The following is a 55533-nucleotide window of genomic DNA, read 5'->3' as shown; positions in this document are numbered from 1 at the left end:
GCATGACGTTGCCGATGTACAAACTGGCGATCAGGCCCCACACCAGTTGCGGATTGCTGGTGAAGAGCAGCGGGCCCGGCTGCAGACCGTACTGCTGAAAGGCGGCCAGCAGAATCGCGGCGGTGGCGCTCGTCGGCAGGCCAAGCGAGAGCAGCGGCACCAGCACCCCGGCAGCGGCGGCGTTGTTGGCGGCCTCGGGACCTGCGACGCCCTCGATGGCGCCCTGGCCGAACTCGTCTTTGTGCTTCGAGAGCTTCTTTTCGAGCAGGTACGAGAGGAAGGTCGGCATTTCCGCACCGCCCGCCGGCAGGGCGCCAAAAGGAAAGCCCAGTGCCGTGCCGCGCAGCCAGGGCTTCCAGCTGCGCGCCCAGTCCTGACGCGTCATGCCGATGCGGCCCTTGAAGGTCGTTACGGCGTCCTGTACCCCGCGCAGCTTGGACGCGACGTACAGCGTCTCACCCACCGCGAAGAGGCCCACCACGACCGTCACCACGTCGATACCGTCGAGCAGCTCGGGACGTCCCAGATCGAAGCGGGCCTGCCCGGTCTGCAAATCAGTCCCGACCAGACCGAGCCCCAGACCGAAAAACAGGCTGACCAGACCGCGCAGCAGCGAATTGCCCAGCAAGGCCGAGACTGCGATGAAGGCCAGGATGGTCAGCGCGAAGTACTCGGCCGGGCCGAAGCTGAGCGCGAACACCACCATGGCAGGCGCCGCGAAGGTGAGGGCCAAAGTGCCCAGCGTCCCGGCGATGAAGGAACCGATGGCGGCGGTGGCAAGCGCCGCCGGGGCGCGTCCGCGCCGGGCCATCTGGTTGCCCTCGATGGCCGCGACGATGCTGGCACTCTCACCGGGCGTCTTGAGCAGAATCGAGGTGGTGGACCCGCCGTACATCGCGCCGTAATAAATGCCGGCGAACATGATGAAGGCGCTCACGGGAGGCATCTTGAGGGTGATCGGCAAGAGCAGCGCCACGGTCAGCGCCGGACCGATGCCCGGCAGGACGCCCACGGCAGTGCCAAGCAACGCGCCGATAAAGGCGAACAGCAGATTCTCGGGGGTCGCTGCGGTCGAGAAGCCCTGCAGCAGGGCAGAGAAGGTCTCCACGAACGCTCCTTACAGACCCTTCAGCACGCCGGCGGGCAAGGTGAGCCCCAGACCGCTGGTGAACACGAAATACACGATCACCGACAGCAGCGCGGCAATCACCAGATCCCGCAGGGGCTTGTCCGAGTGAAAGCCCCGCGCGACGCACCAGAACAGCAGGGCCGAGGTAAGAATGAAACCCAGTGCGCTCAGCAGCGCGATGGTGAGCAGCACGCCCAGCGAGATCCAGCCGACCGAGACCCAGTTGGTCGGCGCGTCGGGATCGGCGTCTTCTTCAGCAGCGGGAGTGGCGCGCTCACCGCGCAGGGCGCCGATGGTCAGCAGCGCCCCCACGCCCAGCAGCCCGAAGGACACCAGCAGCGGAAAAAAACGTGGTCCCACGCGGGCGTAACCGGGATTGACCTCGATGCTGAAGGTTTCGATCAGAAAAAAGAGGCCCAGCGCCACCACGCCCAGCGCGACGGCCAGATCACCGAGAGAAATGCCCCGCTCACGCGGGGCCGAAGAAGGAGGGGTCGTCACGTCCGTGCGCTCACTTCACGAGGCCGATGTTCTTCAGGACCTTGTTGATGCGGCTCTGCTCGACCTTGAGAAACACCTCGAATTTGCTGCCGCTCTGGTAGAGGTCTTCCCAGTTGCGCTTCGCGAGCGTGTCTTTCCATTCCTTGCTGGCGTGCATCTTGTCGAGCGCCGCGACCAGGGCCTGCTTCTGCGCCGCGCTGATGCCGGGAGGCGCCACGATGCCGCGCCAGTTGGCCAGCTCCACGTTCAAACCCGATTCGATGAAAGTGGGCATGTTGATGCCCTTCACGCGCTTTTTGCTGCTGATGCCGAGCGCCCGCAGCTTGCCCGCCTTGATCTGCGCTTCGAATTCACCGTAGCCGGAAACGCCCGCCGCGACCTGGTTGCCCAGCAGCGCCGCGAGGGTTTCGCCGCCGCCCGAGAAGGGAATGTAGTTGATTTTGGTGGGATCGATGCCCGCAGCCTCGGCCAGCAGACCCACGGTGATGTGGTCGGTACCGCCCGCGCTGCCGCCCGCCATGGGCAAACCGGGATTCTGCTTCCAGGCGGCCACCAAGTCGGCCATGGTCTGGTACTTGCTCTCGGCGGGCACCACCAGCACCTCGTACTCGCCGGTCAGGCGCGCCAGGGGGGTCACGCGTTCCAGGGTGGCCTTGCTTTTGTTGGTCTGAATGGCGCCGACCATCACGAGGCCCATCGTCATCATCAGATTGCCGTCGCCGTCGCTGTTGAGCAGCTGCGCCAGTCCGATGGTGCCGCCTGCGCCGGGCACGTTGAAGACCTGCACGGCGCCCGTGGTCTTGGTGTCCTGCAGCACCTGCTGAATGGCGCGCGAAGTCTGGTCCCAGCCGCCGCCGGGCGCAGCCGGGGCCATGATGCGCAGATTGCCGAGAGTCTGGGCGGTGGCCGAAAGTGAGCCCGTCAACATCAGGGCCGCAAGAAACAGGGTTTTTTTCATAAGCTTTCCTCCAGCAGACAAAACACCTGAGCACGCGGTCGGCGCCCCTGGTGGTTCACGATTTTTTGGTGAGGTGAGTGTAGGCCAGGCAGGCGCAGAGTTCAAGACGAAGCGCGCATGTCTTAATTTCGTGCGTTTTGTTCAGCAGCCCGTGCACGAAATGCACGGAAGCTTGCGCTGGCACGCACTTGATTTACACTGACGCTACCCCGCTTTCGCAACACCAAAGGACTCCTGCATGTTCACTTCTGCTTCCCGCTCACCCCGACCGACCCTCGTGCCGCGCGCGCCACTGGGCATCGGTGCGCGGCTGGTGATGCTGCACCTGCTGGTGCTGTGCAGCCTGACGGTGCTGTTGGCTGCCATTCAGGTGACCGCTTCGCAGCGTGAGGCGCGCACCGACCTGGGTGAACGCGCGCTGGCCACGTCACGGCTGGTGGCGCAGCTGCCCGAGGTCAGGCGGGGAGCCGCCGCCGGACGCCAGGACCCTTCGCTGAACGCCTTCGTGAACAGGCTGCGCGCCCAGGTCGGCGCTGATTTCATCGTGGTGGGTGACCGGCATGGTATTCGCCTGGCCCATCCGCAATCAGACCGGCTGGGCAGACCGATGGAAGGCGGGGATAACGCCGCACCCCTGGCAGGGCGCGAAATCGTGAGCGTCGCGCGCGGATCGCTGGGCACCAGCGTGCGCGGCAAGACGCCCGTGCGTGACGCCAAAGGGCGGGTGGTGGGCGTGGTCTCGACCGGCTACCTGATGCCGCGGGTACGTTCGCTGGCCTGGCAGGCGATGGTAGGACTGCTGCCGTGGTTTCTGCTGGCGCTGGCGCTGGGCACGGCGGGCGCCCTGCTGGCGGCACGGCTGCTCAAGCGCGCCATTCTGAACCTGGAACCCGAGCAGATCTCCGTTCTGGTACAGCAGCAGCGTGGCGTACTGGCGGCCCTGCGCGAAGGCGTGCTGGCCGTCGGACAGGGCGGCATGATCGTGCTGACCAACGCCCGCGCGAATGCGCTGCTGCGCCTCAGCGAAGGGGACCTGCCCGTTCCGACCGGGCAGGTCTGGCCGGAACTCGCCGCCCTGACGCCCACGCCCGTTTCTCCCCTGCAGAACCTGGAGCTGCGTCTGCACGGCCAGCCGGTGCTGGTGAACCTCGAACCGCTCTCCGGAGGTGGCTATGTCGCCAGCATCCGTGACCGTCAGGAAGTGATGCTGCTGGCCGAGGAGCTCACCCAGGTGCGCGGTTTCGTGGAGGTGCTGCGCGCACAGTCGCACGAGTACCTCAATCGTCTGCACACCATCAGCGGCCTGCTGCAACTCGGCCGGCCCGAGGACGCCCTGCGGGTCATCCGCTCGGAAATCGAAGCGGACAGCAATCTGCGTGAGTTGCTGCGTGACATTCAGGCACCGCGTCTGGTGGCCCTTTTGATCGGCAAGCGTGAACGCGCGCAGGAACTGGGCATCGACTTTCGGGTCGAGCCGGGCTCGAACCTCAGCGCCCGCTGGGACAAGGTCACCGACGCCCTCGTGCTGACGGTGGGAAACCTGACCGAAAACGCCTTCGAGGCCCTGCGTGGCCGGGGAGGCATGGTCGTCGTGTCCATCGGTGAAGACCCCGAGGGTGTGCAGGTCGAGGTGCTCGACAACGGTCGCGGAGTGCCGCCCGAGCTGGCGCACCGTCTGTTTGGGCACGGCGTGTCCACCAAGGGTGAAGGGCGCGGTTACGGCCTGACGCTCGTGCATACCCGGGTGCTGGCGCTGGGGGGCAGCATCCGCTACCTGCGGCGCGGTGAATTCACGGTCTTTCAGGTCAGCTTGCCTCAAACGGCGGTGGCGCCCTCGGGGAGTGACGAAGCCTTCGGTCAGGAGCACCCGGGCGCATGACGACCATTCGCGTGGTGCTCATCGAGGACGATCTGCGCGTCGCGCGGGTCAACCGCGACCTGCTGGAAGCCGACCCCGAGGTCCATGTGGTGGGCACCGCCGTCAGCAGCGCCGAGGGCGAGCAGCTGGTGCGCAACCTGCGCCCCGATCTGGTGCTGCTCGACGTGTATCTGCCCGACGGTACGGGGCTGGAGCTGCTCAAGACCTGGCGGGCGCGCGGAGAGCTGTTCGAGGTGGTGATGGTCACGGCAGCCGGCGACGTAGGCGCCGTGCGTGAAGCGCTGTCGCACGGAGTGCTGGATTACCTGATCAAACCCTTTGACCGCGCCCGTCTGGAAGGCGCGCTCGCGCGCTACCGTCTGCGCCGCGCGCACGCCCAGAACCACTTCGATCAGCAGCAGCTCGACCGCTACCTGGGCGTGGCGGGCAGTGCGCCGCTGCCCCGGGGTGTCGATCCACACACGCTGGAGCGCGTGGCGCAGCTGCTGCGCATGGACGGAACGGGTCTCAGCGCCGACGACGTCGGGGCGCGCATCGGCCTCAGCCGCCCTACCGCCTGGCGCTACCTGGAGCATCTGGTGAGCGCCGGACGCGCCGAACTGGACTACCAGTACGGCGCGGGCCGCCCCTCGAAGCGTTACAAAGCCACCCCAAAGGACTGACGCAAAGCAGGCCACTTCTGCTGTTTTGACGTGTCACGTGGCGTGGAGTTCGAAGTTCAACGTGGACCCTGCACCACAGGTCTTCGCAGCCGATTTATCCGCCCCGGGTGGACGCGGACCGGTCCTGGCGACCTCCCAGGACTCGGGCCGCAGACCAGCCTCTTTCGGACGGGTAGATTGAATGCGGTATGCCGCTGCGCAGCTTTTTGCTGGCCCTGCTGATCACCTTCATCTGGGGTGTGAACTTCGTAGTCATCAAGTTATCGGTGACAGGGGCCCCGCCGCTGTTCGTGGCGGCGCTGCGTTTTGCGCTGGCAGCCCTTCCGGCAGTATTCCTGGTGCCTTTCCCGAGGGTGCCGTGGCGTGTGCTGACCGGATACGGCTTGGCCGTCGGCGTGGTGCAGTTCGGCCTGCTGTACCTGGCAATCGAGCAGGGCCTCAGTGCCGGGCTGGCTTCGCTGCTGATTCAGGTTCAGGCGTTCTTCACGGCGCTGCTCAGCGCGCTCGTGTTGCGCGAGCGCCTGGCCGCCAACCAGCTGCTCGGCATGTTGCTGGCCTTTGCGGGCATGGCCCTGATCGGCCTGACGGGCACGCATCACGCCAGCCTCGCCGGGCTGGGGCTGGTGCTGCTGGCCGCGCTCGGCTGGGCCGTCAGTAACCTGCTGGTACGCGCCGCGGGAAGTGCCAACATGCTCTCGCTGGTGGTCTGGTCCGCCCTGATTCCGCCCGTTCCCCTGACACTGCTGGCCGTGGTCACAGAAGGCGTGGGCCCGGTGTGGTCTGTCCTGACGCACAGCGGCTCGGGTTTCTGGGCCGCTGTGGCCTTTATGGGGTACTTCAACACGGTATTGGGTTTCGGCGTGTGGAGCTGGCTCATTCAACGTCACGGCGCCGCGCGGGTCGCGCCGATGTCGCTGCTGGTCCCGGTGTTCGGGCTGCTGGGCAGCTCACTGTATTTTCAGGAGACCTTCGGGCTGCTCAAGCTGTTCGCCGCGTTGCTGATCTTCGCGGGCCTGCTGCTGCACGTATTCGGGGGCGTTCTGTTCCCCGCGCGGGTGATGACGCGCGAGTGAGCTTTCCCCGGCGGTTCGGCCATGGCAGTGTCAGAATGGAAGGCACCATGACGCTGCCAAAAGAACCTGCGGTTTTGCCGGACGCCCGGATCAATTTGACCTACACCACCGACGTGCTGCTCCGTTTGCTCAATACTCCCAGCCCGACCGGCTTCACCGAGGACGCCGTGCGGCTGATCGAAGAGGAGCTTTCGGCGCTTGGCGTGAGCGGCGAGCGGACCCGCAAGGGTGCCTTGCGCTGGACCTTGCCGAGCCGCGAGGGCGCAGCACAAGTCACGTTCAGCGCACACGTCGACACGCTGGGTGCGATGGTCAAGGACATCAAGCCGAGCGGGCGCCTGACGCTCACGCAGCTGGGCGGCTACGACTGGGCGACCGTCGAGGGCGAGTACGCCCGGGTGCACCTGCAGGGCGGCAGAACCATTGGCGGTACGGTGGTGAACATCAAGCAGAGTACCCACGTCTTCGGTGCCGAGCTGCGTGAACTGAAGCGCGATGACAAAACCCTCGAGCTGCGCCTGGACGAGGTGACCCGCAGCGCCGAGGAGACCCGTGCGCTGGGAGTGCAGGTGGGAGACTTCGTGAGCTGGGAGGCGCGCGCCGTGCTGACCGAAAGTGGCTACCTCAAGTCGCGTCACATCGACAACAAGGCGGCAGTGGCCATCTTTCTGGCAGTCACCAAAGCCGTGCTGGAAAGGCAAGTTTCGCTGGCGCACACCGTGCACTTTTTTATCAGCAACTACGAGGAAGTCGGGCATGGCGCGTCCACGGGCATCCCGGCCCAAACGAGCGAGCTGATCGCCGTCGATATGGCCGCCATCGGGCCCGGTCAGAACAGCGACGAGCACTGCGTGACGTTGTGCGTCAAGGATTCCAGCGGTCCGTACGACCACGCGCTGGGCAACCGGCTGCGCCAGGCGGCCCGGCGGGCGAAGCTCGATCTGCGCACCGACATCTACCCGTACTACGGCAGTGACGCGTCGGCGGCGTGGCGGGCAGGCGGTGACTACCCGGCGGCCCTGATCGGCCCGGGTGTCGATGCCAGCCACGCTTACGAGCGCACGCACCTCGACGCGCTGAGCGCAACGGGCTGCCTGATCCTGACGTACGTTGCCGGGTAAGCGGCGTCGCTGTACATTGCCAGGAGCAAATTATTGCTGTTAAAGTTGGGTATGAGCGTAACACCTGACATGGTCGGTTATGTGGTGCGGGACATGCAGGCGACATTGGACTTTTACCGCCAGCTGGGCCTGCCCATTCCTGAAAATGCCCACCTCAACCCGGCAGGCGAAAGCGAGATGCACGTCGAGGTGACGGTCAGCGGCTACCGCCTCGCGTGGGACGACCTGGCGCTGATCCGGCAGCTCGATTCCTCCTGGGAAGAGCCGCGCGGTCGGCGCATCAGCGTTGCCTTCAAAACAGACAGTCCAGCTGAAGTCGACGCGCTCTACGACAAGCTCACCGCCCTGGGGTATTCGGGACACACTCCGCCCTACAACGCCTTCTGGGGTCAGCGTTACGCGGTCGTGTACGATCCGGACGGCAACACCGTCGACTTGTTCTGCGCGCTGTAAGCGGGAGGGCGGGACTTCAGGCTTCGTCGATGTGTACGAGCTTCTCCACGCGTTCGGCGATCTCTGGCAGCCCCAGGCCACGCAGGGCCGTGGTGGTCTTCTTCACGGCGGCCTCGTCGATCGTGTTCTGGTTCCAGCCGGCAATCAACATCGCGCAACCCTGCAGCGCGTCGGTGACCTGACTCTTGTGAAACATCTGCGCCAGGTTGCCTTCCCGCTGGGGGCGGGTGTTCTGCGCTTCGACCTGTACGCTCTGCACGACCTGCATAAATACCTGGTCGTATTTCTGACGGTCCTCGGGGGAGACGGTTTTGGACATATGGTAGACACTCCTGCCGGAACATCAAAGACTGACTGTCCCGAAACGAAGTCGCATCATACCAAGTGGCGTGGCTTCTTTGCTTCGCTCAGTCGTCCAAGCCGAACGGGGTAGAGGTAGGGGTACTCGGCGACCAACCTGCGAGCGGCTTTTCAGGTGCTGACCGCACTGCCGGGCAGCGCGGCGGTCCTGGGTTGCCAGCGAATTTGGCGAGTTGACCCACAAGGACCCTGCGCCTTGCAGGGTCCTTTCCTCGTGGGCCGATCGGAGCTGCAAGCCTCTTTGGCGCGGATGAATGACGTACTGCTGGCCCACTCAGACGAGCAACCCCACCAGCAGCTGTGCCACCCAGCTCACCGCCGCCGCCACGACCAGCGTCAGGATGTTCTTGGCGGGGTCGCGCATATTCATGCTGGACTGCACCGCCAGATAAGCGAAGAACACGCTTGCCAGCATGCGCACCAGGTTCAGCAGGCCCAGCAGCAGGTACCCGATCAGAATGATCTTGAGTACACCGAAGATCACGCCCAGCACGGCGACGGCCACGCTGATGGGCACCCAGTACAGTGAGAAGGTGTAAGCCACTTCATCCATGCTGCCGGTGCCGCCCTGACGTTTGCCGAAGGCGTAGACCACTGCCGTGAATACCAGGAAGCCGGTCAGGCTGACCAGGGTACTTTCGATCCAGCCGGGAAAACCGGCACGCACGGCATTGATGAGCCCGGTCACGATGGCGCCCAGCAACACGTACAGCACAGCCTGCGTCAGACCGCCGGAGCGTTCGTACTGTTCAAAGCGCCGTACGCTGGGGCGGGACACCACATCGATGCTCTGGCGGACCATTTCCGCGGGGTTGAAAGGAGAACTGCGCATTGAAAACCTCCTGAAGTCGGCAAGTCAAGAAATCTGGGGCAGGGGAAAAACCTGATGGGGCTCGCGCCGCGAGGACAATACGCGGACCGCCCGGTTGGAGTTCCACCGTTTCACACTATCCCCGCGCGGGCCCGGGCAGCTGCCTGATGCATTGAGCTTCTGGTAAGCCACCCCACACCATCAGTACGTTTTTTACGTAAAATAGAGGGATGCTCAAGGTCACGTCCGAATACCAACCGAGTGGCGACCAACCGCAAGCCATCAAGAGCCTCGTGGCGGGTCTGGACGACGGACTGCGCTTCCAGACGCTGCTGGGCGCCACGGGCACGGGCAAAACCTACGCGATGGCCAAGGTGATCGAGCAGACGCAGCGGCCTGCCCTGATCATGGCGCCCAACAAGATTCTGACCGCGCAGCTCGCCAGCGAGTTCCGCGAATTTTTCCCGGGGGCCGCCGTCGAGTTCTTCGTCAGCTACTACGATTTTTACCAGCCTGAAGCGTACGTGCCAGGCCGTGACCTCTTCATCGACAAGGACGCCAGCATCAACCAGGAACTCGAACGCCTGCGTCACTCCACCACCCGCAGCCTGCTGACCCGCACGGATACCATCGTGGTGGCTTCGGTCTCGGCCATCTACGGCCTGGGCGACCCCGAGGAGTACCGAGCACTCAATTTGATTCTCAAGCGCGGCGACAGCATCGGACGCGACGCGGTACTCGACCGGCTGATCGAACTGCAGTACGACCGCAACGACGTCGAACTGATGCCTGGCCGCTTTCGCGCCAAGGGTGACGTCATCGAGATCTGGCCCAGTTACGACGAGCAACCCCTGCGCCTGGAGCTGTGGGGTGACGAGGTCGACCGCATCGTGGTGTACCAGCCCGTCACGGGTGACGTGGAAGCCGAACTCGACAGCACCGTCGTATATCCGGCCAAGCACTACGTCTCCAGCGCCGGCAACATCGACCGCGCCATCATCACGATTCAGCAGGAACTCGACGAGCGCCTCGAGTATTTCAGATCGGTCGGCAAGCTGCTCGAAGCGCAACGCCTCAAAGAGCGCACGCTGTACGACCTCGAGATGCTCAAAGTGCTCGGATACTGCAGTGGGATCGAGAATTACTCGCGTCACGTCGACGGCCGTAAACCCGGCGAGACGCCCTACACCATGCTCGACTACTTTCCGAGCAACTTCGTCACCTTTATCGACGAGTCGCACGTCACGGTCCCGCAGATCGGCGGCATGAGCAACGGCGACCGGGCCCGCAAGCAGACTTTGGTCGATTACGGCTTCCGGCTGCCCAGCGCCATGGACAACCGCCCGCTCACCTTCGACGAGTTTCTGGGCAAAGTCGGCCAGACCGTCTTCGTAAGCGCCACCCCCGGCCCTTACGAGGCCGAGCACAGCGACAACGTCGCCGACCAGATCATCCGCCCGACTGGCCTGGTCGATCCTCAAGTCAGCCTGCAGCCCATCAAGGGACAGGTCGAGGACCTGCTGGGTCGCGTACGCGAACGCGCCGCGCGCGGAGAGCGCGTGCTGGTCACCACCCTCACCAAGAAGATGTCCGAGGACCTCACCGAGTACCTGCTGGAAAAAGGAGTACGCGCCCGCTACCTGCACAGCGACATCGACACGGTCGAGCGTCAGGTCATCATCCGCGATTTGCGCCTGGGACACTACGACGTGCTGGTCGGCATCAACCTGCTGCGCGAGGGGCTCGACCTGCCCGAAGTGAGCCTCGTGGCGATCCTCGACGCCGACAAACCTGGCTTTTTGCGCAGCGAGCGCAGCCTGATCCAGACCATCGGTCGTGCCGCCCGCAACGTCAACGGTGAAGTGATCCTGTACGGTGACAGCATCACGCCCGCCATGAAGGCCGCCATGGAAGAAACCGAACGCCGCCGCAACAAACAGCTCGCCTACAACGAGGAGCATGGCATCACGCCCACCACCATCCGCAAGGGCGTGCGCGACGTCATCCGGGGCGAGGAAGCGCAGGAACTGCCCCAGCAGACCCAACTCGCCGATGACCGCGAAAGCCTGATGCGTCAGCTCACCGACCTTGAGCTCGACATGTGGCAGGCGTCCGAAGCGCTCGATTTCGAGAAAGCCGCGAGCCTGCGCGACTCGATTCGCGCCATCGAGGCCAAACTGCAGGGCAAGGAAATCAGCCAGCCCACCATTCCCGGACAAAAAGTGCGTAAACGCGGACGCCGCTGATCGCACGGTGATCCAGAAGGAGCGCTTTGGCGCTCCTTCTTTTGCGGCGTGAAGCAACTTCGCAGGCGCCTCACCCGCAGCCCTTCTACCATGACGCCATGAATCCCTTTCCGGAACTCCCCCCGTCCTGGAAGCCCCACCTGGAAACCGAACTGCAGTCGGACACCATGCGATCGCTGGGCGAATTTCTGGAGCGCGAGCGCGCCCAGTACCCTGTGTACCCCGCGCACGAGGACGTCTTTAACGCCCTGCAATTCACGCCCCTCGAAGAGGTCAAAGTGCTGATCCTTGGGCAAGACCCCTACCACGGCAAAGGCCAGGCGCACGGCTTGAGTTTCAGTGTGCAGCCGGGGGTCACTCCGCCGCCGAGCCTGCGCAACATCTTCAAGGAGCTGCGCAGCGATGTTGGCTTTCGCATTCCCAACAACGGTTACCTCGTACCCTGGGCCGAACAAGGCGTGCTGCTGCTCAACGCAGTGCTGACCGTGCGCGAGGCCACGCCCAATTCGCACGCGGGCAAGGGGTGGGAAGGCTTCACGGACCGTGTCATTGCGGCCGTCAGCGAAAAGAGCGAGCCGGTCGTGTTCGTGCTGTGGGGTGCGTACGCCCGCAAAAAGAAAAAGCTGATCGATCTGAAAAGGCACTTCGTGGTTGAGTCGGCGCACCCGAGTCCGCTGAGTGCCGACAAGTTCTTCGGGACAAGGCCATTCAGTGCGGTGAATAAAGCGCTGGGGGAGAGCGGGAGGGGGGAGGTGGAGTGGCAGCTGCCGGATGTTTAGGACAGCTGGTGCTAGATTATTTGTTTTCCTGCCTTGCCCTCACCCCCGAGCCCTACCTGGAAGCACAACTCCTTCACCCTGCTTCAGCCGCACCCAAAAACGCCCACCCCGTGCGCAGCAGATGATAAACGCCGCAAGAGGATTTGCCTGCCCGCACACGCGCACGGAAGCGCGGGTTTGCACGATGAGTCGAGGAGGGCAATATGGCGAAAATCAATCCAATCCAACTCCAGAAGCACCTCAAGGGCATGACGTATCCGGCCAGTAAGCAGGACATCCTGACCAAAGCGCAGGAAAACGGTGGGGACGAGCAGATTCGCTCGGTTTTGCAGGCTTTGCCGGAAAAGCAGTATACGAGGCCGACCGATGTGACGGCGGCCGTCAAGGACATCGACAACTCCTGAAAATTGCTTCTTGCGTGAGGCCGGAACCATGGTTCCGGCCTCATGAGTTGGCACGCCGTGTCAGGCAGGGTGTTCCGGCGTGCTTGCCGGATGCTCTAGTGTGTGGGGCATGGAGTACGTGGTGTTTGATCTCGAAACGACCGGTCTTTCGCCGGAAAAAGATGCCATCATCGAGATCGGCGCAATGTACGTGCGTGATGGGGAGCTGATCGAGGCACCTTTATTTCACGCGCTGGTCAATCCCGAGCGCGAGATTCCCTGGTATGCGTCCCGTGTGCATGGCATCCGCAATGCTCACGTGGCAGGTGCACCGAAGCTGGCCGAGGTGCTGCCTGCTTTTCTGGATTTTGTGGGTGACCGCGCGGTCGTGGCCCACAATATCGGTTTCGACGCGGGGTTCATGCGGATGGCGACCCGGCGTCATGGTCTTTTGTGGACGCCACGCGAGGAAATCTGCACCGTTCAGCTTTCCCGGCGTGCTTTTCCGCGTGAACGCAGTCATAAGCTCGATCTGCTCGCGAGCCGCTTTGGTCTGTCCTTCGAAGAGGGTGGCCGCCACCGAAGTCTGGGCGACGTGCGGGTGACGGCGCAGGCGTTCTTGGCGCTGCAGGCCCAGCTGGGTTTGCATGTGCACAACGCTCGGTAAGCCGAGAGGTCGCCGCTGCGTGTCTTGTCCGTATGACCGCTCGCTCAGGTCAGGGTGCTTTCCGGTTGCGCCTGAGGGGCCCGCAGGTGAGCGAGCAGCACGTCGAAGACTTCGGTTGGTTCCAGGACCTCTTGAGGCAGCAGTTCGGGGCGGCCGGTGATCAATAGGGGACCGCGCCGAAGATCGCCCGTAAGGCGGCCGTGCGAACCGCGCACAATGGTCGCGTCGAGACCGATGACGTCCATCAGGTAACGAAAGCCGAGTTTTTTTCTGGCGAGTGCCCGCGCCGCCTTGAACTTGGCGGGAGAGTGCGGATCGAAGAACAGTTCGGCGGGGTCGTAGCCGGGCTTGCGGTGGATGTCCACCGTGCGGGCGTAGTCAGGTGCTTTGTCGTCGTCCAGCCAGTAGTAGTACGTGAACCACGCTCCGCTTTCCGCGACGACCACCAGGTCTCCGGCGCGGTCGTGATTCAGGTGGTGTTCACGTTTGCCCTGCTCGTCCAGCACCATGGCGACGCCGGGCGTACGCTCCAGCAGTTCACGCACCTGCGCGAGGCGCGACGGGTCGTTTACGTAGACGTGCGCCACCTGATGATCGGCCACCGCGAAGGCCGTGCTGACGCCCGCGTCGAGCATCTCCAGACCGCGCTCCAGACGCACCTGAATCAGGCCTGCCTCACGCAGCACGCGGTTGATGTGCACGGGACGCCAGGCGCGCTCGATGCCGTACTCACTGAGAACTACCACCTGCACGCCACGCGCTTCGTAAAAGCTGATCAGGTCGCCGGCCACCACGTCGATGTCGCGCAGGTCACCGGCGATTTTCGTGAGGTCCGGGCCGTGCTGCTGCAGACCGTAGTCCAGGTGCGGCAGGTACACCAGGTTGAGGGTGGGCGAGAAACGCTCCTCGATCCACTGGGCACTTTTCGCGATCCACTGGCTTGAGCGGATGCTGCTGCCCGGACCCCAGAACTGAAACAGCGGAAACTCACCCAGTTCGGCGTTCAGGGTGGCGCGCAGGTCGAGTGGCTGGGTGTAGATGTCGGGCAGCTTGAGTCCGTCGGCCGGGTACATTGGACGCGGCGTGACGGCGTAATCCACGCTGGAGTACATGTTGTACCACCAGAACAGGTTGGCGCAGGTAAAACTCGGGTCTGCCCGGCGTGCGACTTCCCACAATTTGGGAGCCTGCACCAGCTTGTTCGATTGCCGCCAGAGCTTGATTTCACACTCGTCCCGAAAGTACCAGCCGTTGCCGACGATGCCGTGCTCGGAGGGCCATTTCCCGGTCAGGTAGGTGGCCTGCACGCTGCAGGTTACGGCGGGCAGCACTTCTTTCACGCCGACCTGCTTGCCACGCTGCGCGAACGCGTTGAGGTGGGGCGTGTGTTCGCCCAGCAGGTCGGGGCTGAGACCCACGATATTCAGAACAGCAGTTCGTTGCATGTCGAAAACTCCTCAAAATCGGGCGCGCCGGGCTCAGGTCCCCTTGATGAAACGCTGCAGGAAAAGCGTCAGCGCGAACGCCAGCAGGGCCAGCGGAATAAGGTTGGACGCACCTTGCGACGCGAGCACCAGGGCGTCGAGCAGTGACACCCCCGCGATGAGGGACACGACCGCCCGCCCGATGCTGCGCTTGCGGCGGTCGTACACGAAAGTCACGCTGAACGCCGCCCAGGCGACAAACGCCAGCAGCAGTGCCCACCCGACGAGCGAAGGTCCGGTGAACACGAAATAGACGGCGGGCAGAAAGATCAGCAGCGCCGGCCAGTACCGCGCGAGGTTTTCCTTGGTCTCGGTCTTGGCGATGTAGGTGAGGCCGACGATGTAAGCGCCCAGCAATCCCGTCCACACCAGGAGCGGTGTCGTGAAGCCTGCAGTGAACGCCAGAAAAGCCGTGACGTACACCAGCATCCGCGTACCCGCCATGAGTACAGGGCTGAGCGGATTGGTCTTGTGCCACGCGTCGTACAGCACGATCAGGGCGATCAATACCAGACCGCTCACCAGCGCGGCGGTGCCTGCCGTCCACAGCAGCAGGCTGCCGAGCACAAACAGCAGCAGCGTCACGCCCAGCGCTTCGGCCTGCCCGATCAGTCCTGAAGGCAGCGGGCGCGTGGGGCGTTCCCGGCGGTCGATTTCGAGGTCGAGCAGGTCATTGAGGTACATGCCGGCCGTGTAGAACAGCACCATTGCCACGGCCACGAATGCACCCTGCTGGCTCATGCCCAGCGAGCCGCCGAGGGCGGCGCCGGCCAGCACGTTGGTCACGACCGTCGGACTGTTCGAGATGCGCGCGAGGGCCAGGTGTCCACGCAGACGCCGGGGAAGGGACGGCAGGACCGGGCTAGAGGACATCTTGCACCCAGCGGTACTCACGCTCGATCGAGTCGAGCAGGGGCAGTTTGAGCTCTGCGGGCAGCACGTCCCAGGTGTACGTCTCGATCTCCAGGTGCCGCGTGAAAGGCTGGCCGCGCAACAGCGCGAACGTATTCAGAATGCCTTCCTGAGTGGACGCCAGCTCGCCGAAGCGCTCCAGAAAGATCGGCACGTGAAAGTGCACGCGCCACTCCCGGGCGCACGGGTCCTGGAGTTGCGCCAGTGCCTGCGGCAAGTCCGGATACTGTGTCACACTGCCGTCCTCGTTGCGCTGCAGCACCTGGTGCAGGTAAGTCGACTCGACGAAGGGAGCGAGCGCGTCGGCAACGCGTTGACGCCCGGTCGCGTCGGGGGAGAGGACGACCTTTACGGCCGAACTCACCTGAATCTTCCCGATGCGCAGGCCCGAGCGCTGATAGTTTTGCAGCGCCTGAGCGCTGTCTTCGTAGGCGACCGCGACGTGGCAGGTGTCAAAGCATACCTGCAGGTGGTCTTTCAGATGCTCGCGCGCTCGTTCGTCTTCGATTCCCAGCCGCTCGGCGAGTTCCTGTGCGCCGGACTGCAGCAGCCGCTCGCCGAAAAAGGTTGCCAGTTCCTCGCTGCGTTCGAGCAGACCGTCCGGCTCCGGTTCGACGTCCAGGTGGATGAACGTTCCGAAGTCGCGGCGCAGGCGGACGAGCGCTTCTACCACCCGCACGACGTTCCGGGTGAGCACCTCCCACGTCTGCTCATCTGCCTGATCCACCCAGGCCTTGTACGTGAGCGGGCTGGTGGAGATGCCGCCTTCCATTCCCGTCGGCAGCAACGTGGCGAGGATCTCGATGAGACGCAGGGTGTACTGGACCCGCTCCTCGCTGCGCCAGTCGGGAGCGTGCACGTTCTCCTTCACCGCCTGCCCGTGAAAAGGACCGTACGGGAAACCGTTCATGGTAAAGACGTACAGGCCGCGCTCCTCGAGAAACGCGTGGAAGCGGGCCAGTTCGCCTTCTTCGAGAAGCTGACGGCTTTCTTCTCCGGAGAGGCGCAGCCCGACGCCGAAAAGCTCATCTGGTGCGAGGCGCGCCTTGAGGGGAACGGCGTAGCGCTCCAGATTCTCCATCACCGCCTCGATGCCCGAAGAGGGATGGATGTTCGTGCAGTACGTGAGCTGTAAATCGCGGTGGTTGACCTGCATGTCAGTCGGCCGCCACCGCCTGGCCAACTTCTCGCGGAACGACGAACTTGGGCGACTGACGCAGAAAACGCGCGGGATTTTCCAGGACGATGCGGCGGATCAGCTCCTCGTCGTGTCCCCGGCGGCGCATCTCCAGCACGAACTCGGGGACGGCCACCGGGTCGCTGGGACCCCAGTCGCACGCACTCGCCACGCAGATGCGCTCGGGGCCGTGCATCTCGATCATGTCAATGGCGCGGTTCGGGGACGCCTTGGTTTTGGGGTAAAGCGTGAAGCCGGTCCAGAAGCCGTGCTCCAGGATCAGGTCGGCGGTATGCTCCTCGGCGTGATCGACCATCACGCGGTGCGGCTGGATGCGGGGGTCCTTGGCAAGCGTCTCCACGATCACCTTGGTGCCCTTGTACTTGTCTTCCAGGTGCGGCGTGTGAATGTGAATCAGCTGGTCGTGTTCGAGGGCCAGTTCCACGTGATCGAGGAAGGTCGCCAGCTCGTTGCGCGTCACGCGGTTCAGGCCGATCTCACCGATGCCCAGCACCGTCGGGCGCGCGAGGTACTCGGGAATCAGCGCCAGCACCTCGCGCGCGAGGGCGCGGTCCTCGCCTTCCTTGGGGTTCAGGCACAGCCAGGCGTAGTGCGCGATGCCGTACTGCCGGGCGCGGGCAGGCTCGAAAGTGGTGATGTGATCGAAGTAGTCTGCGAAAGCCTGTGCTCCCAGGCGGTCGCGGCCCGACCAGAAAGCAGGTTCGGTGACGGCGAGGCAGCCGGTCAGGGCCATTTTGTGATAATCGTCGGTGGTGCGCGAAACCATGTGGGCGTGCAGATCGATGTAATTCATACAACTCCCAAAAGAATCTGCGCGGGCAGATTCTTTTCGAACGGGGTGAGCAGGGATGGGAGGCAGACGGCGGGAAGCGGAGGCAAGGAAGGTGTCGTGCCTTCTTTGCCGCAGATGGACGCGCTCTGCCTCACTGTTCGCCTCCGTCCTGAGGAAAGGGGGCGCTGCCCCGGATGGGGGCGCCGTAAGCGCTCTGGCCGTCGCGTTCATCAAGCAGGCGGGTGTCGCGGTCACTCAGGACCATCTGGATGCGTTTGACCCGTTCGCCCTCGCCCGAGGTGAGCAGCGTCAGGGCTTCCCGAAAGGCGACCACGCGGAAGTCATCTTCGGCATCCCGGTTCTGCGAGCGTTCCAGACGGTCCAGAAACGCGGCGACGGCCAGGATCTGCGCGCGGTGCTCCATGAAGTACTCGTCGACCAGCTGTTTCTGACTTAGCGGGCAGGTGTTGGCGTGGGGCATACCTCTCCTTGTTTCTGAATCCGCTCGAGCAGGCTGACGGCGCGCTTCAGGACAGCGTGGTCCATCTCGTGGACCTCCTGGCCCCGTCCGATGTCGTCGAGCAACGTGATGGTGAGCTGCCCACCGAGGTGTTCACGGAATTCGTTCAGGCCTGCGATCAGGCTGCCGGGATCCTGGGGGTTGTCCAGCTTCTCGCTCAGCAGCGGGTGCCACACGCTCAGCCCGAGGTTCAGAAAGAGCTGCACGATGCGCTGCCAGGCTTCTTCTCGCAGACGGCCTTCCAGGTGGGCGTAGGTGCTGTCGAGCGCGATGCCGATCGCGACCGCTTCGCCGTGCCGCAGCTCGTACCTGGTAAGTGCTTCGAGTTTGTGGGCGGCCCAATGGCCGAAGTCGAGCGGACGCGAGGAACCCTGCTCGAAAGGGTCGCCGCTCGTGGCGATGTGTTGCAGGTGCAACTCCGCGCAGCGGTACACGGCGTGATCCATGGCCGCGAGGTCGCGCGCTCGCAGGGCCGTCGCGTGCTCTTCGAGAAACGCGAAGAATGCCGCGTCCTTCAGCAGTGCGACCTTGACGGCTTCGGACAGGCCGCCAAGCCAGTCGCGGTCGTCCAAGGTGGTGAGGAAGTGGCGGTCATTGAGCACGGCGGCCGGCGGAGCGAAGGTGCCAAGCCAGTTTTTCTTGCCGTAGGCATTGACGCTGTTCTTGACGCCCACTGCCGAGTCGTTCTGCGACAGCACGGTCGTGGGAACGCGCACGAGGCGCACCCCCCGGTGCGCGGTCGCGGCGGCGTACCCCACCAGATCGATGATCGCGCCGCCGCCCACCACGACCACATACGAGTGCCGATCGATGCCGTGGGTGTTGATGGCGTCCTGAACGGTCACGACGTGTGCGCTGTCCTGCTTGGCACGCTCACCGCCCGGCAGCACGAGCGGTGGGGCGACCAGGTTCAGCTGGTGCGTGGCGCAGTAATGCTGTACGTCGGACACCAGCGAAGGGTGCGCTTTCGTCACGCCGTCATCGACGACAACGAGGACTTTCTTTGCGCTACTGCCCGGCGCGACGGCGTGACGAAAGACGGGGTTGTCCAACTGAAACAGGTGCTCGGTGAACTCGACGGGGTAGCGGAAAGTCACCTCCACCACCTGCTGAATGGTGCGCGCCATCATGCGCTGCCCGTTTGCAGGTCGCGCGAGTCAGCCGGGCGTCGCTGAGACACGTCGGAAAATCTGGTACGGGTTGTCTGTCGCGTCATCTGTAAATGTTGTCTCCGAGGAAGTATGAATAAGGGAAGTTGGCCCTGTAACATGTATTTTGGTGTAAAAGTTAACGTACGGCGTGAAGCGTACGTAAAGGAAGTCTTTCTTCAGCCCAGAACCTTTTTGACGGCCTTGTTCGGGTGGCGTTGTCGTGTCATCGGACGAGCCTCGGGGTGGCCGACAGGGAAGGGGAGAATTAAGTAGAGCATGAAGGACGCCCGTGGGCGCCCTTTGTCACGAGCGGACTGGACTGGTCGCGGTTTGCGGTGCCCCCTGCACTCCTGCTCGAATGTCCCGCCGTGCTCCGAAGTGCGGGCCGTGCGTTTCGGCGGGCCGGCGTACATGCTGCTCCACCTCACAGGGCCACCGCGACAGATACTCATTCCCACATGCGCTCTTTCGCCAGTGTCTTTTTCTGTCAAGCCGACTGGCCACCCGTACAGGCCAGTCGGCCTGGCGACGGCACGTTTCAGCAGGAATACCGCATTACGGCAGGGTGTTACAGGCGCCGCTCCAGAAAATCAGCCAGCAGCGTGTACATGCGGATCTTGCCCTGAATGTCGCCGGCGCCGTGTCCCTCGTCATGAAACTCGTGATATTCGAAGTCGTCCTCGGGCGCCTGGCCCTCGCGGCGACCGAGTTCCATCAGTTTCTCGCGAAAGAGGCTGGCCTGCGTCAGCGGACAGCGTGGATCGTTGGCGCCATGCAAAATCAGCATCTTGGCGCGCAAATTCGCGGCGTGCGTGATGGCGCTGCGATCGCGCCACAAATCGGCGTCCGCTTCAGGGTCGCCCATCATGCTGCGAAAGTAGTACCCGAGCTGCGGCATCACCCGTGAATTGTCTTCGTACAGACGGTGCAGGTCGGTGATGCCCACGATGGGCACGCTGACCTTGAAGGCGTCCGGTTTCCTGACCGCCGCGAGATAGCTCATGTACCCGCCGAACGATCCCCCGAAAATGCCCACGCGCTCCGGGTCCACGAACGGCAGGGACCTCAAGTAATCCGCACCCGCAATGACGTCCTCCAGGTCACCGCCGCCCCAGTCTTTCAGGTTGGCATCCCGCCAGGCCACGCCGTACCCGGTCGAGCCGCGAATGTTGGGCGACAGCACCACAAACCCGCGGCTGACCAGAAACTGTGCGTACAGGTCAAAGCCCCGAAAGAATTGTGCGGTGGGTCCGCCGTGCACGTGCACCATCGCCGGAAGCCGGCGCCCCTCGGCGCCCCGAGGCACGTGCAATACCGCCGGCACGTCCTGACCGTCGAAGGTGGGGTAACGCACGCCCTCGCCCTCGACGAACACCGCTGGATCGATGGTCCCGTATTCGGCCGGGAGCAACACCTCGTAGGTATCCGACTTGAGATCGTAGAGCAGCAGCTCTGCGCGCCGCGCGCCCGAGGAGTGCAATGTCAGCAGTTTCTCGCCCCCCAGCACGAACTGGGCGCTCGACGTCACGCCCGGCGGCAGCTGCAGTTCGCGCGCCTCTCCGCTTTGCAGGTCGTAGAGCACCGGCAGCAGCGTGGCTTCCCGGTTGCGGAGCACGCTCAGGAGCGTGCCGTCCGGACTGAACTCGCCGACCTGTTCATCGGTGGCGCTTTCTTGCGGGCTGAGCCAGCGCCACTCGCCACTCCCCAGGGTCAGCACGCCCACGCGGCCCGAGCCGCTCGCGTCGCTTGTCACCGCGACGCGCTTCCCGTCCGGATGCCACGCGCCCACGCGGTCCTGCGAGCCCACGCCCTGCGAAAAGATGCGCCGTGCGCCGCTTCCGTCGGCCCTGGCAAGGTAGGCGTCCCAGTTCTTGAAGTCCTCTGTTTCGTTGCTATTGAACAGAAAATGCTCGCCGTCCGGGCTCCACTTCACGGGCGAGGCGGGCGCGGTGAAGTGGGTGAGCTGCGTCCAGGCGTTTTCCCGCGCCTGCAGATCGTAGGCGAAGGTGCCCAGCTGCCCGGCGCGGGTGGAGGCGATCAGCAGGCGTCCGTCCGGGTGAACGTCGACCACGTAATCCATGCTGTCCGGCTGATGATCGAGGGCACGCACCCCTCCGGACTGGACGTCCAGCACGTACAGAGCCTGCCGCTCGTCACCGTCGTGGTCCTTGCTGAACACGATGCTTCGTTCGTCGGGTGACCAGGCAAAGCCCGCACGGGGCGCTTTGGGAGCTTCGCCCTGCGTTACCTGACGCAGCTCCCGCGAACGCAGATTCAGCACGTACAGCTCGAAGCGTCCGGTCTTGTCCCAGTAGAACGCCGCGAAGTTGCCGCTGCGCGAAGCAGTGACAGCGGTGATGGTCGGCAAGCCGGCCAGCTCTTCAATCGAGATGGGGGCAGTCAGGGTCAATGGGTCCTCCTGCCGCCAGCATACCCGTGGACACATCAGGGCGATCAGAACCAGCGCAGGCGGTGGAACAGAAAGGCGATGCTGCCCGACATGGTGAACGCGATGCCCAGAATAACCCACAGCATCCAGGGGTCTTCCTGGTCGGGCAGTGGCACGTTCATGCCGAAAATGCTGGTGATCAGCGTCGGAATGGCCACCAGAATGGTCGTGATGGTCAGGATCTTCACCACCTGGTTGACGTTGTTCGAGATGATCGACGCAAAGGTTCCCACAGTGCTGGTCAGGATGTTGGTGCTGATGTCGGTCATCTCGATGGCCTGCAGATTTTCGATCAGCACGTCATTGAGCAGGTCCTGGTCGTCCTCGTAGAGGTCGAAGAGCCGCTCGCGTTTGAGGCGCTCCATCATCAGCTCGTTGGCCTTGAGGGCCGTCTTGAAGTACACCAGCGATTTCTCGAGTTTCAGCAGATCCAGCAGTTCCTTGTTGCGGGTGGCGTGCTCCAGGCGGTCCTCGGTGGCTTCGATCTGCTTGTCGATGCGCCGCAGGTCGATCAGAAAGCGTTGCGCGCTGCGCAAAAAAACCTGCAGTGTCAGGCGGTTTTTCTTGGCGGTGCGCAGGTGGCGCATCATGCCGCTCGTGAGATCACGGATGACCTGATTGTCCTGCGCGCAGACCGTCACCAGGCAATGGTCGGTGTGCAGGATGCCCAGCGGCACGGTGTCGTAGGGTATGTCGCTGTCCTCGCCGAGGCGCTGCGAGGTCTGCAGCACGATCAGGAGTTGCCCGTCGTCGTCACGCTCGAAGCGCGAGCGTTCGTCGGGATCGAGCGGGTACTGCAGCAGTTCCATGCTCAGCCCGGTTTCGCGGCTGACCTGGCGCAGTTCCTCGTGACTGGGTGTGACGACGTTGATCCAGCAGCCGTCGGTGTATTCGTCAACCGTGGTGAGTTTTCCGCCAATCGAGCGGTAGTACGTCAGCATGCGCTCCCCCAGGAGTGGTCAAAAGGCGAACCTTTGGGTACGGGTGATGAAGTGGACAGGCCAAACTGGGGGGATCGAGATCGGTGGTCACGTTCATCACCTCCTTGAAGGTCGCCGCACACCAAAGACCTGGTGCGCCTGGCGCAGGGGAACGCGGGCTTTGACGCTCAAAGCCCGGGAAAGCGAAGCAGACGGCTGCGCACGGTCGCGCGGCCCATGAAAACCACTCAATGCTACCTGCGCTGGCCCGTCACCACAAGATGAAGACCACCTCACGGCACGAATTGTGAGACGCCCTTTAGACTGCCCGCTAAGTGCCGCCACGATGATCCGACGACCATCCGAGCGGAGCGAAGAGTGGAAAAGTACTTCCTGGCGAGAATGGCGTGATGAAGCGCTTTTGCGAGATCACGGAATGTGGGCCGGGAGGTACTGAAGGAGACCGGGTGACGAGACAGGCACGGTGGAGGAGACAGGCACAGCGGAGATGGGTGGCCCCGTGCCACCTTGCGCCGGGCGCCAGGGTCTTGGGCGGTGAATCCCGGTGACGGCGAACGAACAACCCACCGGTGAGCTCGTGTTGCGCGCAAGCGGACTGACCAAGCGCTTCGGTCGTCGTACCGCCCTGGAACCGCTGGACTTCGAGTTGCGCAGCGGCGAGTTCCTGGGGTTGCTGGGCGTGAACGGCAGCGGTAAAAGCACCCTGGTCAAGATGCTGGCCGGTCTGGTCAGTCCGTCTGCAGGGCATCTGGAGGTGCTGGGCGAGCGTCCCGGTCCGCGCACGAAGCTGGGCGTGGCTTACCTGCCCGAGGTCGATCACCTGTACCTGTCCTGGCGCTCAGCGGACGCGTACGCCTTTCTGGAGCGCTTCTTTCCCATGAACCGTGCGCGCTTCGCGGGGCTGCTCGACTTTCTGCACGTCGATCCGCGCGCGCGTTTCGGGACGCTCTCCAAGGGCAACCGGACCCGTGTGCGCCTTGCCCTCACCCTGGCGCGCGAGGCGCGGCTTTACCTGCTCGACGAGCCCCTCAGCGGCATCGACCCCCTGACCCGCGAGCAGATTCTTCGTGCACTCATGGGAGCGTTTCCGGCGGGCGCGGGCGTTGTGCTGGCCACCCATCAGGTTGGTGAGGCCGAGAACCTCTTTGACCGGGTGCTGGTGCTGGACGGTGGGCGGGTGCTGCTTTCGGGAGGTGCGGAGGACATTCGCCGTGCGCGGGGCAGCTCAATCGACCGGGCCGTCAAGGACGCCGCGTGGGCGCGGCAGCAGGAACGTGATGGGACGCGCGGCACGGCGCAAAACCCGCGCCCTGGAATGGCACCTGAAAACCCTGAACGGGCTGAGGATACTGCCGGCGGGAACCCACCGGAAGAGAGCGCAGGGGAAGAGAACGAGCGGACGGGTCGGCAGGAATGAATTCGCGTCCCCCCACCGCCGCTCTTCCTTCGGCCTGGCAGGCTTTGGCGTTGATGTACGCCAAGGAGCGCCGACAGAACACGATCGGGCTGCTGCTGGGTGTGCTGGGGATTCTGGCGCTGCACGCCCTGATCTTTTGGGGTGATCCGCAGTTCCTCACGGGAGAGCTGCCGGGCCGGGTGATTCTGGCCTCGTCGTTGATGGTGGTGCCACTGGTGTGGGCGCTGATCAAGGGAGTGTGGCAGGTGCGCAGCGAATTCGCTCAGAACACCCATACGCTGCTTCGTACCTTGCCCGTCTCGGGGTTCGCGGTGCTGCTGGCCAAGTACCTCTGGCTGTGGTGTGAGGTGGCGCTGCTCACGGCGCTGGTGGTGGGAGGGGTGTTCGTGTTCATCGGCATCGACATCGGTTGGGCCCAGGTGGGCAATTTCGAGGCGGGCAGCGCCACCCTGCCCGCAAATTTGCGCTTGGGCGCAGACTTCGTGCAGTTCACGCTGCTCGCTGCGTTGCTGGTGGCCCCGTTGCCGGCCATTGCCCTGCTGTCCAGCGTGCTGGCCAAAGGATCGCGTGAGCTGGGCGTGCTGGTCGGCTTCGTGGCGTACGCGTCGCTGGTCGGGCTGTTTTCACGGCTCTTCGGCGCTCTGGGAACGTTGGAACTGAACCTGCCCGGGCTCAGCCTGGGCCGCAGCTTTGCCGACACGCTCTCAGGCGCGCGTCCGCTCGTCGTGGGAGGAGAGTTTCTGCTGCTGAGTGTCGTGTTCACCGCCGCCGTGCTGTGGGCTGCCGGGACACTCTTTCAGCGTCAGGACGCCTGAGCGCCCGACCAGCGGTAAAGTGTGCCTCAAGGCGCGGTGGGTGCCGTAGGCCCGGCGACCGTCCGGGCCAGTTAAGCTGGAGGCATGACAGAGCTTCAGCTGCGGCCTTGGCGTACGTTCGGGCAGCTGTTCGCACAGGAGGTGCGGGCCAAGGGGGGCGTACTGCTGCTGGGGGTGGTGATCGTGCTGCTGCTCGATGCGTTCATCGCCTGGCGGGTGACGAATCCGTACCTGCAGGCACTGGTGGCCCTGATCGTGGCCCTCGCGCCGGTCCTATACTGGGTGTTCGGAGGATTTGCGGCCTTCTGGAATGAATTCAGCAGTGGCGCTCACCTGCTGCTGCGCTCGGTGCCCGCCTCGGGGATTACGGTCGTGGCCGCCAAGTACGTGTGGCTCCTCATCGAGCTGGCCGTGCTGTTCACCTTGCTGCTGGGCTCGGCACTGTACTTTGTCAACGGCGCCATTCCGCTCAGCGAGGTGCAGCTGAGCAGTGAGGTCGCACTTCGCCTCGGGCTGTTTTCTCTGACGGCGCTGCTGGTTCCTCCGGCGATCGCTTTGGCGGCGAGCGTGGTGGGGCGGGCCTCGCGCTTGAATCTGCTGTCAGCTTTTCTCGCCTTTGTGCTGTTGTGGTGGGCTTATGCCCTGCTGTCCGGAGCGGCAAGTGGTCTGGAAACGCTGGGCAGCTTCGCGCTGAACTTCGCACGGTTGCCCGGCGAGCTGTGCCCGGAAGGGCAGGACTGCTTCGTGCGCGTGAACGGCGCCTTGCTGCTGTTTCAGCCTGCCTTTGCCGGGCTGCTGCTGTGGATTGCCGGACGCACGTTTGACGGCATGGACTCTTGAGGGCGCTTGGCGGGACCGCGCAAAGCGCCTATGATGAAGCGTTGTGCCCGCTTTCGGGCAGACGCCTGGCGTCATTCCTGATCCGCGCAGGGCAGCATCCCGCCGCCGAATTTCGCCAACATCTCGGCCACGAAGCAAAAGCCTCAGCATCTGGGCGCGGGCCGAGTCACACGACCGCTTTTCTGGAGGACCTCATGGCCGAAAAAGACATCGACAAGCTGCTTTCCCTCACGGACAGCAAGTACCGCCTTTCCGTCATCATTGCCAAACGCGCGTTGCAGCTGCGTTCGGGCGCGCCCAGCGTGCTGCCCGTCGAGCAGCGCGTGCGCACCCACAACCTGGTGACCCAGGCCATGCGTGAACTCGCCGGCGGCAAATTGACCATCGGGGAAGAACTGATTGACGAGGACCGCATGAATCAGGAGTACCAGCGCGCCCGCCAGGCCCAGCTGCAGGCGCAGCTCAACGCGGAACGTGACCGCGAGCGCGACCGCGACCGCGACTGAGCGCACCGGGCAGGGTGGGCGGGACGAGGCTTTTCGAGGAAAGCCGGTGTTCGCCCACCCTGTCGCCTCGACCTTGGTCTGAGAAAGGGCAGGAGACGCTCGTGAGTGATGCAAACCATTTCCAGCCGCTGGCCGTGGTGATCGTTGCCGGTTCGATGGCCGCCGTGAAGGCGCCCATGGTGCTGCGCCGCCTGCGCGAAGCCGGCTTCGCCACCCGCGCGCTGGCCACCCGGGCCGCGCTGGCGTTCGTGACCGAGTTGTCTCTGGCGACGGCGGCCGATGCCCCGGTGCTGACCGACGAAAGCTGGTTCGCGCCTTCTCCTGAAGCCCAGCATTTGGCGCTCGCGCGTTGTGACCTGGTGGTGGTCGCGGCGGGCAGTGCCGACCTGATGGCGCGTCACGTGTCTGGCCGCGCGGATGACCTGGCCTCCGCGACGCTGCTTTCGACCCGCGCGCCCGTGCTGTGGGCCCCGGCGATGAATCCCAGCATGTGGGAGCATCCTGCCACCCAGCACAATTTGCGTACGCTGCTGGAATGGGGCCACGAATTTATCGGCCCGGTGTTCGGGGCGCTGGGCAGTTCGGGTGAGGGGGAAGGTTTCGGGCGGATGGCGGAGCCCGAACAGATTGCCGCGCGGGCCGGGGCGCTGTTGCGGGAGCAGGCTACCGCTGAGGACGGCCTGCAGGACCTGCACGGTCTGCACGTCGTCGTGTCGGCTGGTCCGACCCGTGAGTACCTCGACCCCGTCCGCTTCATCTCCAATCCGTCGAGCGGCAAGATGGGCTTCGCGGTGGCCGCGCGGGCGCGGGCGCGCGGGGCGCGGGTGACGCTGGTGAGCGGACCGGTGAACCTCGAGGTACCGCCGGGCGTGCAGTTCGTGCCGGTCGAGAGTGCACTCGAGATGCGTGACGCCATGCTGGCAGCCTCAGAGAGCGCGGACATGGTCGTGATGACGGCCGCTGTCGCCGATTACCGCGCCGCGCGCCCGGCTGGCGAGAAGCAGGCCAAGGGCAGCGAGGCGCTCACAGTGGAACTTACACCCAACCCGGACATTCTGGCCGAGCTCGGGAGCAACAAGGGCGAGCGGGTGCTGGTTGGTTTTGCCATGGAAACACACGCCGGGGTAGAGCGCGCGGCACACAAGGCCCGGCGTAAGAACGCCGACTTCATTCTGCTGAATTACCCGACCCGGGAAGGCACCGGCTTCGGTGGAGACGACAACGAGGTCACCCTGGTGCGCGCGTCGGGCGAAAGCGAGGTCTGGCCGCGGCTTCGCAAAACGGAAGTGGCCGAGCGGCTGCTCAGCGAAGCGCTCACTTTGCATAAATACACAAGAAGTGTATAATTATATACATCGGCGTTGAGCCACGATGTGTACAGACGGCGCTGTGTCAGGCGCCCGCTGCTGCCTGACGGTGTCCGCCCTGTGGCGACGGTTGGAGGGTTCGTGATCAGTAAAGAGCAGCGTCAAAAACGCATTCAGGAAATCATTGCCAAAGAAAGCGTTTCCACCCAGGCCGAGCTGGTTGACCGCCTGCGTGGAGAAGGCGTGCGGGTTACGCAGGCCACCGTGTCACGCGACATCAACGAGCTGCGCCTCGTGCGGCTTCCCATCGGCAAGAGCAAGCATCGCTACTCGCTGGCCCAGGTCCAGACCGAAAGTGACGTGCTCGACGAACTCGGGCGGCTCTTTCGCAATTTTGTCACCGACGTCGACCGTGGAGAGAACCTGCTCATCGTCAAGACCGCCGAAGGACACGCGACAGGCGTGGCCTATATCATCGACAAGCTGCGCCGGGACGACATCGTCGGTACGCTGGCCGGGCAGGACACCATCCTGCTCGTCGCGCGCACGGTGGAGGAAGGCGAGGCGCTCCTCGAAGAGTTGCACGGACTGATGTTGAGCTAACCTGGGCGGAGGCCACACTCCACCGGGAAACGAACGCGTTCCGACGAAAGGGCCGACCTTTTCGCTCGGCATGTCAACCCTCTCAGAGAAGTGTGGAAGTCTATGGCGTTGCGGCGTTCGTGCACTATTGTGTGCGCAAGGCCGCCACCAGGAGTCGCGTACGATCCCAAAACTTTCGTTTTGCCTCGAGTTGGAGACTGCATGAGCGAAGCTGATACCCGAAAAACCAGAACGCGCGCCGCGAGTGAAGGCAAAGCCAAACCGGCCAGAACCAAGACGCCTTCGGACGGCGCCGCGAAAAAGAGCGCGGCGCCCAAAACTCCCAAAGCGCCCAAAGCCAGTGCTGCCAAAGCGGCAGCCAAAACGGCCGTGGCCGAAACAGGTGACGCGAAGACTGCGCCGGTCAAAGGCAAGGCGGCCGGCAGCGCCAAAGCCGATGGGGGAGACAAGGCGCTCTACCAGCACGCCGCCGTGCAGACGCTGATCAAGACGGGCAAGGCCGCCGGCTCCGTGACGAGTGAGGCCGTGGCGACCGCACTCAACGCCGCACTGGAGGAAGCCGGACTCGACCCTGACCAGGAAGGCAGCTTCGAGGACCTGCAACTTTTCCTCAACGCGCAGCAGATCGAGATTCAGGATCTCGACGACGACCTCGACGAGGACGAGGAAGACGAACTCGATGAAGACAAACCCGACGCTTCTGCCGAAGAGGAAGAAGAAGAGCGCGAGTACGACGACGTACCGCGTGCGGTCAGCAACGACCCGGTGCGCCAGTACCTGCACGAGATCGGCCGCGTTCCCCTGCTGACCCTGGCCGAGGAAATCAGCCTCGCGCGGCGCATCGAGGAAGGTGAGGAAGCCCGCGCCAAGCTCGAAGCCGACCTTGACCTCGACGACCGCGCCCGGCGCTCGCTGCAACGCCAGGTCGAGGATGGTCAGGCGGCCCGTCAGGGCCTGATCGAGGCCAACCTGCGCCTGGTGGTCAGCATCGCCAAGAAGTACTCCAACCGGGGCATGGGCTTTCTCGACCTAATTCAGGAAGGCAACCAGGGCCTGATTCGCGCGGTCGAGAAGTTCGAGTACCGCCGCGGTTACAAGTTTTCCACCTACGCCACCTGGTGGATCCGTCAGGCCGTCAACCGCGCGATTGCCGATCAGGCGCGCACCATTCGCGTGCCAGTGCACATGGTCGAGACCATCAACAAGCTGAGCCGCACGGCCCGCCAGCTGCAGCAGGAACTGTCGCGCGACGCCACCAACGAGGAAATTGCCGAGGCGATGGGCCCTGGCTGGGAAGCCGCCAAGGTCGAGGAAATCCAGAAGATCACCCTGGAGCCCGTATCGCTCGAAGCGCCCGTCGGGACCGAGGGTGACAGCTTCTACGGCGACTTCATTCCCGACGAGAACTTCGACTCCCCGGCCGAGAACACCGACCGCACCATGCTGAGCGAGGAACTGGAAAAGGCCCTCGACAAGCTCAACGAGCGCGAAGCGATGGTGTTGCGCCTGCGCAAAGGACTCGTTGACGGCCGCGAGCACACCCTCGAAGAGGTTGGCCAGTACTTCAACGTTACCCGCGAGCGTATCCGGCAGATCGAGAACAAGGCGCTGCGCAAGCTCAAGTACCAGGAAAGCCGCAGCCGCAAGCTGCGTGACTTCCTGCTCGACTGAGGACAGCCTCACCGGACGCCCCGCCAAGCGGGGCGTTTTCTATGCAGCGGCCTGTGGTTGTCAAAGACGCGCGCGACCCCTGACAATACGGACCAATGAACGCGCTCTGCAAGGTCCATCCATGACGCAGACCAGTGACGTGCTGGTCATCGGTGCCGGCATCATCGGCGCTTCCTGCGCCCGCTCGCTCGCCCGTCTCGGGCTGCGGGTCAGGGTGCTTGAAGCAGGGGCCGCTCCCGCTGCCGGTTCAACCGGCAAGAGTGCGGCCGGGGTGCGGGTGCAGTTCAGCCAGGAGGTAAACATCCTGCTGTCACAGCGCAGCATTCAGGAATACCGTCAGATGCCCGAAGCCCAGTACCGGCCCCAGGGCTACCTGATGCTGCTGCCCGAACGTCTCTGGCCCGGGCACGCGCGCGGGCTGGCCCGGCAGCAGGCGCTGGGCCTCAACGTCCGCGAACTGTCGATCTCCGAAGCGCAGCAGCTGGTGCCCTTTGATCCGACCGGCGTGGTGGGCACCACCTACGGCGCGCAGGACGGGGTGGTGGACCCGCACGGCATCACGCTGGCCTTTTTGCGTGAGGCGCGCTCGTGGGGCGCAACGCTGCACACCAGTTGCCCGGTCGAGGTGCTTGCTCACCGCTCAGGCGTCTGGAGTGCCTCAACGCCGCTGGGAACCTTCGAGGCCCCGTTGCTGGTGAACGCGGCAGGTGCCTGGTCGGGAGAGGTCGCCGCGCTGGCAGGGCTGACCGTGCCGGTGCAGCCGGCCCGGCGCATGGTCTTCACCACCGGGCCACTGCCGGACCACCACGCCTGTCCCATGACCTTTGACCTCACGAGCGGCTTCTGGCTGCGCTCGGAAGGCGAGCGGCTGATCATGGGCCTCAGCAATCCGCATGACCAGGGTTTCCGGGATGGCATGGACTGGAGCTGGCTGGAGCCCACCCTGGAAGCTGGACTGGCACGCTTTCCGTGGCTGGAGCAGGCTGGCCTCGACCGCCGCGCCTCCTGGTGGGGTTATTACGAAGTCACCCCGGACCACGCGCCCATCCTGGGCCTCATGCCGGGCGTTCCCGGCTGGATCAACGCCTGCGGCTTTTCGGGCCACGGTGTGATGCAGGCCGCCGCCGTGGGTGAGGTCATGGCGCAGGAAGCCACCGGAGGGAACTTGTCCATCAACATCGACGCCCTGCGCTTCGAACGTTTTGGGCGGCAGGTGACCCAGGACGAACACCTGATCGTATAAATCCACTCTGTACCCTGCGTCTCTGCACCCTGAGTCTCTCTACCCTGCGTCGCCGTATCCTGCGGCCCTGGCCCGAGATCTGACGCCTGGATCTGGTCCAGCCCCGGTCGCGCTTCACTGCGGGTAAGACGCGACAAACGGGCCAGGGCGGTACCCTGAAACCGGAGGCCTGTATCGTCAGCGCACACGTTCAACGCTCCTTGTGCTGTTCCCCGGATTTGCACGGCGCCATGGCCAGCGCGACGGGCTCCTCGCCAGCACGGCGCCCGCCCTTCGGTACGCGCCCCCATCCGCGGGGCGCCATGTGACGCAGCCTGCCGAGGTGGTCGAAGCGCCAGGGCGGTACCGGGCCCTGGTCGCCCTGGCCGTGGCCGTCGTGCTGGCCATGGCGCCATGGTTTTCGGCGGCGGCCGTGTTGCCGCAGCTGCGTGAACTGTGGACCCTCACCCCGGCCGAGGGAGCCTGGCTGACCCTCGCGGTGCAGCTCGGCTTTGTGGTGGGAGCAGTGCTGAGCGCTGCGCTGAACCTCGCCGACCTGCTCGCTCCCCGCCGCCTGATCCTGCTGGGGGCAGTGTTGGCCGCGCTGGGAAACGCCCTGCTGCTCATCAGCACGCCCGAGGCGGCGCCCTGGCTGCGGGGCGTCACGGGGGCGGCGCTGGCGCTGGTGTACCCTCCGGCCCTCAAGGCCATGTCCGCCTGGTTCAGGCTCGACCGGGGCGTGGCGCTGGGCGTCATGGTAGGCGCACTGACCCTGGGATCGGCCCTGCCGCACCTGGTGAACGCCCTGGGCGGGGCCGACTGGCGGATGGTGCTGGGCCTGACCTCGCTGCTGGCCGTCGTGGGGGGCGTGCTGGCCGCCCGCGTTCCCGAGGGGCCTCACCGTTTTCCCCCGGCGGTGTTTCAGCCACGGCAGGCCGTGCGGGTGCTGTCCACGCCAACCTTGCGCCTCACGACCCTGGGATACCTGGGGCATATGTGGGAACTGTACGCGATGTGGGCCTGGTTCGCGGTGTTTTTTGCCGACGTGCTGCGCGACCGCGCCCTACCCGGGGGCCCCACGGCGGGGCTCGCGACCTTCATGGTCGTGGGGGTGGGCGCCCTGGGATGTTATTACGGCGGGGTGCTGGGAAAACGCTGGGGCAAAGCCCGTCTGACCGCCCGCGCGATGCTGATTTCGGGCTTGTGCGCCTTGGGGCTCGCCCTGCTGGTGCAGGCGCCGGCAGGGGTCATTCTGGCCGTCAGCGCCCTGTGGGGATTTTGGATCATTGCCGACTCGGCGCAGTTCTCGACGCTCACGAGTGAGCTGGCCGATCCGCGCTATGTCGGCACCGCCCTGACCCTGCAGCTCGCACTGGGCTTCAGCCTGACCGCCCTGAGCATCGCGGCCGTTCCGGTGCTGCAAAACGCCGTAGGCTGGCGGGGCGTTTTTCTCGTGCTGGCCGTCGGGCCCTTTCTGGGCGCGCTGGCCATGCGGCGGCTGGAGCGACTTCAGCGCGCCTCATAAGCAGCCATGCCAGGCGTTCAGACGCCCAGCAGGGTGCGGCGCAGCCAGCGTCCGAGGTCACGGTCGAGGGCGTCCCGGCACTCGTCGAGGCCGTGCCGGCAGCCGGGATACAGCAGCAGTTCCCGCGGTTCGGCGGCCCGCTCGTACAGCCAGCGTGAGCAGGAGTCCGGCAGTACTTCGTCGGCGCTGCCGTGGATGAGCAGCAGCGAGCGCGGACTGAGCTGCCCCACCGCGTCCGCGCCGTACGTCTGGCTGCTGAGGGCGGCCACGCCCACCACGGCGTCACTGCTCACGCCCGCGTCGATCACCACCGCGCCTCCAAAGGAGTGACCCACCAGCGCCAGACGCGTCACCCCGAGGGTTTCCAGATAAGCGCCGCCCAGCAGCACATCGAGGGTGCATTCCGGCAACTGGTTGGGAAAGCGGTAATCCACGCGCAGCGAGGTCACGCCCTCGGGCGCAAGCTGCTCGGCCAGACGGGTGTAGAGCCCGCCCGCAGGGCCTCCCAGACCGCCGCCCGCACCGAAAACCCACACGATGCCCGCCTGGCCGCCTTCCTTCGGTGGCCGGTGCAGGCGCGTATCGATGTTGCCCCGGTTGGTATGCAGGGTGACGATCTGCGCTTCGCCTTCGTTTCCGGCGCTCTGAATGCCGAGCAGCCGAATTTCAGACGGTTCCCCCTTTGCCACGCAGGCCTCCTCGTGAAAAGCGCTTCAGCATCCTCGGCCGGCTGATGACCCCGGCTATTCGACGGACTTCACGGTGTAGCGCATCCGGTGGTCGCCCAGGTCCACCTCGAAGCTGTCTCCGACCCGCCGTCCCGGCAGCGCCTTTCCGACCGGGCTGTCATCGGCGACGCGGGTGATGCCCTCGTCGAGGGTGGTGACCTCGACATGGTTCACCAGCTGCACGCGCAATTCACGGTCGTGGTGATCGTCGTGCAGCACCACAATCGATCCCAGCAAAATCTCACCGTCATTTTCCCCATGATTGTCGACGATGACCGCGCGGGCGAGGGTGTCCTCCAGTTCGACGATGCGCGCGTCGAGGCTGGTGGTGTCGTTCTGGGCGGCCTGCAGGCTGCGGTCTTCCAGGTCCATCGCGTCGTCGAGCAGCGCCGAGAGCTGCTGGGTGACTTCTGTACGGCGCCGGCGGGCTTCTTCGAGGGCTTGCTCCAGGCGGACGTAGCCTTCGCGGGTCACTTGCACTTCTCTGGCCATGAATGCTCCTGTTGCTGGAATTTCCCGGACATGAAACCCGGGAACTGTATTCTTCAGAGAGGAACGTGAGGGCGGATGACGCGAAGGGCGCCGGACCTTCACGCGAACGCAAGTCTGCCCGTCAGGGAATGAACACCGCCCGCACACAGCCGTCCTGCTTGGTTTTGAACATCTGGTAGCCACGCGGCGCGTCTTCCAGCGAGAAGCGGTGCGTCGCGAGGTATGAAGGGTCGAGTTCGCCGCGCGCGGCATGTTCCAGCAGACGGGGCAGGTACTTCTGTCCGTGTTGCTGCGCGGTGCGCACCGTGAGCCCCTTGTTCATCATCACGCCCAGCGGAAATTTGTCCATCAGGCCGTACACGCCCAGAATCGACAGCACGCCACCCTTGCGGCAGGCCCGGATGGCTTCTCGTAAGGCCTGCCCACGGTCGGTGTGTATCTTCAGGGCCTGTTTGGCGTGGTCGTACAGGTACCCCAGGCCAGTACCGTGCGCCTCCATGCCGACCGCATCAATGCAGGCGTCCGGGCCTCGACCGGCGGTCATTTCGTTCAGGACATCCACCACGCTGTCGACTGCGGTGTAATCGATCGTCTCGGCGCCTGCCCGGTCACGTGCGAGCGCGAGCCGCTCCGGAAAACGGTCGATGGCGATGACACGCTCGGCCCCCAGCAGGTAGGCGCTCTGAATCGCCATCAGTCCCACGCCGCCGCACCCCCAGACGGCGACGACGTCACCCGCTTTGATGTCACAGAAGTCCGCGCCCATGAATCCGGTTGGTGCGGCGTCCGAGAGGAACAGCGCCTGTTCGTCCCTCAGGCCGTCTGGAACCTGAAAGCAGTCATTGTCCGCGAAGGGCACCCGCACGTACTGCGCGTGCGAACCGGCATACCCACCAAAGGCATGGCTGTATCCGTAAATTCCAGCGGTGTGATGCCCCAGCAGCGGCTGCTGCAGCTGGTACTTCGGATTGGTGTTGTCGCACAGTGAGTACAGGTCCTGCCGACAGTACCAGCACTGCCCGCAGACGATAAAGGACGGTACGACGACACGCTCGCCCACACGGATGTTCTTGACCTCGCGACCCACTTCCACCACTTCACCCATGAATTCATGGCCGAGGATGTCGCCGGGCATCATGGTGGGAATCAGGCCGTCGATGACGTGCAGGTCCGAGCCGCAGGTCGTGGACATCGTGACCCGCAGGATCACGTCGTGAGAATCGAGAATTTCAGGGTCCGGCACGGTTTGAACGCGCAGGTCGTTGACGCCTTCCCAGCACAGTGCCCGCATCTTTTTCTCCCTTGGTGGCCCGGCTGTCGAGCAGCCGAATTCCTGGTGTTTCCTGCCGCTTCTGTGGCCACTGGGCCCGTGAGGACCGGCTTCAGCGTTCTTCCCAGGGCTTGCTGGGCGCCGGAATGCCAGGCGGACCTTGAATCAACCGATCAGCGACCATTCCGGTCACGAAGGCGTACATCGTTTTGTGCAGCAAGTCGACCACCTGCTCGTCGACCGGCCAGGTCCAGGGCGGAGCGCCGACGCCGGTGGCGTTCTCCAGCGTCTGATCGTTCAGGAGTCGCAGGTTCAGGTACATGAACGAGCCGACCGGACCGCGCAGTCCGCCCTGAGCCATCAAGCCCCGCACCGCGCCGAGCAGAATGCCCTGTCCCCAGTGCATCGCCCAGTTCAGCCACAGCCGCTCCTCGTCGGGCTTGTGCGGCAGCCCGAGAAGCTTTTCCAGGGTGTGCGCGGGCACATACGAGTTCGGCCTTCGGGTAAGGCGTTGTTCGAGCTTCTCGGCAAGCGTCATGGCCGCGACACCTGCCAGCCCGGCGACAAGTCCGTTGACCATGGCATCTTTTGACATAAGTCTCCTTTCGGCAGGTCAGATGGTCTGCCTGGGAATGATGGAAATGCTGTTGCCTTCCTCTGGCACGGCGTACTTGATCTGCTCCAGGCGTTCGAGTCCCTCAGGGCTGCGCGCCGCCATCAGGATGTCCGGCAGATCGACATGGGTTATGCGCATGCAGTCCTCGATGGGCTTGCTGGCGCCCAGCAGGATCAGCGGGCCAGCTCCCGGAATCTTTTCGGCCTCGGCGGTGGGTACTTCCAGAACGGCACCGAGACTGTGAGGGTCAAGAGGGTCATCACCAGCACGCCGTTGGTCAGCGAGGGTCCTCACCTGTCAAGGTGTTCAGCCTGGGCCTGTCATGTGGCCGGCTCAGATGGCGGGGAGCTCAGAAGAAGGATTCGCAGTAGGTGGCATGTGGATTTCCCATGGCAGCAGCGTGCACCCCGAGCATGAGCGGACGGCTCGATTTGATTTGGATTCCCCTTACTGCGATCAGATTCTGCTGCCGTTCTTCGTGAATGCTGCTTTTTCCTGCCCTAACCGTCTCGCAGGAGGCAAGACGGTGAGCCGCGTGACGAAGGTCAACTCCATTGTCGCGCGGCTCGCCAGGGTTTGACGGATTGACGCTTCAGGGCGCCCTGATCCGCAGCGCTTCAGGGAACGAGCGTGACTTTCCCGGTCACGCGCCGCTCCAGCAGGGCACGCAGCGCTTCGGGAGCCTGCTCCAGCGTGTAGCGTTCGCTGATGACAGGTCTGATCGTGCCGTCACCCACCCAGCGCGCCAGCTGCGTCAGGTTGGCGACGTTGGCACGCGGATCGCGGCGGGCAAATTCGCCCCAGAACACCCCGACGAGCGAGGCGCCCTTGAGCAGCGGCAGGTTGAGGGGGAGGCGCGGAATCTCGCCGTTGGCAAAGCCCACCACCAGATAGCGTCCGCCCCAGGCGACGCTGCGAAAAGCGGCTTCGGTGTAATCGCCGCCCACCGGGTCGTACACGACGTTCGGACCCTGTCCGCCTGTGAGCTCCTTCAGGCGGGCCCGCAAATCCTCGGAAGCGTAGTTGATGGTTTCGTCTGCGCCGTGCTGACGGGTGAGCGCCAGCTTTTCCTCGCTGCTGGCCGCCGCGATGACGCGTGCTCCGAGCGCCTTGCCGATCATCACGGCGGCCAGGCCGACGCCCCCGGCCGCGCCCAGCACCAGCAGCGTTTCCCCCGCCTGCAGCTGTGCCCGGTTGACCAGCGCGTGATAGGACGTCCCGTAGGCCAGCGTCAGGCTGGCGGCGATGTCGAAACTGAACCCGGGCGGCAAGGGCGTGACCTGCGCAGCAGGCGCAAGCAGTTTCTCGGCAAATGCGCCGGTGCCCGTGAAGGTGGCCGCGTGGTCGCCCACTTTGAGGTGCCGGACACCCTCGCCGACGGCCGAGACGATTCCGGCGGCCTCGGCGCCCGGCGTGAAGGGCAGGGGTGGTTTGATCTGGTACTGACCTTGCACCATCAGGGCGTCCGGATAATTCACACCGGCAGCGTGCACGTCAAGAACCACCTCGCCGGGCCCGGGCGTGGGATCGGGAAGCTCGGCCACCCGCAACTGTTCGAGTGGCCCGAAGCGGTCCACGACCACGGCCTTCACGAGCGCTCTCCAGAAAACGACATTGGGAAGGGAAGCATTTCGGTGACCTTTCTGCCCGCGTCTGCAAGTCGGCATGACGTGCGGGCAAGCTGCATGAGAAGGTAGAACCTGCGGGACAGCAGACAAACTTTTGTTATACTCAGTTTAACCTTAATTGAACTTCATGGTCTCGGGTTCACGGCGGCCGTGGTTCACTCCTCAACGCCCTCTCACTTCGCGTACGTCCGGACCCTGTGATATGCCTGCAAAAACCGTCCACCTGATCACCTTGCCCCCTGTACCCCGCCCCTTTGCCGAGGAGCTGGCGAGCACACTGAACCGCATGACCTTGCGGGGTGTGGTGGTGCCGGGAACGGACGAGGTGCAGGCGCCGGAACTGGTGCTGGCGAACACCTCACGTGAAGACGCCGCGCGTCTGGCGGGGGATCTGAGCCGTGCCTGGCCCCGTGGCGTCGTCAATGTTCACTTTCGGGTCAATGCCCGCTGGGTATCGCTTTCGGAGGGCGCTCCCGTGTTGCCCTGGCAAACCGACCATGAAGCCGCACACCTCATCGAGGTTGCTGCCCGCGTCCGCACGGTGCTGCACGCTGTTGAAGCGTTTCCAGAGTGGTGGTCGGAGCTCTCGCCTCATCTGCAGGCCCAGGGGGATGAGACACAGATTGTGCTGCCAGTGGACACCCCACCGGAACGCGCAGGGCGGCTTACCGGCCTGCTGCAGGAATGGGTGGCGCCTGCCCGGCTGCTGCTGAACGTTCCCGGGTACTGGGGAGCAAACGGCAGCCGGCACCACGAGTTTGCCCGCTACCAGGACGGCAAGCTGCTGCCCTTCAAGACACATCTGCTGTGGGCTGACTGAGGCGGCAGGTATTCCTGTTGGCGCCGAAGCTGTTGGCCCCGAAATGGCCTGGGGACAAAGGAGCTGGAAAGTGAGACGCGCAGCTGCCGGGCCGGAAATGACCGCAGCGCGCTCCGGGCCATTGGCGTTAGGCTGATGCCTATGCCCGTGCCCATCGCCGGAGACCAAGGTTTTCTGAAACTGCTCAACCGCACGGCCATCGTGAACGTGGTGCGCGCTCACCCGGGCATCGCACGGGTAGAGATCGCCGCCCGCACCGGCCTGACCAAGATGACCGTGGGTGGCCTGGTGGGCGACCTCGTGCAGGAAGGCTGGCTGCGTGAAGGCGAGACGCACGCCCGCCAGGGAGCCGGGCGTCCGGCGCAGGCGCTGTACCCCAACGGCGCGGTGCATGCCCTGCTGGGTGTGGAGGTCGGCGTGGGCTACCTCAACCTGGTGGTCACCGACATCTGCGGTGGCGTGCTGCAACGTCACTTCAAGCCCTATCACCCCAGCACGCCAGAAAAAGCCGCCGAAGATGTAGCGCGCATGATCCGTCAGGTTCTGCAGGCCCACGCCCTGCAGGGCCGCACCCTGCAGGGTGTGGGCCTGGCCGTGCCGGGCCTGGTGAACAGCCAGCACAGCACCGTGAACGTGGCCCCCAACCTGGGCTGGCACGACGTGCCCTTTCTCGCGCTGGTGCGTCGCTCGCTTCCTGATCTCAGCGATGTGTGGGTGCTGGAGAACGAGGCGAACGCGGCCGCCATCGGTGAGTATGCCTTTCGCGCCGGGGAAAAGCCGGCCCTGCTGGTGCAGCTGATGCTGGGCCGCGGCGTCGGGTGTGGGGTCATGATCGACGGACGGATTCTGCGGGGGCCGCGCGGTTATGCGGGCGAGGTGGGCCATACGGTGCTGCGTCCTGACGGCCCACGCTGCCGCTGCGGCAATCATGGCTGCGCCGAGCTGTACGTGAGTGAGCGGGCCCTGTCGCTGGGCCTGACGGACAACGAGAGCGCCGAGCTGACCATCGAGGAAATCATTTCACGTGTGGAGCAGGGCGGGCGACCGGCGCTGGACACGGCCGGGCGGCACCTCGGGGTGCTGATGGCGAACTTGCTGTTCACCTTCAACCCCAGCCACCTGATCGTCGGCGGTCCGCTGTCCCTGTTGGGAGAGGCGCTGCTGGGTCCGGCGCTCCGGGAGCTGCACCGACGGGTGCCCGCCGACCTGACCGATCATGTGGACATCGCGCTATGCGAGCGCCGGGTGGACGCCAGCGCCATTGGAGCCGCCGCGGCAGCTCTGGAGGCGCGCCTGAATCCGGCGCCCACCCGGCGTGAGCCCGCTTCTGTCGCCCCTGCTGACCGTTCGGCCTGAGGACGGGTTTGACACCCAGGTCAGCGCCCGGTAAGTTTAGTAAGATCATCTGATTATTTGTGTTGGCCCACCGCCTGCTTTTTACTGCCCGTCTGCTGCGGGCGCCAGGAGTCGTCATGTACCAGCCCCAACCGTCGGATAAATTCACTTTTGGCCTCTGGACCGTGGGCGCCACCGGACGCGACCCGTTCGGCGAACCCACCCGCCCGCCCCTCAGCGCGCCCTACATCGTAGAAAAGCTCGCGCAGCTCGGCGCCTACGGCGTGAATCTGCACGACAACGACCTGGTGCCCATCGACGCGGGCGCGGGCGAGCGCGACCGCATCGTCCGCGAGTTTCAACAGACCCTGGGTGACCATGGCCTCGTGGTGCCCATGGCCACCACCAACCTGTTCACCGATCCGGCCTTCAAGGACGGTGCCTTTACCAGTGCCGACGCCCGCGTGCGCGCCTACGCGTTGCAAAAGACCATGCGCAGCATGGACCTCGGACATGAACTGGGCGCCCAGACCTATGTCTTCTGGGGTGGGCGCGAAGGCACCGAGGTCGACGCCAGTGGCAAGCTGCTCGACTCCATCGGGTGGTTTCGTGACAGCCTGAACTTTCTGGCGGAGTACAGCCAGTCTCAGGGATACGGTTACCGTTTTGCGCTGGAACCCAAGCCCAACGAGCCGCGCGGCGACATCTTCTTTCCCACCGCCGGCAGCATGCTGGGCTTTATCGCCACCCTCGACCAGAGTGAACTGTTCGGCGTCAACCCCGAATTCGCGCACGACACCATGGCCGGACTCAATTTCACGCACGCCGTCGCACAGATCATCGACGCTGGGAAGCTCTTCCACGTGGACCTCAACGACCAGAAGATGGGCCGCTTCGATCAGGATCTGCGCTTTGGCGCCGAGAACATCAAGAGTGCCTTTTTCCTGGTGAAGCTGCTCGAAGACAGCGGTTACGACGGTCCGCGTCACTTCGACGCGCACGCCCTGCGCACCGAGGACGAGGTCGGTGTGTGGGCGTTCGCCCGGGGCTGCATGCGTACCTACCTGATCCTCAAGGACAAGGCGCGGCAGTTTGATGAAGACCCCGAAATTCAGGCAGCCCTGCAGGCCTACCGGGTCGAGGACAAGGAACTGAGCGAGCTGACACGCGGCTTCACGCCCGAAAAAGCCCGGACCCTCAAGGAGCGCGCATTTGATCGCGTGGCCCTCGGTCAGCGTGGCCCGGGCCTAGAGCAGCTCGATCAGCTCACGGTCGAGCTGCTGCTCGGGGTTCGTGGAAACAGTGTGAGCAGTGAGGCGCACGCATGAGTGAAACGCCCGTTACGCTGGGCGTCGACCTCGGCACGAGCGGCGTCAAGGTGGTGGCGCTCGACGACGCCGGGCGCCTGGTCGCCGAAGCGGGCCGCAGCTATCCGCTGCTCACCCCCCGGCCGGGCTGGACCGAGCAGCGTCCACAGGACTGGGTGGCGGGCGCCCTGGAGGCGCTGCGAGAGCTGACAGGGAAGCTGGCGACCATGAACGCCCTTCCCGTCGCGCTCGGCCTGAGCGGGCAGATGCACGGGCTGGTGGCCCTCGACGCACACGGTGAGGTCGTGCGGCCCGCACCGCTCTGGAATGACCAGCGCACGGGGCAGGCTGTGGCCTGGATCGAGGAGCGCATTCCACGCGCCGACCTGATCGCCCGCACCGGCAACCGCGCCGTCACCGGCTTTCAGCTGCCCAAGCTGGTGTGGCTGCGTGAAACGGAAGGAGAAGCGTTCGCGCGCACCCGGCACGCCCTGCTGCCCAAGGATTACCTGGGCTACGTCCTGACCGGCGAGATGCGCAGCGAACCCTCCGACGCTTCGGGTGTGGGCGCCCTGAACCTTGCAAAAAGGGGCTGGGACGCAGACTTGCTGAGCGTCCTTGACCTCAATCGGGCGCTCTTTCCGGAAGTCGTGCCGTCCACGGCGGTGATCGGCACGCTCAGGGCAGAACTCACGGGCGCGACCGGTCTGCCCAAGGGTCTGCCGATCGTGGCGGGCGGCGGGGACAACGCCGCCGCCGCCGTTGCGCTTGGCCTCACCAGCCGCCGTCCCGAGGTGGGCAGCGTGAGCCTTGGAACGAGCGGCGTGGTGTTCGCGCCGCTCACCGCGCCCACCCCTGACCCCGAAGGGCGCGTGCACCTCTTCGCGCACGCGGACGGTGGCTATCACCTGCTGGGGGTCACTTTGGCCTGCGCGGGCGCTTTGCAGTGGCTGCGCGACAAGCTCGCTCCTGAAGTGGCCTTCGACACGCTGCTGGGCGAAGCGGCGGGCGTGCCGGACGGCGCGGACGGTGTGACCTTCCTGCCGTATCTGGCCGGCGAGCGCAGCCCCCTGATGGACCCGGACGTGCGGGGCGCCTGGACGGGCCTGTCGCTCGCCCACGGACGCGCGCACTTTACCCGCGCGCTGCTCGAGGGCACCGCCTGCGCCCTGGCAGACGCCTTTGAGGTCATGCGCCCGCTGTCGAGGGTATCGTCGCTGCTGGCCACGGGCGGCGGAGCGCGCAGCGACCTGTGGCTGGGGCTGGTGTCGGGCGCCCTGAGCGTGCAGGTGGCGCGCTCGGAAAGCGAACCGGGAGCTGCCGACGGTGCGGCCATCCTCGCCATGCCCGCCGCGGGCCTGCACGCCAATCTGGAAGCGGCAATGGAAGCCTTGTGCCCGCAGGGAACCCCGGTGGCCGCTGAACCGGCGACCGTGGCCCGGCGCCAGCATGCCGAGGCCCTCGCGCAGCTTTACCCGCAGCATGCTCCGGCCGGGCAGCCCGCGAGCTGAAGCAGCGTGGGAAGAAAAGGGGCGGGGATGATCCCTGGCCCTTTTGGTGTTGTCGTAAGCAGGTGTTCTGCAAACAGTTAGCAAACAGTCAATGGAGAAGGTGCGTTTTACGCGTGCTCTTCGCAGGTGGAGAAGTCGAAGTCGGCGGGCAGCTTCGCGCCGCTGATGCGCTGGCCGCCCAAGGCAGAAACACTCTGGTGAACCCCTGGCCACCACAGTGATCGTCCGAAAGGCGCCCGGCACCGAACGCCTGCCAGGCCTGCCCGTCTTGAGAAGGGGCGCATCGCGCGTCAGCAGGAGGAGAGATCAATTGATCGGCGTGTGGCGGGCCTGCCGAACCGGGCCAAGGCTCGAAACCCGTCGTGTGCTGGCGCCTCTGCTGCTCGAGCCTCTACACTGCAAGCAGGAAATCGCGTGTTTGCCTTCCTTCCCCGTTGGTTTTTACTGAGCGCGCGAGGCGTCGCGCGGGCGCCCGGTTTGGCGAGGTGCGGGCACCTTGCCGCTCCATGCTCGCTCCGTCGCGGCTCACGCCTGCGCCGTTCCTGGAGCAACCATGTCAGGTCCTGAGGTAACCCTCAGCGACCTCGCGCGTATGGCAGGCGTATCGGCCATGACGGTTTCACGCGTTCTCAACAACCGTCCCGGTGTGGGCGAGGAAACCCGTCAGCGCGTTCTCAAGCTCCTCAGCGGCTCGGGCTACACCCCCAACGTGAGCGCCCGCAGCCTTGCCGGAAACCGTACGGGCGGACGCACGCAGGTGCTGGGCATGGTGGTGCCTGACCTCAGCACGCAGTACATTGCCGAAATTGCGCGCGGCGCCGGAGAAGCTGCCGTGAAGCACCGCTACGACGTCATCCTGTATACCAGCACGAATGTTAAGAACGCCTATGAGCGCATTCACGCCATGACCAGGGGCATTGTTGATGGACTGCTGATGGTGCTTCCGCAGGTATCCGAGGAATACACCGAGCTGCTCGGGCGCACCCGCCTGCCAGTGGTCATCATCGACCACCGCGGTGGCATTGCCGAAACGCCCGCAGTCACGGTCGACAACTACACCGGTGCGCGCCTGGCTGTCGATCACCTCGTGGGCCTTGGGCACCGGCGTATTGGCTTCATCACCGGTCGGATGGACACCCGGGCCAGCCAGGAGCGACTGCGAGGCTACCGAGAAGGCCTGCTCGTGCATGGGCTCACCGTCGACGAAGCGCTGGTCCGCCCTGCCGACTTTCTGCGGCCCAGCGGCTTTCGCGCTGCGGGCGAGCTGCTGGAACTGAACGAGCCGCCCAGCGCGATCTTCGTCTCGAATGACGTGATGGCTTTCGGTGCCATGGACGCCATCAAGGACCACGGACTGCGCATCCCGGATGACATCTCGGTGATCGGTTTCGACGACATTCCCATGTCCGCCCAGGTGCACCCTCCATTGACCACGGTGCGTCAGCCGCTCTATGAAATGGGAGCGGCCGCGACCACCATGCTGATCACGCTGCTGACCGATGTCAGCCTTTCCACTGAGCGTCCCGAACTCAGCACCGAACTGATCGTACGTGCATCGACGGGCCACGCGTCTCACGCACGTGTGCCCAGGCGCGGAACGGGCAGGCGGCGTGCTTAGCCACGGTCTTGCGTGCACATGAGCGGACGACTCGCGTGAGGCCCACAAGGGCAAAATCAGCATGAAGTATGACATCCTGCCTTACGGTTGAGGGTCTTGGCAGTTCACCTATCCTGGTTCACCGAGGACTTTGTAGACCAGGGTGAGGGTGCCCACGGGCCCGGGCACCCAGAACGGTGGGTTCAGCGTCTGCTGCTGATCGCTTCCTGGCCGGTCAGATGCCGCGAGGCGTCCAGAGGTGCGTGACTTGCATTTCGGCTTTGCGCCGAGCGAAAGAAGGGCACTTTACTTGAAGGCCCCGGTCGTTTGCGCTGATGATGGTGTTGAGGGGCCTGCTTCCTCCGAGCAGACCGAGGAGGGCCGCGAGGGCCATCAGCAGGGCGAGGCCCCAGAGGACGCGCTGCACTGTCCAGGCACGCTGCTGGGTCCGGATGTCTTTCTCGATTCCCAGGTCGTCCACGCGGTGGACTTCGTCTTGCAGGATTCGAGGTGAAGGGCCGTTGACCGGCACGTGAGGAGGGTTCTCAGCCTGCGCCACTCGGAATGCCACCCACTCCTTGCCTGTTGGCTGTACCCCTGTATTCGAGGCTCCCGCAAGTGAAGTGAGCGCGCCGCCAGGATGAACGTCGTGCAGCCAGCGTGTCTAAGGACTCACCCAACAAGGATCGATGGAGGCTCTCAGCGCCGCGGAATAACCTCAGCCATGACCACTTCACTGCCGGGGAGGAACGAGTGAACACGCACACGCTGCTCAAAGGCATGCTGGCAGGTGCCGCAGGTGTCGCGGCCATGACGCTTGCCGAGAAGCTCGAACAACGCCTCACCCGAAGGCCGAACTCGTATGTGCCCGCGCACACCCTGGAAAAGCTTCTCGGGCTGCCGCACAAGCCCGACGAGGAGCGGCTGTGGCTGAACTGGGCGATGCACTGGGGACAGGGCATTCTGCTCGGCGCGGTGCGGGGCTTGATGGCTCAGGGCGGACTGCGCGGTCCGGTCGGCTCGTTCATGTACCTGAACCTGCGACTCCTGAACGATCAGACGCTGGAGAACGCCACCGGCGTCGGCGCTCCGCCCTGGACCTGGCCGGTCGACGAGCAGGTGGTCGACTTGCTGCACAAAACGATGTACGCCTTCGTGACCGGAATGGTCGCTGATCGGTTGATTCAAGGTCCGCCTGGCATTCCGGCGCCCAGCAAGCCCTGGGAAGAACGCTGAAGCCGGTCCTCACGGGCACCCGTAAGCTCAAAGGCACGTCGTTCCAGCGCCCGTCGGGTGCTTCACGCCCGCTCGTGAACTGGCTTTCTCGTCAGAACGTGGCGGATGTTCAAGGTGGAGGGCGTATGAAAAACAAAGCGCTCGAAGGACGGCACCTCGCCGTGCTCGCCGCCGACGGATTCGAACTCGTCGAACTGGTCGTTCCTGTCAAGGCGCTCAAGGCGGCCGGAGCGACGGTGGACGTCATCTCGCTTCGCAAGGGACGGATTCTCGGCATGAACTTGCACCAACCGGCAGGAAGGGTGCGAGTGACAAGAACACTGGATGAGGCTCAGGCGCGAGAATACGACGGTCTGCTGATTCCCGGTGGGTTCATCAACCCGGACTTGCTGCGGCAGTCAGAGCGCGCCCGGGCGTTCGTACGGGCGTTCGACCAGGCAGGCAAACCGATCGCCACGCTGTGCCACGGACCGTGGTTGCTGGCGTCGTCCGGCCTCCTGGAAGGAAGAACGTTGACATCATGGCCGGGCATCCGCGATGACCTGGTGCACGCGGGTGCGACGTGGCTGGACCAAGAGGTCGTGCGTGATGGGAACTGGGTGTCCAGTCGTGGTCCGCAGGACCTCACAGCGTTCGTTGCCGCTGCCCTCGACCATTTCAGGCACATGGACCGACGTTCAGTCGACGAAAAGCACCAGGACGTGTCGGATGCGCCGCGGAACGCACCTCCAGCCGTGACCCTGACCGCCATGAAGTGGTGGCCGCGCGGCTCGTTGCAGGTGATGCTGATCCTCGGGGCGCTCGGCACGGGATGGTGGGTGATGAAGAGGACTTCCTCACCAACGGATCTTTGACTTGGCCGGCGAAGGCGTGGAGGACGCCCTGCTCCGCGGGCCACCGAGCTTCAGGCTCCTGCAAACCTCATGCCCAGCAAGCCCAGGTCTTCTCCCCGGGAAATGACAACGCTGCACCAACCTCAACGCCAATGGTTCAGGGTGCCGCTGAGGCCAGCCCATCCTGCCCAGACGTCAGCAGGCGCGACAACCAGTTCAGCAAATCCCGGTCCACCTCCGCGCGGCATTCATCGAGACCGTGACCACAACCAGGATACAAGTGCACCTCCTTTGGGTCGCGCGCATGCTTGAACAGCAACCGTGAACAACGGTCCGGCAGAATTTCATCCGCGCTGCCATGCAGCAACAACAGCGCACGCGGGCTCAGATCACCTACGGCGTCCGTACCGTACGTTTGGCTGCTCAAGGCCGCAACTCCTACCACGGCTTCACTGTTCGCCCCGGCGGTGATGACCACTGCTCCTCCGAACGAATGACCCACCAACACCAGCCGGGAGCAGCCGAGCCCTTCCAAGTACGCTGCGCCGAGCAGCGTGTCAAGAGTGCAGTGAAGCAGGTCATTCGGACGGCGGTAATCCACGCGGAGTGATGTGAGGCCCGCTGAAGTCAGCTGCTGCGCGAGGCGCGGGTACAGGCCTCGCGCCGGGCCGCTGAGCCCTCCCCCTGCACCGCCCACCCAGACGATCCCAGCGTCCCCGGCGTTTTCAGGGCGGTGCAGCCGTGCGTGGATTTCACCCTGGTTGGTGCGGAGCAGGACAGTTTGCGAGGGCCCCTCGAAGGAACCCAGCTCCACTTCGAGCAGGCTAATCGTGAATGGTTCTTCGTGAGGCACAGCACACCTTCCATTTTCTTCTCGCCGGGTGGCATTCCAGGGCGGTCCCTGCCATCTGGTGAGACGCTTCGTACCGCACAACGTACATCTTGGTCGGGTCAGCAGTGTGTCGGCATGTCGAGGCTCTTCACTGTCACCTTTTACGCGGTTCAGCGTGCTGCGTTGGAATTGCGTTGAACGAACCTTGCCTGAATGAAGCGTCTGCCCAGCCAGGCGTCCTTATCAACGTATTCACCTCAGGTCTAAATACTCCCAGTTCAATTTTAGGTGCTCTTCTTCAGACCGAACCCGACCAGAGGAAGCAGGAGCAGCGTCCAGAGGCGGCTCAGGACGCGTCCTCAGCGCGGGCAGAAGACGGCCTATTTCCCGCTGAAATTGGAGATCCGCAGCGAAGCCGAAGGCTGGTCGAGGGACGCGGCTACGGCCAACCCGCTGGATCGAGGGGCGACGCCGGAATCGGAAATGCAAGCGGAAGATACGTACATGGGCTTGCCTTGACCTGCATGATTTGATCCTCCCCGCTGATGATTGTCCCGCGACAACCACGAAGACAACGGGTCCGAAACCAGAAATTGGTGATGAAGGATCGACCAACTGCGGTTCATTGAGCCCGGTAGAAATTTGCTGATCCACCCCCTAGCCTGACCGCATCAAAAACTGATCGAACAGGGAGGAAGCATGCAAGACGAAGTCCACCACGTCGAGGGTCTGGAGATCGAGGAAGACATCCGGACCCAGCAGCGTGTCTGGACAGTGCAGCGCGTCCTCTGGGGCCTCGCCCTGCTGATGGCCCTCGCGGCCCTGCTCGGTCTGTTCGGAGGAAGCGGTCCCCTCAATTCCGCGATCATCGATGGTGCTGACGCGAACATCCAGGTGAAGTACCCGCGCTTCGGGCGGCTCGACGCTGAAATGCCCATCCGTGTCACCCTGCAACCCCGGCCTGGTCAGGACGAGGCGCGCGTGTGGATCAGCCGCGAGTACCTCGACGCCGTGGACCTCGAAACCATCCGGCCCGAGCCGAGCGCGCAGGAGAGCCGTGCGGACGGGGTGACGTACGTCTTCGACTGGCCGGATGCGGACCAGCCGACGACCGTCACGTTCTTCGTGCAGCCCGTTCGGTGGGGACGCGTCACAGGACGTGTCGGGCTGCCCGAGGAGACGACACTCGACGTGAGCCACCTTGTGTACCCCTGACGTCAGACTCAGAAAGGAAGTCCAGCGTGGAATCCGTTATTCGAGCTGTGGTGGTGTACGTGGCCTTGATGATCATGTTCAACGTGGCGGGCAAGCGGTCGATGTCCGAGACGAACACCTTCGACTTCGTGGTGCTGCTGATCATCAGTGAGGCGGTGCAGAACGCCCTGATCGGGGAGGACCTGTCATTGACGAACGCCCTGCTGATCGTAATGACACTGCTGGGCCTGATGGTCGGCATGTCGGTGTGGCGGTACCGGTCGTCGAAGCTGGAGAAGCTGCTCAGTGGTGGGCCCCTGATCCTCGTGCGCGACGGGAACCTGATGGAAGACCGCATGCGGATGGCTCGGGTGGATCTACCGGACATCCTGCTGGCGGCGCGGAGCAGCCAGGGGCTGGAGCGGCTGGAGCAGATCAAGTACGCGGTGTTGGAGGAAGGCGGCAGCATTTCCATCATCGCCAAACAGACGGAAGAATCGTAAATCGCCTGCGAAGTGGCTTGAGCAACGTCGACTGGCTGGCGTGGTTTCGGCGGTTGAAGACGCGGTACGAGGGGCACGCAGAGCTGCATCTGGCGGCCAGAGTCGCTCGCCATGCCGCGAGCCCATTCAGAAGTTTGTGTGCGGGGGGAGGGGGACGCATCCTGAAGAAAGGAAGTGTCCATGTCCCAAGACGATGCCTTTTTCGACCCCCAACTGCTCGACCAGCTACTCGATGGTCACCGCACAGCCGAAGGCTTCAACGGTTTACTGAAGCAGCTCAGCAAAGGCCTGCTCGAACGCGCGCTGGAAGCTGAACTCACGCACCATCTCGGGCACGAACGCGGCGGGAAAGTGGCGAACGAAGCTCGGAACGTGCGAAACGGCAAGTCCAAGAAGACCATCCAGGCGGAGTTCGGCCAGATGGAGCTCGCGGTACCGCGCGACCGGCACAGCGAGTTCGAGCCGCAGATTCTGCCCAAACACCAACGACGATTCGAGGGCCTCGACGAGAAGATCCTGTCCCTCTACGCGCACGGCATGACCACCCGCGACATCCAAAGCCAACTCCAGACCCTCTACGGGGTGGACGTCAGCCCAGCCTTGATCAGCGAAGGAACGGACGCAGTACTGGACGAAGTGCAGGCCTGGCGCTCCCGGCCGCTGGAAGCGGTGTACCCGATCGTGTCCCTCGACTGCCTGCACGTCCGGATTCGCAAGGATGGACTGGTGGCGCCACGAGCGGTATACACGGCTGTGGGCATCACCCTGGAAGGCAACAAGGACGTCCTGGGCTTGTGGGTGTCAGACACCGAAGGCGCCAAGTTCTGGGCGAGGGGTGTCGCTTCGCGCGCCCCGTTGGGCTCAGTGTGCTGACAGAACTGAAGAACCGCGGGGTGCAGGACATGTTGATCGCCTGCGTGGATGGCCTCAAGGGGTTCCCGGAAGCCATCGAAGCGGTTTTCCCAAAAACCCAGGTGCAGTTGTGCATCGTGCACCTGGTGCGCCATTCGTTGGGCTTTGTGAACTGGAAAGAACACAAAGCAGTCGCGGCCGATCTCAAACGATCTATGCCGCCTCGACCGTTGAGCAGGCCGAGCGCGCCCTCGTCGCGTTCCGAGAGAAGCACGATGCCAAATACCCGGCGGTTGGGGCAACGTGGCAGCGCCACTGGGCCAGGGTCACGCCGTTCTTTGCGTTTCCGCCGGAGATCAGGAAGGTGGTGTACACAACCAATGCGATTGAAATAGTCGAAACGCAATTGACAAAACGGAACCCTCGGGCGGTCCCGCGAGGTCGGCACCGCATACCGAATCTCAACATGCTCTTCCTCCACGATCACTCGGTCCACCAGCAACTCGACCAGCAGGCGCTTCCGGTCAAAATCAGCATGCTCCAACCCTTCGCGCACTGACGCGCAGAACCCTTCCAGCGAGTCCGTCAATTGTGCCAATTCCTGTCGCTGCGCGACTTGCACCTGCACCAGGCGCTGCTGAATCTCGATCTGCTCGCGTTTGCGGTCCAGTTCCATCCGCGCTCGTTCGAACTCGCCCAACTCGATCACCCTGGCCAGGTAAGCCTCCAGCAGGCGTTGCCGTTGGCCCTCAAGTCCTGACAATGCCGCACGCAAGTTCGCTTGCCTGGCTTGTAGCTCCTGCGGCAACCAGGCCCCACCGTGTCGCCGTTCCAGTGCCAGTTCGATCAAGTCTGGCTGCTTGAGTACTGCGCATAAATCCGCCCAGACGATCTCGTCCAATTGCTGGGCAGGCGTGTAGCGAGCGGTACAGATTTCCACACCGTTGCCTGCGGCGCGCAGGTAGTTGGTTTTCAGGCTGCACGCATAGTATGACTGGCCTGATTTGGTCGTCCGGCCTGGGCAGGAACACCGGCAGCGCCCACAGCTGACCAAGCCCCGCAGCAGGTAGGGGTGTTTGGTGTTGTTCCGCCTGGATCGTTGCTGATTCAGCGACAACTTACTCTGCACGCGATCAAACACCTCCTGCTCGACGATGGCCGGCACGGCAATAGGTACCCATTCTTCACGGGGCCGCTGACGGTGGCTCTGACCGGACTTTCCAACTGGCTTGAACGGCGACTTCCGTGAGCGTGCCGGGATGGCTTCCCAGCGATTGCCATAGGTGGTGCCGGTGTACACGGGATTGCACAGCACTTGCCGGACGGTGGACGGAACCCATAAGGCTTTGCCTTTCGGACTTTGAATGTTCGCGTGTTTGAGACGAGCAATGATCGCCAGGAAGGTGGCGCCTTCTTCAAGGTACCAGTCGTAGAGCTGCTGTACGAGTTCGGCTTCCGCCGGTTCCAGGCGCACGCCCGCAGGGTCGCGTGGGCAAGCAGGATCAACGCGGTAGCCAAAAGGAGGCTGGGTCCAGGGCAGTAACACGCCTGCTTTGAGTTTGGCAAGGCGACCGCGCCGCATCCGATCAGCAATGAGGCTGCGTTCGTACTCTGACACGGCACCACGAATCTGAAGGAGCAGTTGGTCATGCGGGTCCTGGCTCATGGGTCGTTCGATGAACTCTACGGTGCATCCACGCTTCTCGAACTCTTCGAGGAGCAGCATCTGATGGACGTACTTTCGTGCCAGGCGATCAGGAGCCGTGATGAGCACGAGGTCCACGTCGTGCTGTGTGACGCGGTCACGTAACCGATCGAGGCCAGGGCGGTTGAGGCGGGCGCCGCTCAGTCCATCGTCACGGAAGATGTGGTCGGCGTCGACATGGTGGCCGCGCTCGTTCGCTGTGTTCTGAAGGCGTTCGAGTTGCTGTTCAATGGTCTGCGTCTGGACTTGGCGGCTGCTTGACACTCGGGCGTACAGGGCTACTCGCATCATTGACCTCCCGTTGGGGAGGCTGGGTTGCCCACTGCGTCAGGAACTGATAGGCCCGGTCGAGTTTCCGCAGGTCGGGGTGCTCGACAATGGTCCGTTGGATCTGGATGGGCTGCTTGATCGACGCTTGGCGTGGCATAACCACCTCCTTGTGTCGATCTTCTTCTTGCCGGCTGCCAGGCGCGCAACTTGAGGCGGGCAGGCCGAACAAAACAGAAAATGTCGTTTGTAATCAGGCCATCGAGTCCTTGAATTTTCAGCTGCGCAAGGTCACCAAGACCAGGGGGTCGTTCCCGAATGAGGAAGCCGCCTTGAAGGTGTTGTACCTGGCGATCTTGCGGGCCACTGAGCGCTGGACGAGACCCTTGAACGACTGGCGCTCAGCGCTGAATACCTTTACGATTCTGTTTGACGGACGCGTGCCCCTGCGTGCTTGAGCACTACCCCCCGCACACAAACTTCTGTACGTGCCCGACTACCCTACCTCAAACCGATCCCGTGACCTGGGCTGACCAGATTACGGGTTTCATTTCGATGCTTAAAGACCTCGTCACTCCAATTGGCGTGGGTGTTGCTGTGTACGCGCTGATCTACAACAACCGCCAGGCCGGCTTCCGCGATCGCCGAAAGGAATTGCGCTCTGTCATTGACGGCATCGTAAAGTCCATCCAGGAGATCGAATCGAACGGCCTGAAGTTCCACACGGCTGCATCGTACGATGCAGCCGTAGCAGACGGGATACTGCGCAGCTTTACCCGGATGAGCGCCAGCGTACAGCGCCTCGAGCTCTACAAGGCGTACACTCCGGTGCTGGATGCCATCAACGCCTTCAAGCAGGCTTTGACACTCAACAATTTTGACCCCTCATCATTTGCAACCCAGCTTCACAGCAGTGATATTCCCAAGGAAATTTTTGCCACTGCCCAGGACTTGATCGAATTGATTGAGCAGCGCTACACCGACATTTACCCACTGTAGGTGCTGCCTACTCTCTGCCTGAACCACAGCCTCAGGACTTGGGTAAGCAATTCACCACGTTACAAGCCCAGCAGGAAGTGGTTATTGATGACGGCGAAAGTACGCGACGCATTTGACAGGAGGGCGAATGGGCACTGGATAAACCCTACTGTAATATTCCGCTATGAAAACGCTCGTAACGCACAACAAGCTGGTCGCTGACCTCAAGGCGTTAGGTCTTCAGGCTGACAGCATCGTGATGGTTCATTGCAAACTTTCCGCCCTGGGTTGGGTGCTGGGCGGTGAACAAACGGTCAACGATGCGCTGCGTGAAGTCGTCGGTCCCAACGGAACGCTGGTGATGCCCACTCAAAGCTGGCAGCTCTGCGACCCAGCCTATCTCAACGATCCTAGTGTTCCCAGGGAGTGTTGGGACGACGTACGCGCCTCGCTGCCTGTTTATCATCCGGCTTGCACACCCACCCGGACGATGGGCGCCGTCGCTGAACTCTTTCGCACACTGCCGGGCACGCTGAGAAGTAATCACCCACATCGCTCCATTGCCGCGCAAGGCCCGGTAGCCTTCCAGGTCGTCGCCCAGCACGAACTCACCAATCCATGCGGTGAAGCTACGCCACTTGGTGTGCTGTACGAACTCGACGCGGCCGTCTTGCTGCTCGGCGTCAGTTATGACAAGTGCACGGCCCTGCACCTGGCTGAGGATCGTGCGGACTCACCGGGCAAGCATCTGGTGAGGAATGGCGCGGCGTTGATGGTCGATGGTCGTCGGGAATGGGTGGAGTGGCGTGAACCTTGGCCGTCCGACGAAGATTTCGAAGCGGTCGGTGCGGCTTTTGCGGCTACAGGCCAGGAGCGCCGGGGGTCGGTCGGGTTGGCGGAGTCGAGGCTGTTTTCGTTCCGCGCCCTGGTTGACTTCGCGACGAACTGGTTTCCGCACTATCGCGATGAAGCAACATTCTCGCAAGACACCGCCGCATCTGGCTGACGCTCTGACCGCTGTCTGCCAAATTCGCACCCACGCCATTTCTCAAGGTGCACTCGGGGCACTGGTGAATCGCCGCTGTCAGAGTGCTGTGGTACTCCAGTTCGGCGTTGGCTCGCAATTTTTCGCAGCCTCCACAGCCATGAGCGTCACCCAATTCCGCCGTTATCAATAAAACCCGTCACTGAGATTCGCCGCACTCAATAAACACCCCGCACCTCCGCCACTGGCACGATCACACCGCCTACCTCCACGCCGATCACCTCGAACACCACCAGCGGGTCAGGGTCATTCAGGGTGCGGCGCAGCTGCTCAGCGGTATACATCTACCACGCGAAAGCAAAGCCCTGCTGACGGACATGCAAACGCAGCGGGAACCCCAGGTCATCCAGTGAAATTCTGTCCATTGTGTACACTCCTTGAGTGCTGGACCCGCTGATTCTGACCCTCACTTATAAGACGTTCCTGACCATGCTGGTGGTCATGGACCCGGTGGGTCTGGCACCTGTGTTTCTGGCGCTGGCCGGCTCGCGTCCGGCCTTCGAGCGTCGCGCGATTGCCCTGAAGGCCGTGGTGGTGGCGGGTATCATCATTCTGCTCTTCGGTCTGACAGGTCGTTCGCTGCTTGAACACCTGGGCATCAGCCTGGACGCGTTCCGTATTGCCGGCGGAGTTCTGCTGTTCCTGATCGCGCTCGACATGGTGTTTGCCCGGCAGAGCGGCTCGAAGGAAACGCCCGCCGAGGAAAAAGAAGCGCAGGAACGCGAGGACATCAGCGTATTTCCCATTGCCATTCCGCTTATCGCCGGTCCTGGGACGCTCGCAAGCGTGATGATTCTGGTGGGGGACGCGCACGGTAATCCGGCGCTGGTGCTGGCCGTCATGCTGGTGACGTTCGTGGTGTTGGCCCTGTGTTACCTCGCGTTGCGTCTGGCCGGCCAGATCGGGCGCCTGGTGGGAGTGACCGGAGTGAACGTCGTGACGCGCGTGCTGGGCGTACTGCTCGGGGCGCTGGCCGTGCAGTACATCGCCGATGGCATCCGTGGTTTTGTGGGTGCTGGCGTGTAGTCTGCTGGGGATAGGGATGGTGGACAAGCAAAGCTCTAGGTTCTATGGCCTAAAAACCAAACTCACAAACAGTCTGGTGACCTCACGCGCGATAAAATGACTTGGTGGAAGCTCATTCCGGGTCAATGCAGGACGCGGCGCAGAAACTCAATGCGCCGCGCGTTCTGGTGCTCAACGCTTCGTATGAGCCCTTGCACATCGCGTCGGCGAAGCGCGCCATTACCCTGATTCAGTATGGTGTGGCGGAAGTGCTGGAGGACAGCGATGACGTGGTGCGTTCGCCCAGTACGGTGATGCGGATTCCCAGCGTGATCCGCCTGCGGAGGTACGTGCGGCGGCCCCGCACTCACCCGATTCCCTTTAACCGGCGCAACGTGTTGCGCCGCGACTTTTATACCTGCCAGTACTGTGGTGCGCGCCAGGAACTCACCATCGACCATGTCACGCCCCGCTCGCGCGGTGGGCGTCACGTCTGGGAGAACGTCGTGGTGGCCTGCCGTGAGTGCAACCAGCGCAAGGGCAACCGTACGCCCGAAGAAGCCGGGTACGCCTTGCGCAGCAAGCCCCGCGCACCGACGTTCGGTCTCTACATCGCCGGGCATTTTTCCGAATGGCACGACAGCTGGCGCAAGTATCTCTACAGCTGAAGGGCCCTGGGAAGGGTTCTGAGGACGGTCATGACGACCGTCCTTTTGGTTGGAGTTTGTGTGGTCGAGCTCACTGCAGCCCAGGCCACCGACTTCCATCAACAGGACGAAGCGCCCTGTGTTTTTGCTGAGCGCTCTTTACACTGAGCAGCATGGCTTTTCCCGATCTGCACGAGTTTATAGCGCGTCTGGAGCAGCACGGTGAACTGGTGCGCGTCAGCACGCCCGTCGACCGCGCCCTGGAAATCACCGAAATTGCCGACCGGCTCGTCAAGCGTGGTGGCCCGGCGGTGCTGTTCGAGAACGTCAAGGGCAGTTCCTTTCCGCTGGCCATCGGCCTGCTGGGAACACGTGAGCGCATGGCGCTGGCACTGGGAGTAAAAGACCTCGATGACCTGGGAGCGAAAGTGCGCGCCCTCATGGACCTCAAAATGGGCAGCGGCCTGGGCGGCCTGATGTCCAACCTGCCGAAATTACGCGAGGTGGCGAGCCTGCCGCCACGTCGGGTTCGCCGGGCACCGGTGCAGGAGGTAGTGTGGCGTGGCGACGAGGTGGACCTCTCCAAACTGCCGGTGCTGCACTGCTGGCCGCAGGACGGGGGGCCCTTTATTACCCTGCCGCTGGTGATCACGCGCGATCCCCTGACGGGCGAGAAGAACATGGGCATGTACCGCATGCAGGTGATGGGACCCCGCGAAACCGGCATGCACTGGCAACGTCACAAGACCGGCGCGCGCCACCTGGAAAACGCGGCGA

Annotated in this window: 57 protein-coding genes and 2 pseudogenes (2 of these 59 only partly in view); 36 read left to right on the top strand and 23 right to left on the bottom strand. The window is 64.0% G+C overall.

Going from position 1 to position 55533, the window contains the following annotated elements; translation table 11 throughout:
• The 3 genes in view from DEIPE_RS06240 to DEIPE_RS06230 are tightly spaced (at most 10 nt apart) and all read right to left on the bottom strand, a layout consistent with a single transcriptional unit that may run on beyond the window.
• Positions 1-1108, bottom strand: partial view of a tripartite tricarboxylate transporter permease gene (locus DEIPE_RS06240; RefSeq protein WP_015235136.1) — the 5' portion only. Its footprint begins 392 nt before the window's first position; 1108 of the gene's 1500 nt are visible here — the first part of the coding sequence; the start codon lies at positions 1106-1108; the stop codon falls past the left edge of the window.
• 9 nt (positions 1109-1117) lie between these two features.
• Positions 1118-1630 carry a tripartite tricarboxylate transporter TctB family protein gene (locus DEIPE_RS06235; protein WP_015235135.1) on the bottom strand — a complete coding sequence of 171 codons (513 nt, stop codon included), beginning with the start codon at positions 1628-1630 and terminating at the stop codon, positions 1118-1120.
• A 10-nt stretch (positions 1631-1640) separates the two neighbouring features.
• Entirely contained in the window at positions 1641-2588 is a 948-nt protein-coding gene (locus tag DEIPE_RS06230) for a Bug family tripartite tricarboxylate transporter substrate binding protein (protein WP_015235134.1), read from the bottom strand.
• A gap of 238 nt (positions 2589-2826) precedes the next feature.
• On the opposite strand from DEIPE_RS06230, the gene DEIPE_RS06225 reads away from it, so the two are divergent.
• From DEIPE_RS06225 to DEIPE_RS06205, 5 genes are all read left to right on the top strand, one after another.
• Complete coding sequence (locus tag DEIPE_RS06225) at positions 2827-4467, top strand: ATP-binding protein (protein ID WP_015235133.1); 1641 nt, start codon at positions 2827-2829, stop codon at positions 4465-4467.
• Positions 4464-5129, top strand: a complete 666-nt coding sequence (locus tag DEIPE_RS06220) for a response regulator (RefSeq protein ID WP_015235132.1) — start codon at positions 4464-4466, stop codon at positions 5127-5129. The genes DEIPE_RS06225 and DEIPE_RS06220 overlap by 4 nt, the downstream gene beginning before the upstream one ends.
• 188 nt (positions 5130-5317) lie before the next feature.
• On the top strand, positions 5318-6202 hold the full coding sequence (locus DEIPE_RS06215; RefSeq protein WP_015235131.1) for an EamA family transporter: 885 nt from the start codon (positions 5318-5320) through the stop codon (positions 6200-6202).
• 47 nt (positions 6203-6249) lie between these two features.
• The gene (locus DEIPE_RS06210; RefSeq protein ID WP_015235130.1) at positions 6250-7323 is read left to right on the top strand and encodes a M42 family metallopeptidase; all 1074 of its coding nucleotides are present in this window, start codon (positions 6250-6252) and stop codon (positions 7321-7323) included.
• Positions 7324-7374: 51 nt separating this feature from the next.
• Complete coding sequence (locus tag DEIPE_RS06205; protein ID WP_041230728.1) at positions 7375-7776, top strand: VOC family protein; 402 nt, start codon at positions 7375-7377, stop codon at positions 7774-7776.
• A 16-nt stretch (positions 7777-7792) separates the two neighbouring features.
• On the opposite strand, the gene DEIPE_RS06200 is transcribed toward DEIPE_RS06205, so the two are convergent.
• Both DEIPE_RS06200 and DEIPE_RS06195 read right to left on the bottom strand, forming a co-directional pair.
• Positions 7793-8095: a hypothetical protein gene (locus DEIPE_RS06200; protein WP_015235128.1), complete on the bottom strand. Its 303-nt coding sequence runs from the start codon at positions 8093-8095 to the stop codon at positions 7793-7795.
• 315 nt (positions 8096-8410) lie between these two features.
• A complete protein-coding gene (locus DEIPE_RS06195; RefSeq protein ID WP_015235127.1) occupies positions 8411-8968 on the bottom strand; it encodes a hypothetical protein in 558 nt (185 codons plus the stop codon).
• A 209-nt stretch (positions 8969-9177) separates the two neighbouring features.
• On the opposite strand from DEIPE_RS06195, the gene uvrB reads away from it, so the two are divergent.
• The 4 genes from uvrB to DEIPE_RS06175 all read left to right on the top strand — a co-directional run bounded on the left by uvrB (position 9178) and on the right by DEIPE_RS06175 (position 13022).
• Positions 9178-11193, top strand: coding sequence for an excinuclease ABC subunit UvrB (gene uvrB / locus DEIPE_RS06190; protein ID WP_015235126.1), 2016 nt, complete (start codon positions 9178-9180; stop codon positions 11191-11193).
• 98 nt (positions 11194-11291) lie between these two features.
• Positions 11292-11972, top strand: coding sequence for a uracil-DNA glycosylase (locus DEIPE_RS06185; RefSeq protein WP_041231225.1), 681 nt, complete (start codon positions 11292-11294; stop codon positions 11970-11972).
• A gap of 203 nt (positions 11973-12175) precedes the next feature.
• On the top strand, positions 12176-12376 hold the full coding sequence (locus tag DEIPE_RS06180) for a DUF2795 domain-containing protein (protein ID WP_015235124.1): 201 nt from the start codon (positions 12176-12178) through the stop codon (positions 12374-12376).
• A gap of 109 nt (positions 12377-12485) precedes the next feature.
• Positions 12486-13022, top strand: coding sequence for a 3'-5' exonuclease (locus tag DEIPE_RS06175; RefSeq protein ID WP_041231224.1), 537 nt, complete (start codon positions 12486-12488; stop codon positions 13020-13022).
• 44 nt (positions 13023-13066) lie between these two features.
• On the opposite strand, the gene DEIPE_RS06170 is transcribed toward DEIPE_RS06175, so the two are convergent.
• From DEIPE_RS06170 to DEIPE_RS06135, 8 genes are all read right to left on the bottom strand, one after another.
• Positions 13067-14467: an alkaline phosphatase family protein gene (locus DEIPE_RS06170; RefSeq protein WP_015235122.1), complete on the bottom strand. Its 1401-nt coding sequence runs from the start codon at positions 14465-14467 to the stop codon at positions 13067-13069.
• Between the two features lie 33 nt (positions 14468-14500).
• The gene (locus DEIPE_RS06165) at positions 14501-15379 is read right to left on the bottom strand and encodes a UbiA family prenyltransferase (RefSeq protein WP_015235121.1); all 879 of its coding nucleotides are present in this window, start codon (positions 15377-15379) and stop codon (positions 14501-14503) included.
• Positions 15369-16574: a metabolite traffic protein EboE gene (gene eboE / locus DEIPE_RS06160; RefSeq protein WP_015235120.1), complete on the bottom strand. Its 1206-nt coding sequence runs from the start codon at positions 16572-16574 to the stop codon at positions 15369-15371. Before eboE ends, DEIPE_RS06165 begins: the two co-directional genes overlap by 11 nt.
• 1 nt (position 16575) lies before the next feature.
• Positions 16576-17409: a TatD family hydrolase gene (locus DEIPE_RS06155; protein WP_015235119.1), complete on the bottom strand. Its 834-nt coding sequence runs from the start codon at positions 17407-17409 to the stop codon at positions 16576-16578.
• A 130-nt stretch (positions 17410-17539) separates the two neighbouring features.
• A complete protein-coding gene (locus DEIPE_RS06150) occupies positions 17540-17869 on the bottom strand; it encodes a hypothetical protein (RefSeq protein WP_015235118.1) in 330 nt (109 codons plus the stop codon).
• Positions 17842-19038: a 3-dehydroquinate synthase gene (locus DEIPE_RS06145; protein WP_015235117.1), complete on the bottom strand. Its 1197-nt coding sequence runs from the start codon at positions 19036-19038 to the stop codon at positions 17842-17844. The genes DEIPE_RS06150 and DEIPE_RS06145 overlap by 28 nt, the downstream gene beginning before the upstream one ends.
• 589 nt (positions 19039-19627) lie before the next feature.
• Positions 19628-21469, bottom strand: a complete 1842-nt coding sequence (locus DEIPE_RS06140; RefSeq protein WP_015235115.1) for a S9 family peptidase — start codon at positions 21467-21469, stop codon at positions 19628-19630.
• Positions 21470-21513: 44 nt separating this feature from the next.
• The gene (locus DEIPE_RS06135; protein ID WP_015235114.1) at positions 21514-22449 is read right to left on the bottom strand and encodes a magnesium transporter CorA family protein; all 936 of its coding nucleotides are present in this window, start codon (positions 22447-22449) and stop codon (positions 21514-21516) included.
• 544 nt (positions 22450-22993) lie between these two features.
• On the opposite strand from DEIPE_RS06135, the gene DEIPE_RS06130 reads away from it, so the two are divergent.
• The 9 genes from DEIPE_RS06130 to DEIPE_RS06090 all read left to right on the top strand — a co-directional run bounded on the left by DEIPE_RS06130 (position 22994) and on the right by DEIPE_RS06090 (position 32355).
• Positions 22994-23866 carry an ABC transporter ATP-binding protein gene (locus tag DEIPE_RS06130; protein ID WP_015235113.1) on the top strand — a complete coding sequence of 291 codons (873 nt, stop codon included), beginning with the start codon at positions 22994-22996 and terminating at the stop codon, positions 23864-23866.
• A complete protein-coding gene (locus tag DEIPE_RS06125) occupies positions 23863-24681 on the top strand; it encodes an ABC transporter permease (protein ID WP_015235112.1) in 819 nt (272 codons plus the stop codon). The genes DEIPE_RS06130 and DEIPE_RS06125 overlap by 4 nt, the downstream gene beginning before the upstream one ends.
• An 84-nt stretch (positions 24682-24765) precedes the next feature.
• The gene (locus tag DEIPE_RS06120; protein ID WP_015235111.1) at positions 24766-25521 is read left to right on the top strand and encodes a hypothetical protein; all 756 of its coding nucleotides are present in this window, start codon (positions 24766-24768) and stop codon (positions 25519-25521) included.
• Positions 25522-25715: 194 nt separating this feature from the next.
• On the top strand, positions 25716-26027 hold the full coding sequence (rpoZ, locus tag DEIPE_RS06115) for a DNA-directed RNA polymerase subunit omega (protein ID WP_015235110.1): 312 nt from the start codon (positions 25716-25718) through the stop codon (positions 26025-26027).
• Between the two features lie 155 nt (positions 26028-26182).
• On the top strand, positions 26183-27373 hold the full coding sequence (coaBC, locus tag DEIPE_RS06110) for a bifunctional phosphopantothenoylcysteine decarboxylase/phosphopantothenate--cysteine ligase CoaBC (RefSeq protein WP_052326771.1): 1191 nt from the start codon (positions 26183-26185) through the stop codon (positions 27371-27373).
• Between the two features lie 102 nt (positions 27374-27475).
• Positions 27476-27937 carry an arginine repressor gene (argR, locus tag DEIPE_RS06105; protein ID WP_015235108.1) on the top strand — a complete coding sequence of 154 codons (462 nt, stop codon included), beginning with the start codon at positions 27476-27478 and terminating at the stop codon, positions 27935-27937.
• Between the two features lie 201 nt (positions 27938-28138).
• Positions 28139-29608, top strand: coding sequence for an RNA polymerase sigma factor RpoD (gene rpoD, locus DEIPE_RS06100; protein WP_015235107.1), 1470 nt, complete (start codon positions 28139-28141; stop codon positions 29606-29608).
• Between the two features lie 121 nt (positions 29609-29729).
• Entirely contained in the window at positions 29730-30851 is a 1122-nt protein-coding gene (locus DEIPE_RS06095; protein ID WP_015235106.1) for an NAD(P)/FAD-dependent oxidoreductase, read from the top strand.
• A 304-nt stretch (positions 30852-31155) separates the two neighbouring features.
• Complete coding sequence (locus tag DEIPE_RS06090) at positions 31156-32355, top strand: MFS transporter (protein ID WP_052326645.1); 1200 nt, start codon at positions 31156-31158, stop codon at positions 32353-32355.
• 17 nt (positions 32356-32372) lie between these two features.
• On the opposite strand, the gene DEIPE_RS06085 is transcribed toward DEIPE_RS06090, so the two are convergent.
• The 5 genes from DEIPE_RS06085 to DEIPE_RS06065 form a co-directional block, all read right to left on the bottom strand.
• Positions 32373-33044 (bottom strand): alpha/beta hydrolase, encoded by a 672-nt coding sequence (locus DEIPE_RS06085; RefSeq protein ID WP_015235104.1) that lies wholly within the window; start codon positions 33042-33044, stop codon positions 32373-32375.
• Between the two features lie 54 nt (positions 33045-33098).
• Positions 33099-33575 carry a GreA/GreB family elongation factor gene (locus DEIPE_RS06080; protein WP_015235103.1) on the bottom strand — a complete coding sequence of 159 codons (477 nt, stop codon included), beginning with the start codon at positions 33573-33575 and terminating at the stop codon, positions 33099-33101.
• Positions 33576-33696: 121 nt separating this feature from the next.
• Positions 33697-34866: a zinc-dependent alcohol dehydrogenase gene (locus DEIPE_RS06075; RefSeq protein WP_015235102.1), complete on the bottom strand. Its 1170-nt coding sequence runs from the start codon at positions 34864-34866 to the stop codon at positions 33697-33699.
• A 91-nt stretch (positions 34867-34957) separates the two neighbouring features.
• On the bottom strand, positions 34958-35440 hold the full coding sequence (locus DEIPE_RS06070) for a hypothetical protein (RefSeq protein WP_015235101.1): 483 nt from the start codon (positions 35438-35440) through the stop codon (positions 34958-34960).
• 18 nt (positions 35441-35458) lie between these two features.
• Positions 35459-35755 carry a DUF421 domain-containing protein gene (locus DEIPE_RS06065; protein ID WP_015235100.1) on the bottom strand — a complete coding sequence of 99 codons (297 nt, stop codon included), beginning with the start codon at positions 35753-35755 and terminating at the stop codon, positions 35459-35461.
• 82 nt (positions 35756-35837) lie between these two features.
• Here DEIPE_RS06065 and DEIPE_RS23820 point away from each other — a divergent pair, with 82 nt between their 5' ends.
• A complete protein-coding gene (locus DEIPE_RS23820; protein WP_015235099.1) occupies positions 35838-36041 on the top strand; it encodes a hypothetical protein in 204 nt (67 codons plus the stop codon).
• Positions 36042-36078: 37 nt separating this feature from the next.
• Here DEIPE_RS23820 and DEIPE_RS06060 read toward each other — a convergent pair whose 3' ends face one another.
• The gene (locus tag DEIPE_RS06060; protein ID WP_015235098.1) at positions 36079-37053 is read right to left on the bottom strand and encodes an NADPH:quinone oxidoreductase family protein; all 975 of its coding nucleotides are present in this window, start codon (positions 37051-37053) and stop codon (positions 36079-36081) included.
• A 238-nt stretch (positions 37054-37291) separates the two neighbouring features.
• Between DEIPE_RS06060 and DEIPE_RS06055 the strand changes: the two genes are divergently transcribed.
• From DEIPE_RS06055 to DEIPE_RS06035, 5 genes are all read left to right on the top strand, one after another.
• Positions 37292-37909, top strand: a complete 618-nt coding sequence (locus tag DEIPE_RS06055) for a hypothetical protein (RefSeq protein ID WP_015235097.1) — start codon at positions 37292-37294, stop codon at positions 37907-37909.
• 141 nt (positions 37910-38050) lie between these two features.
• Positions 38051-39265, top strand: a complete 1215-nt coding sequence (locus DEIPE_RS06050) for an ROK family transcriptional regulator (RefSeq protein WP_015235096.1) — start codon at positions 38051-38053, stop codon at positions 39263-39265.
• A gap of 116 nt (positions 39266-39381) precedes the next feature.
• Positions 39382-40572, top strand: coding sequence for a xylose isomerase (gene xylA / locus DEIPE_RS06045; protein ID WP_015235095.1), 1191 nt, complete (start codon positions 39382-39384; stop codon positions 40570-40572).
• Positions 40569-42062, top strand: coding sequence for a xylulokinase (gene xylB / locus DEIPE_RS06040; protein WP_015235094.1), 1494 nt, complete (start codon positions 40569-40571; stop codon positions 42060-42062). The genes xylA and xylB overlap by 4 nt, the downstream gene beginning before the upstream one ends.
• A gap of 553 nt (positions 42063-42615) precedes the next feature.
• Entirely contained in the window at positions 42616-43680 is a 1065-nt protein-coding gene (locus DEIPE_RS06035; RefSeq protein WP_015235093.1) for a LacI family DNA-binding transcriptional regulator, read from the top strand.
• A 214-nt stretch (positions 43681-43894) separates the two neighbouring features.
• On the opposite strand, the gene DEIPE_RS06030 is transcribed toward DEIPE_RS06035, so the two are convergent.
• Positions 43895-44191 (bottom strand): hypothetical protein, encoded by a 297-nt coding sequence (locus tag DEIPE_RS06030; protein WP_157448783.1) that lies wholly within the window; start codon positions 44189-44191, stop codon positions 43895-43897.
• A gap of 221 nt (positions 44192-44412) precedes the next feature.
• Here DEIPE_RS06030 and DEIPE_RS06025 point away from each other — a divergent pair, with 221 nt between their 5' ends.
• On the top strand, positions 44413-44895 hold the full coding sequence (locus DEIPE_RS06025; protein WP_015235091.1) for a hypothetical protein: 483 nt from the start codon (positions 44413-44415) through the stop codon (positions 44893-44895).
• Positions 44896-45020: 125 nt separating this feature from the next.
• Positions 45021-45749: a type 1 glutamine amidotransferase domain-containing protein gene (locus DEIPE_RS06020; protein WP_015235090.1), complete on the top strand. Its 729-nt coding sequence runs from the start codon at positions 45021-45023 to the stop codon at positions 45747-45749.
• 136 nt (positions 45750-45885) lie between these two features.
• Here DEIPE_RS06020 and DEIPE_RS06015 read toward each other — a convergent pair whose 3' ends face one another.
• Positions 45886-46581: an alpha/beta hydrolase gene (locus tag DEIPE_RS06015; RefSeq protein ID WP_015235089.1), complete on the bottom strand. Its 696-nt coding sequence runs from the start codon at positions 46579-46581 to the stop codon at positions 45886-45888.
• A 678-nt stretch (positions 46582-47259) separates the two neighbouring features.
• Here DEIPE_RS06015 and DEIPE_RS06010 point away from each other — a divergent pair.
• The 4 genes and pseudogenes from DEIPE_RS06010 (at position 47260) to DEIPE_RS24840 (ending at position 49869) form a co-directional block, all read left to right on the top strand.
• The gene (locus tag DEIPE_RS06010; protein WP_015235088.1) at positions 47260-47775 is read left to right on the top strand and encodes a hypothetical protein; all 516 of its coding nucleotides are present in this window, start codon (positions 47260-47262) and stop codon (positions 47773-47775) included.
• Between the two features lie 26 nt (positions 47776-47801).
• Entirely contained in the window at positions 47802-48257 is a 456-nt protein-coding gene (locus DEIPE_RS06005) for a DUF421 domain-containing protein (protein ID WP_015235087.1), read from the top strand.
• A 180-nt stretch (positions 48258-48437) separates the two neighbouring features.
• A pseudogene (locus DEIPE_RS24845) lies at positions 48438-49668 on the top strand (IS256 family transposase).
• Positions 49669-49698: 30 nt separating this feature from the next.
• On the top strand, positions 49699-49869 hold the full coding sequence (locus DEIPE_RS24840) for a hypothetical protein (protein ID WP_245557596.1): 171 nt from the start codon (positions 49699-49701) through the stop codon (positions 49867-49869).
• A gap of 174 nt (positions 49870-50043) precedes the next feature.
• Here DEIPE_RS24840 and DEIPE_RS24835 read toward each other — a convergent pair.
• Positions 50044-51102: pseudogene (locus DEIPE_RS24835) on the bottom strand (recombinase family protein); the annotation flags it as partial.
• 116 nt (positions 51103-51218) lie between these two features.
• On the opposite strand from DEIPE_RS24835, the gene DEIPE_RS24830 reads away from it, so the two are divergent.
• From DEIPE_RS24830 to DEIPE_RS05980, 3 genes are all read left to right on the top strand, one after another.
• Positions 51219-51539 (top strand): transposase, encoded by a 321-nt coding sequence (locus tag DEIPE_RS24830; RefSeq protein WP_157448782.1) that lies wholly within the window; start codon positions 51219-51221, stop codon positions 51537-51539.
• A 61-nt stretch (positions 51540-51600) separates the two neighbouring features.
• On the top strand, positions 51601-52080 hold the full coding sequence (locus tag DEIPE_RS05985; RefSeq protein WP_041230724.1) for a hypothetical protein: 480 nt from the start codon (positions 51601-51603) through the stop codon (positions 52078-52080).
• A 163-nt stretch (positions 52081-52243) separates the two neighbouring features.
• Positions 52244-53065, top strand: coding sequence for an AAC(3) family N-acetyltransferase (locus DEIPE_RS05980; protein WP_015235085.1), 822 nt, complete (start codon positions 52244-52246; stop codon positions 53063-53065).
• A gap of 197 nt (positions 53066-53262) precedes the next feature.
• On the opposite strand, the gene DEIPE_RS25245 is transcribed toward DEIPE_RS05980, so the two are convergent.
• A complete protein-coding gene (locus DEIPE_RS25245; protein ID WP_015235084.1) occupies positions 53263-53388 on the bottom strand; it encodes a hypothetical protein in 126 nt (41 codons plus the stop codon).
• 145 nt (positions 53389-53533) lie between these two features.
• On the opposite strand from DEIPE_RS25245, the gene DEIPE_RS05975 reads away from it, so the two are divergent.
• The 3 genes from DEIPE_RS05975 to DEIPE_RS05965 all read left to right on the top strand — a co-directional run.
• Positions 53534-54130, top strand: coding sequence for a MarC family protein (locus tag DEIPE_RS05975; protein WP_052326770.1), 597 nt, complete (start codon positions 53534-53536; stop codon positions 54128-54130).
• A 125-nt stretch (positions 54131-54255) separates the two neighbouring features.
• A complete protein-coding gene (locus DEIPE_RS05970; protein ID WP_015235082.1) occupies positions 54256-54777 on the top strand; it encodes an HNH endonuclease in 522 nt (173 codons plus the stop codon).
• Between the two features lie 152 nt (positions 54778-54929).
• Positions 54930-55533, top strand: partial view of a menaquinone biosynthesis decarboxylase gene (locus DEIPE_RS05965; RefSeq protein ID WP_015235081.1) — the 5' end (the start) only. Its footprint extends 1247 nt past the window's final position; only the first 604 of its 1851 coding nucleotides appear in the window; its start codon is at positions 54930-54932; its stop codon lies beyond the right edge, outside the window.

The organism is Deinococcus peraridilitoris DSM 19664 (assembly GCF_000317835.1).
In the GTDB taxonomy this organism is placed as follows: domain Bacteria; phylum Deinococcota; class Deinococci; order Deinococcales; family Deinococcaceae; genus Deinococcus_A; species Deinococcus_A peraridilitoris.
This window is presented reverse-complemented; position numbering and strand designations above follow the sequence as displayed.

What these genes read in the sequence shown, in the direction of transcription:
- DEIPE_RS06020 (WP_015235090.1), top strand. Translation starts at nt 45,021, where the DNA reads ATGAAAAACAAAGCGCTCGAAGGACGGCACCTCGCCGTGCTCGCCGCC.
- DEIPE_RS06170 (WP_015235122.1), bottom strand. Translation starts at nt 14,467, where the DNA reads ATGCAACGAACTGCTGTTCTGAATATCGTGGGTCTCAGCCCCGACCTG.
- DEIPE_RS06150 (WP_015235118.1), bottom strand. Translation starts at nt 17,869, where the DNA reads ATGCCCCACGCCAACACCTGCCCGCTAAGTCAGAAACAGCTGGTCGAC.
- DEIPE_RS06070 (WP_015235101.1), bottom strand. Translation starts at nt 35,440, where the DNA reads ATGTCAAAAGATGCCATGGTCAACGGACTTGTCGCCGGGCTGGCAGGT.
- DEIPE_RS23820 (WP_015235099.1), top strand. Translation starts at nt 35,838, where the DNA reads ATGTGGATTTCCCATGGCAGCAGCGTGCACCCCGAGCATGAGCGGACG.
- DEIPE_RS06095 (WP_015235106.1), top strand. Translation starts at nt 29,730, where the DNA reads ATGACGCAGACCAGTGACGTGCTGGTCATCGGTGCCGGCATCATCGGC.
- DEIPE_RS06010 (WP_015235088.1), top strand. Translation starts at nt 47,260, where the DNA reads ATGCAAGACGAAGTCCACCACGTCGAGGGTCTGGAGATCGAGGAAGAC.
- DEIPE_RS06050 (WP_015235096.1), top strand. Translation starts at nt 38,051, where the DNA reads ATGCCCGTGCCCATCGCCGGAGACCAAGGTTTTCTGAAACTGCTCAAC.
- DEIPE_RS05975 (WP_052326770.1), top strand. Translation starts at nt 53,534, where the DNA reads ATGCTGGTGGTCATGGACCCGGTGGGTCTGGCACCTGTGTTTCTGGCG.
- DEIPE_RS06205 (WP_041230728.1), top strand. Translation starts at nt 7,375, where the DNA reads ATGAGCGTAACACCTGACATGGTCGGTTATGTGGTGCGGGACATGCAG.
- DEIPE_RS06225 (WP_015235133.1), top strand. Translation starts at nt 2,827, where the DNA reads ATGTTCACTTCTGCTTCCCGCTCACCCCGACCGACCCTCGTGCCGCGC.
- DEIPE_RS06175 (WP_041231224.1), top strand. Translation starts at nt 12,486, where the DNA reads ATGGAGTACGTGGTGTTTGATCTCGAAACGACCGGTCTTTCGCCGGAA.
- DEIPE_RS06220 (WP_015235132.1), top strand. Translation starts at nt 4,464, where the DNA reads ATGACGACCATTCGCGTGGTGCTCATCGAGGACGATCTGCGCGTCGCG.
- DEIPE_RS06185 (WP_041231225.1), top strand. Translation starts at nt 11,292, where the DNA reads ATGAATCCCTTTCCGGAACTCCCCCCGTCCTGGAAGCCCCACCTGGAA.
- DEIPE_RS06035 (WP_015235093.1), top strand. Translation starts at nt 42,616, where the DNA reads ATGTCAGGTCCTGAGGTAACCCTCAGCGACCTCGCGCGTATGGCAGGC.
- DEIPE_RS06055 (WP_015235097.1), top strand. Translation starts at nt 37,292, where the DNA reads ATGCCTGCAAAAACCGTCCACCTGATCACCTTGCCCCCTGTACCCCGC.
- rpoD (WP_015235107.1), top strand. Translation starts at nt 28,139, where the DNA reads ATGAGCGAAGCTGATACCCGAAAAACCAGAACGCGCGCCGCGAGTGAA.
- coaBC (WP_052326771.1), top strand. Translation starts at nt 26,183, where the DNA reads ATGGCCGCCGTGAAGGCGCCCATGGTGCTGCGCCGCCTGCGCGAAGCC.
- DEIPE_RS06135 (WP_015235114.1), bottom strand. Translation starts at nt 22,449, where the DNA reads ATGCTGACGTACTACCGCTCGATTGGCGGAAAACTCACCACGGTTGAC.
- DEIPE_RS25245 (WP_015235084.1), bottom strand. Translation starts at nt 53,388, where the DNA reads ATGTATACCGCTGAGCAGCTGCGCCGCACCCTGAATGACCCTGACCCG.
- xylA (WP_015235095.1), top strand. Translation starts at nt 39,382, where the DNA reads ATGTACCAGCCCCAACCGTCGGATAAATTCACTTTTGGCCTCTGGACC.
- DEIPE_RS06075 (WP_015235102.1), bottom strand. Translation starts at nt 34,866, where the DNA reads ATGCGGGCACTGTGCTGGGAAGGCGTCAACGACCTGCGCGTTCAAACC.
- DEIPE_RS06215 (WP_015235131.1), top strand. Translation starts at nt 5,318, where the DNA reads ATGCCGCTGCGCAGCTTTTTGCTGGCCCTGCTGATCACCTTCATCTGG.
- eboE (WP_015235120.1), bottom strand. Translation starts at nt 16,574, where the DNA reads ATGCAGGTCAACCACCGCGATTTACAGCTCACGTACTGCACGAACATC.
- uvrB (WP_015235126.1), top strand. Translation starts at nt 9,178, where the DNA reads ATGCTCAAGGTCACGTCCGAATACCAACCGAGTGGCGACCAACCGCAA.
- DEIPE_RS06195 (WP_015235127.1), bottom strand. Translation starts at nt 8,968, where the DNA reads ATGCGCAGTTCTCCTTTCAACCCCGCGGAAATGGTCCGCCAGAGCATC.
- DEIPE_RS06230 (WP_015235134.1), bottom strand. Translation starts at nt 2,588, where the DNA reads ATGAAAAAAACCCTGTTTCTTGCGGCCCTGATGTTGACGGGCTCACTT.
- DEIPE_RS06155 (WP_015235119.1), bottom strand. Translation starts at nt 17,409, where the DNA reads ATGAATTACATCGATCTGCACGCCCACATGGTTTCGCGCACCACCGAC.
- rpoZ (WP_015235110.1), top strand. Translation starts at nt 25,716, where the DNA reads ATGGCCGAAAAAGACATCGACAAGCTGCTTTCCCTCACGGACAGCAAG.
- DEIPE_RS06180 (WP_015235124.1), top strand. Translation starts at nt 12,176, where the DNA reads ATGGCGAAAATCAATCCAATCCAACTCCAGAAGCACCTCAAGGGCATG.
- DEIPE_RS06080 (WP_015235103.1), bottom strand. Translation starts at nt 33,575, where the DNA reads ATGGCCAGAGAAGTGCAAGTGACCCGCGAAGGCTACGTCCGCCTGGAG.
- DEIPE_RS06145 (WP_015235117.1), bottom strand. Translation starts at nt 19,038, where the DNA reads ATGATGGCGCGCACCATTCAGCAGGTGGTGGAGGTGACTTTCCGCTAC.
- DEIPE_RS05970 (WP_015235082.1), top strand. Translation starts at nt 54,256, where the DNA reads ATGCAGGACGCGGCGCAGAAACTCAATGCGCCGCGCGTTCTGGTGCTC.
- DEIPE_RS05980 (WP_015235085.1), top strand. Translation starts at nt 52,244, where the DNA reads ATGAAAACGCTCGTAACGCACAACAAGCTGGTCGCTGACCTCAAGGCG.
- xylB (WP_015235094.1), top strand. Translation starts at nt 40,569, where the DNA reads ATGAGTGAAACGCCCGTTACGCTGGGCGTCGACCTCGGCACGAGCGGC.
- DEIPE_RS06120 (WP_015235111.1), top strand. Translation starts at nt 24,766, where the DNA reads ATGACAGAGCTTCAGCTGCGGCCTTGGCGTACGTTCGGGCAGCTGTTC.
- DEIPE_RS06200 (WP_015235128.1), bottom strand. Translation starts at nt 8,095, where the DNA reads ATGTCCAAAACCGTCTCCCCCGAGGACCGTCAGAAATACGACCAGGTA.
- DEIPE_RS06210 (WP_015235130.1), top strand. Translation starts at nt 6,250, where the DNA reads ATGACGCTGCCAAAAGAACCTGCGGTTTTGCCGGACGCCCGGATCAAT.
- DEIPE_RS06125 (WP_015235112.1), top strand. Translation starts at nt 23,863, where the DNA reads ATGAATTCGCGTCCCCCCACCGCCGCTCTTCCTTCGGCCTGGCAGGCT.
- DEIPE_RS06165 (WP_015235121.1), bottom strand. Translation starts at nt 15,379, where the DNA reads ATGTCCTCTAGCCCGGTCCTGCCGTCCCTTCCCCGGCGTCTGCGTGGA.